Genomic DNA, 55,987 nt, shown 5'->3' on the forward strand with positions numbered 1-55,987 from the left:
GGCTACCTGCACTATACCGACGGCTCTTTCGTTAAGAACGCCGATGGTTCAAAAGTTTCCAAGACCGTGACCTTCAAAGCCGAAAAGGCTGACGGCACGATTGACGTTGAATTTGTCGTTGACGGCCGCGCCTTGGCTGGCAAGGACGTTGTGGCCTTTGAGTACCTCTACCACAACAACAAGTTGATTGCTTCGCACGAAGACATCAACGACAAAGACCAAACCGTTCACTTCCCGAAGATTGAGCTGCACACGACGGCGACCTCTAACGGCAAGAAGACGGTGACTGCTAGCCAGAACATGACCATTAACGACGTTGTTGAGTTTAATGACCTCGTGGTTGGTAAGACTTACACCGTTAAGGGCTACCTGATGGACAAGGCCACTGGCAAGCCGGTTCTGATCAACAGCAAGAAAGTCACTGCTGAAAAGACCTTCAAGGCAACCGCTAAGGACATGAAGGTGACTATGACCTTTACGTTCGATGGCAGCTCCCTGGGCGGCCATGACGTGGTTGCTTTTGAAGACCTTTACCACGATGGCAAGCTGATTGCTAGCCACGCTGACATCAACGACGCGGGCCAAACGGTTCACATCGCACCAGCACCTAAGCTGACCCAGACTGACGACTCCCTGAACGGTGCACTGCTGGCCTTGGGTGTGGTTGCTCTGATCAGTGCTGCGGGTATTGCCTTCTACCTGCTGCGTAAGCGGGCCTAGTCAATGCACAAGCGGCGCTGGCTGGTTGGCTTTCTACTGCTGATTTTGGTGGTCGGTATCGGCCTCATTGCGTGGCAGCCGCTGCACGAAGTCAACAAGGGACGCCGTGCAAGCACTGAGGGCAAACAGCTCATCAAGGCACTAAAGAAGGGCCAGTCGGTAGAAATTAAGACAACGCCCCAGAGAACACACATACGGGCCGACACAGCGCTTTCAATTCCATCCGTTGGGATTGACCTGGCAGTCTACAAAACGACCGCAGGGCTTGCGTATGGCGCATATGCGGAGCTTTCAGGGGTAAAGGCGGACACCGCGCCAGGCGATAACAACTATGTCCTAGCCGGGCACTCTAGTTATCTTCACGGTGTGTTGTTCGCAAATCTCTTCCAGCTGACCACCAGCCGGGGCTATGAGCGTCGGGCTGGGGCTGCTTGCCGGCCATCGGACTATCAGGGCGGGAAAGGGGCAGGCGGCCTGATTCAGGTGTATACGAAGCTAGGCACCTATACGTATCAAGCTGACGTCGCTTATACTGTCAACGGAGATGACGCGTCGATTCTGAGTGATCCACAAGCAGGGTCGGCAAAGCAGATTCACCTTTTCACTTGTCCTCGCACCGGGCACAAACACCCGCCATTTCGATACGTTGTCCAAGGTCACTTAATCAAGGTAACGCCAACTAAACTTGGCCTCCAAAAGCACCTTGATACGTCTCTAACGGCATCTGATCCAACCGCGTATCGCGTGGGCACGTTGACAAGCGATTAAGTACCACTACCGCCACCGGGATAGCGTTAGCGCCTGCTGACGCTGCCAGGGTTCGACTCTCTGGGGCGGTCTTGCACCAAGATTTTTGAGGAGGTAGTCACTGATGGAAAAATCACAAAAAAGAGCCCCTTTCAGGGCTTTTCACTTACCGTATAGTTCGTCATGGGAGCCTGTTCGCAGCATAGTCGCGGTCAGGTTATCCTGATCGAGCCTGTACATCAATAGCCAATTCCCACGGGCGCCTTTGACCACGTGTAGTTCGCGGTTTCCTTGCAGATTTCCTGATAACGCATGGTCGGCATATCGGGTCGCCAACGATTCCTTGTTGACACCCTCTAAAATGAGGGCAACCACCTGCTTGAGTTCTTTCATTGGATAATGTTTCTTGCCGAGTCGCTTAACATCGCGGTCGAATGCGTTAGTTGTCTTTAGGCTAAACACCGAGCTTCCTCCACATGTCTTCGGCGCTAGCATATTGGTTAAGCCGCTCCGGGTGGTCGGCATCGTCTAGTGCTTCGAGTGTGTCTGCTGGCAGCGCCGTTGGCATGAACGGAAGTTGCCGGTCTTTAACCATCTGGGTTAGCGTCAGTCTAACTACCGTACTGAGGTCAATTCCCATGTCTTCTGCTACCGCGGTCGCCTTCGCCTTCAACTGTGGGTCTAGCCGAATATTGAGCCGTGCCTCTGGTTTTTTGGTGTCCATCAAATCCCCTCCTTGTTGAGACCATTGTAACACCTTTGGCGCACAAGGGGAACCGTTCGGAACACAAGAACTGATCAAGGGTTGACTATCAACTAGCAAATTGTACGGTAACTGGTAATCTGAACTACGGAATCTTGTTGATTCTGCTGTCATCTGTGGGACTATCGACGTCATCGCGGCGAGCTAAGGTTCGACTCCTTAGGATGACCTTGGTAGGCAGCAGCCCCGTTGCCTACCATGCACCAACGATTTTTCATTCTATTCCCTTTTGTGCTCCTACCTCTCCCCCAGAGAACAAAGTAGGAGTGCGTTGCTGCCACCGGCTTACCCATGCCTGGAGTAAGGCCAGGGTTCAACCCCTGGGGCAGTATATGTTGCCAATCGGCTGTTAAAAAAACGCCGATAGTATAAAATGCTGTATATGATAAACGAGAGTAGGGTGAGAACGTGAAACTGCAAGATGAGACTGCTAGAGTCTTTGCACGTGTTGATGTAGCCACTAAAGCAGCCGCAGAAGAAGCCTTATCAGAAATGGGATTCTCAGTGAGCGCCGCCATCACAATCTTTCTGCGTCAAGTTGCACGGGACAAGAAGTTCCCCTTCACGCCAGATACCGGCTACCTGGCTGAGATTGGTTTAGACAACAAAGGCAGGAAGAAGAAGCAGAAGAAGTAAGACTACCAAGGCCCTCAATCGAGGGCCTTTGCTGTACCCGGAAAACTAAGGTTCGACTCCTTAGTACAGCTTAGGCAAAGTCTGGCTTGACGCTGGCTTTGCCTAATCCCCCAAAAGTTCATTTCTCTACCCGGCCCCTTCAACCAGAAGGGGCTTTTTGCTGTCACCGGTGTTTCTATTCAGGGTTCGACCCCCTGGGGCAGCGTCGGCCCGATGGGCCGCAGTCTTTTGATGGAAAGGAGGAACGCACATGGAGAAAGGAGTGTATGTTGATGAACGCTTTTTGGCGCGTGAGATTGGCACCAGCGGTAAGGACAAAGAGGGAAATGAAATTCTGTTTGTACGTGTGAAGAAGAGCTTCTTCAGCGCGAACCCGGAAGCGAAGCAGTTGATGGTACCGGGTATTCTGCTCGCGATTGGGCACGTAGCCCCGCAAATTGCACGACCGGCTGGATCCTACCAAAAGCTCGGCTACCTAGCAGCGCTTGAGGTACACCGCATCAGTAAAGCGCCAGATGGGGACTGGCTGATTGAAGGCTACCGAGACACGCATTATCGAAGGGAGTTTGTGTAATGGCTAAAGTCTTGAAATTAGATCCAAGCACGGCATCTGTCGTTGATCGCGGGGCTAATTGGATCAGAGTAACAATTTATAACTCTGGCTTCGGGCAGCATATCGAAGCGGGTTATCACGCTGTGCTGAAGACCGGTTGGTGGGCGGATCCCGAACTGCTGGATCTGGGCGAGGTGCAAGAAACACGCCCTGTTAGCCGCCGCAAGGTTGAACTACTGATTGTGAACTAGAAAGGATTGAGAACATGGCAAATCGTGCTGAACAGAACCAAAACAAACGCCTTGCTACCGCTATTTTGGCAGCCAAGGGAATCAAGATGGAAGACTGGCTCAACGACAAGTATCAGGAAATTATCACGGAGAACACATCGCTATTGATTAAGTCGATGACGGCGCAGAAGAGCCAGCCTACGCGGGAACTAACTCAGGAGGATCGTGAAAATGGATAAAATCTTGCAGGCATTACAATTCTTTGTGACGGCAATCGGGACAGTCTCAGGTGCATACGCAGCCGTGAAATTAGGATTATACGGGCTCGCTCACATGACGAAGAATCGCCAAAAAATTGAAGAGGCCAGAGATGGTATGACTAACACCGCAATTGGGTTATTCATTGCCTTGTCGGCTACCGCCATCGTGACTTGGCTGAAAACCATTTAATCACGCTGAAGGAGGTGAGTAGCGATGTATGTGTTGCTGAAGCGCAGCCGATTTGCCTGGCCTTTCTTTTCCAAGCTCTCGAAGACCCGCCGTTACTCACTGCACGAGGCGGAGAAGACCATCCGGGAGACAAATCGCGCTTGTCTGGATAGCCACAAAAAGCTGGTTGTCGTGATTAGCATTCATGATCAGGCGAGCGACGAGTTGCTTTTCCGTGACGCGCTAGAGCTGGGAACGGATGCACCGTATCTGGGGAACCTGTTGGCACTGGTTCAGCATACCTTCAAAGAAGTGCTAGATAATGTCTCCTCGGAGGACGCGCGACGATTCATTGCGACGCTTCAGACAGCTTTGGTTGCGGAGACAGCTCCGGGGCCAGTGCCAGAATCCGATCGAGAGCCTGGTGCATCGTCAGAAGAGAAGCCTGAATCGGCCCACAAACAGTCCCCTCAATCAGAGGCGGGTAGTTCTGAAGGCGCACCAGGGCAGCGTGAAACTGCCCACGCATCGCCGGAGGCTGAACCTGATGCTACGGTGGAGGAAGATTCCAAAGCCGAACCAGAGCCAGTAGAAGAACCGCCTCGCCGTGAACCCGGGCACCCTGAACCGAAGGTAGAACGGAAACGGCGCACCAGACGCGGCCTAGCGCAAGGTGGCATCATTCGTAAGCACAAACGGCTGTTGATTGGACTGGCGGCTGCGCTATTGGCGCTGCTGTGTGTGTTTGGGTCGTACCGGTTCTTTTTCTCATCCAAGGCGGCGCCACAACCCAGTTACCAATCGCTGGTGCGTGGCGAGAAGTATATCCAAGCAGCTCAGGTGTACCCGGAAAAGCGCAGCAATATTGAAGCCGTGGTGGTCACTGATGGGACGACGGCACAATTAGCGAAGTTTCAGGCGAAGTACCCCAGCGCAAACGGTAAGTTTGACCTAGCCTACGCACAGCAAAAGTACCTGGTAGTGATCACTGCTAGCCAGGAAGCAGCGATGACCAGGGTTCGTAAGTCTAAGTTGGCCGTGGCCTATATAAAGACCAAACAGTATGAGCAGGCGGAGATTCTTAACCAGGATCTGAATGACCAGGACTTGCAAAGTCTGATTGCGATAGGCTACATCCAGACTGGAAAGTTCGATCAAGCGAAGCAAATCAATGCTGAGTTGAAGAACAAGACCATAGACCAGGCCATCCAAACCGGGGAAACCTACCAAAAGGCGGTTGAGCACTATCAATCTATTGCAAATGATAAAACCAAGAGTGCTGCTGAAAGAGCGCAGGCAAAAGCTAGCGCTGCTTCATTTCAACATCAACTCGAAACTTTAGGAGAGTGACAAGAATGGCACAGGAACCAGAACAAGAGAAGAAGGGTAGCCGCAAGATTCTTGCGGCTGTTTTAATTTCAGCCGCCGTGCTTGGTGGTGGTGGCTACGGTATCTATCAGGCGGTGGCGGGGCCAGCGCAGCAGACCGAAAAGACAGCGAAGCCTGCAACAAAGAAGAAGCAGGATACCGTGAAGTCAGTGATCAAGGAGGCCGCTGGCAGCGACTCGCAAAGCAACAAGGACGATAGCGCCAAGTCTGTTATCCAGGACGCGTTCCCGACACTCTTGGAGAACGATGAGGGCAATGGCGTGGCCGGAGTCCTGCTCGACAATGGCGTGCAGAAGCTAGCAGACAACCTCAACTCTGATCAGACCAAGGGCCTTGTGGCACTGGCAACGGATGCCACCAAGCCAACACCAGAACCGATTGAGCCAGCAACACCGGAGGTGCTTCCTGGTGGAGACAGCGGCACGTCTGGCAATCAGCCTGGGACACTTCCTGGTGATGGCGGACAGACCGGCGGGGGCACTGATGGTGGAGGCTCAGATTCTGGTGTAACCACACCTGACCAGGCACCATCCATCAGCGCACCGGCGACGATGACGGTGCACAAGGGTCAGGAATCAGTCAATTTCCGGCTCGGCGTGACGGCAAGTGACCCAGAAGATGGCGATCTGACAAACGCGATTGGCTATACAACCACGCTTGATAAGAACACGCCAGGCACCTATACCGTTACCTACTCAGTAACGGATAGCGAGGGGCACACCGTATCAGTGGCGCGTGAGATTACAGTAATCAACGACAAGCCTTCTATCGTGTTTCTGAATGACAATCCGGTTGAGGTGGGTACAACCTTCGACGCCTTGAAAGACGTTCACGCTGCCGACTTCCAAGACGGCGATGTGACGGGCAAGGTTACTGCTGAAGGTAAGGTTGATACAACGACTCCTGGTCAGTATGAACTGACCTATTTTGTTACCGATAGTGACGGGCAGACGGTCACCAAGCAACGCACAGTCACGGTTTACGCTGACAAGCCAGTCATTGACACTACCGACCAGAACACGAGCATCGCAATCAACACTAACTTCGATGCCCTTCAGGGTGTCAAAGCAACCAGCAAGTATGGCGAATCTGACCTCAAGGTAGACGGAAGCGTCGATACCAGCAAGCCTGGCGAAAATAAGCTGACCTACACGGCGACCGATAAGTTCGGGCAGACGACGACCAAGACTGTGACGATTAACGTCACGGCCGACAAGCCGAGCTTGGATGTTGCTAAGGTGCAAACGACGCTCAAGGTCGGTGATCAGTTTGATGCCCTGGTTAACGTAACCACAACCAGCCCTTACGGTGAGGCAAGGGTTACCGTTGATGGTTCCGTTGATACGGCTGTGGCAGGTGACTACAAGTTGACCTACACAGCGACTGACAAGTTTGGACAGACCACAACTAAAGAAGTCACGGTTACTGTGGCAGCTGATGACAGCGCGGATGTAACCGAGGAGGAATAGCAATGACTAAGATGATGAATGACATGACCGTTATGGGTCGTGTAATGCCGGAGACGCGAAGTAATGATAGCAACGGCCGTACCTACGTGAACGGGTACCTCTCCAATGAACGCAGTTTTGACACTGGGCGTAGCGAGACGAACAAAGTTCCATTCACCCTTTCTGGTGAGGCGGCCACCCGCTTCCTTGACGAAGTAGAGCCAGGTGCCGTGATTGTGGTTAATGGCTATTTCCAAAGCAGTGAGTTCAAGCGCGATGATGGCAGCCAGGCGGTTTCCTACCGCCTAAGGGGCTATGACTTCTACCGGGTCTACCAGCCAGGCGAGGTCGCTAAGCCGCTGCAGCAGGCCATCCAGCCGGAATTTGAACGCGCACCTGAGGCTCCGGCCCAGCCAGCACCACAGCCGCAGCCTAAGCCCGTAGCGCCGCAACCAGAACCGTCAGCGGCCCCAACTCAGCAACCGACGCCACAAGCACAGTCGCCGTACCAGGGTTGGTAGAGGAGGCTGCTATGAATAACGATTTAATCATGTTGGTTTCGGTAGATGGGCAGAAGGTGGTTGGTGAGGATGTTGCCACCGGTGAGCCTTTGACGATTACTGTGACGCCAGAGCGGGCCGAAGTCTTAAAGGCGATCATGGCCGAAGCGGGCACCGAGGAGGGCATTGATTACCGGGAGGTTGGCCGCGAGGTGCAATCCGATTCGGTAGAACCAGAAAGCCCCGCCTACCTGACGAGAGAAGGCTTTATGACGGAGGTGGTCGAGTAATGGCCGCTAAACGGGCATATACGCCAAAGACCCCGGAACAGATCAAAGCAGAAGTTGCCAAAGTCGTAAAAGACGCCTTGCCGAAGATCAAGTTGCAGTCAAGTAGCCCGGAAGAGCGCAAGGCGTTTTTGGATTTCATGGCCACCGGGTATCACTATTCACCTCGAAACGTGGCGCTGATTCGATCCCAGTTTCAACAGGCCGGGCTGGTCGGTTCCTTCAAGTTCTGGAAGGATAAAGGTTTTTCAGTGCAGAAGGGCGAACACGCGCTCAAAATTCTGGTGCCGCACGACTTGAAGCTCTACCGCGATCCTAGTTCCAAGCAGTATTTGAGCTTTACGAAGCTAAGCAAAGAATTACAGGCGCGGGTGAAGACTGACCCTGATGCACTCAAGACCATAACGAGCCGGTTTTACAACCTGGGGAACGTCTTTGATGTGTTGCAGACCAACGCACAGCCAGAAGATTACCCTGACCTGTACCCGAACCGGCCATTTGATCTTGATAATCCGAACCCCGAAGGGACCAAGAAGGCGGTCGAAACACTCAAAGTGGTCGCCATGCAGGAAGGAATCCGGGTGACTAGTCCCGAGACGACGGAGTTTCCGTCCTACCAGTTAGGGGCTGCCAAAGGGGCAACAATCAACGTCGATGGCAAAGCCAAAGAGATTGTGATGAAGAACAATCTCGGTGATCCCGAATATGCGGCCACTTTAATCCACGAGCTGGCTCACGCAAAGATGCACAATGCAGATCATGCGGGAGCATCAAAGTTCTGGGCGTTAAAGGATACCAAGTCAAATAAGTACCGCGACATTATGGAGTTCCAGGCCGAAATGACCAGCTATGTTGTGAGCAAGTCGCTGGGCATTGACACAAGTGAAGAAGCGATGCCCTACATTGCCTCCTGGACAGAGAACCTAAAGACGATAGAAGGGAACGAGGAGCAGCAGCAAGCCGCCATCATGGGCGACGTGCAGCGCGTTTCAAAAGACTTGATTGAGTCCATCCAGGATGGGCTGGCACCGCAGCAGGCCAAGGACGCAGGCAAGCAAATTGCTAAGCCGAAGCAATTAGCACGAAGTTAGGAGTTGAGGACATGAAGGCAGTCAAAACAATCGCGGCACTATCGAATGAGGCGTTCCAGCGGCGCTTAAACGACAGCATTCTTGATCTGGAGCGCGCTGGAATGCCGGTCGTTGGGATTCAGACCAACCAGGGGGTGTGGATTAAGCAAGGCACCATCCTGTTTGAGGACAATTTGTCTGAAGAGCAGCGACAGCTGCGGTATGAGATGACCCACAGCAAGCTAGCCACTTGGTTCAACCTAGTCGTTGATCTCCTGCTTCTAGGCGCAACAAGTTGGCTTGCACTGAAGCTGTTGGTCACTCCGCAGATCCAAGTCGCTGTACTAATCATCTTTGGGTTGTTGGCTGCTGGCATGACCCTAATTGAGTTGCTCAATGCGGCACTGGGCCTCTCCATGCGAGGGCTTGGGGCCTTCACGCTAGCGGTGGTGGTGGCTTACAAACTGCTGGTTGGCTATGTGCTTTCTACTGTTCCCGCCGCCTGGTCACTGGTTCTTGCGGTCACTTGTGTCTCCGCAGTAGCCATCGGCGGAAAGCCAATATTTGACAGAATCCAGCTCTGGTGGCAGCACGTCGCGGTCGATCGAAGGGGGTGAAACGACGAAATGAATATTGACTATAAACAATGGAAAAGCCTTTTGTCGCGGCGTGATGTAATCACCGGTACAGGGGCTTTTCTGCTTCTAATCTCATGGTGTCTGGGGTGCTTGGCAAGCCACTTGCTTGAGTACCTATTTAGTAGTTTTCAAGCCACTCTGGCAAGTTTCAACCAGGGTAAAACGATCACAAGCGCGTCAGGAATCGGCGCCGTGTTTGCACCGTTGAATTGGTTCCTACCGTCAACAAGCGGTCTATTCTGGCTCGTTACGGTTGTTGTGCTGTTTGTGTGGCTGGTGAAGGTGCCAAAGCTGCTTTACCAAATGCGTATTGCCTACCGTGATCTTAACCTTGGCTCAATGGGCACCGCTGCCTTTACACCGTTATCTGATCTTGTGGAGCAGAGTGTGGCGGTACCGCTCGACGGCTCCATCTATGATGGGTACTCCGGCGTGCCGCAAGTGCACGTGACGCCGGAGGCTGCCGAAAAACTCAACCTGCATGTCACCTCTTCCCGTGGCCCTCGCCAGAAGAAAGCGTTCGATGCGGTTGTTGCTAGACGAGAGAAGAGGCAAGGGCGACGCACAATCGGGCCCGTCCCGAAGAACGGATATGACCTGATTGACACGAACAAGACTAACGCTGCCGTTGTCGCGGGTACCCAGTCAGGTAAGACCCAGACCTTTACATACCCGGTGCTGGACTTGATTATGCGCGCAGCAAAGCAAGATTCGGTCATTGTCACCGACCTGAAAGGCGATATGGTCAAGAATACGAAGGCTGCCTTTGAGCAGCACGGCTATGATGTTCGCGTGTTCAACCTGGTTACGCCCGAGTATTCCATTGGCTACAATCCGTTGGCGCTGATTTGGGAAGCCTACGACAAGGGTGATTATGATGAGGCTCAGCTTCTGTGTAATACGCTGAGCTATTCCCTGTTTCACAATCCTAATGCTAAGGATCCAATGTGGGAGGAGGCATCTATCGCGCTCACCAACGCATTGATCCTGGCAGTGTGCAGAGTCTGCAAGATCAAGAACACACCGGAGCGCGTCACGATGTACACCGTGTCAGTCATGCTAAACGAGTTAGGGTCAAACCCTGACGAGAACGGCGACACGAAGATGGATATGTTCTTCAGCCAGCTGGAAGTCAATGACCCCGCAAAGCTGCAATACGGGACGATCACCTTTTCGCAAGGTATCACACGGGCCGGGATTTACACCGGAACCATGGCCAAGCTCAAAAACTATACGTTTAGTGCAATCGGCAAGTTGACCGCGACCAATGATCTTCATCTCGCGGATATTGCCAACGGCAACAAGCCGGTCGCGTTGTTCATTGTCTATCCTGACTATGACGATTCCAACTACTCACTGATTTCAACGCTGATCAGCCAGATTTCCTACGTCTTGTCAAAGGCTGCCACGCTGTCTGAGACGTCTAGTTTGAAGCGGCGCGTCAAGTTTGTCCTAGAAGAAGTGGCTAATATCCCGACGATAGAAGGGCTGAGCCGCTATATGAACGTTGGCCTGCAACGTGGTCTCATTTACTACCTGGTCTTCCAATCTATCGCGCAGCTCAAGGATAAGTACGGTGATCGCGGTGCCGAGGCGCTGTTGTCGGCGTGCGGGAATAAGTACGACATCCTGGCCGATGGGAAAGAAGACGCAGAATACTTCTCGCGGTTGCTTGGTAAAAAGACCATTATCGTACCTAATCGGGCTGGCGATCCCATGAGCATGGATAAGTCATACAGCGAGTCTGAACAGGCTCGCGATTTGATGACCCCTGAGGAGCTGAGCCAGCTCAAAGAAGGGGAGTGGGTGTTGATCCGTGGGAAGCAGCGGCGGGCCCTTGATGGTACGCAGATTAGCGCAAAGCCAATCTACGCCAATCAGGCTGACCAGGATCACATGCTCTTTCAGTATCAGTACCTGAAGGATTTTGATCACCCGCAGACCTTTGAAGAACTCAACGGTGACAAGCTGGCATCACATGCGGGCACCAAACTCGATGGGTTGACCATCTCGCAGAATGAATTTGCAGAGACCGCAACCACGACTTTAGACCAAGCGGAGCGCTTAAAGAACGAGCCAGATCAGTTTGAGGTGCACAGCAGCGACAACGTTCATTCGTCCTATCAGAAAGACAGCAGTGGGAACGTCACAGTCACTGAGAGTCGTACCGAGGCTGCTAAAGCAGCGGCTGAGACACGTCAGAAGGAAAAGGAAGATCCTGTTGCTGATCTCCACGAGGACGACAAGCCGCTGACACAGAACGTTAGCGACTTCGTGAGTGAGGATAGCAGATTTATCGAAGTGGCCTTGACAGAGGCCCAATTAAAAATGGTTCATGACCAGACTGAGCAGTGGCTCGACAGCGATGAGAATGCGGCGTTCTGGCGTGGCAATACCATGAGCCAGGCACAGGCGTATCTGGCTGGCCACCGCGAGGATAAGCCTGAGTTGTATAAGGCGCTGCGGATGATGTTCAAGTTGGCGCAGTTTGAGAAGAAGGAGGGAGCTCATGGGTGATCAACAAATCATTCAGATTCTACGGGCATACAGTGACTATTTGCATGTCTCCAACATGGTCAGTGACGGCCTGCGGTACATTGGCAATGTGATCATTCTGGGACTCGCCACTTTGACAAATGTAGTTAGCAGCAGTTTTCGCCAAATGTACAAGCTGCTCAACTTCTGGGAGTACAGCGGGGTCAAGAATTTTCTTAAAACCTACAATGCAGCAATCTGGGCGCTCGCCGCGGTGGCAATCGCCTGGGCAGGCCTCATGTTCATTCACAATAAGCGCGTTGACTACCAAGAAAAAGGCAACAATTTTCTGGTTGCGGTTCTCCTGTTCTTTGGAACGACCTTTTTTATGACTCAGGCCACAGGGCTAGTCAACAGCGGGATTGCTGGAAACTCCGTTGACTCGCCGGTGGTGGTATCACTGTACAAAAGCTACATTACCGATGTGTACTCACTGGACAAGGCGGGGTGGAAGCATTCCGGTACGACAGCGACGTTGCCTAGCGTTGCGAAGCGTAACGCCATTAGTGATATGGGCGATGTGAAGCTCCTAAACATCAACGAAAAGGTTGATACCGGGCACTGGTACGGCGGTTCTCAGGTCAGCTCTGACGGGAACAGCATCCTGACTCACCAGGTCTCGAAGAACTCAGATGGAACCTGGGAGCTGCACAACATGACCGGCATGTTTAAGCTCGATGATCATTACTACCGCTACTCCTGGTCGCCGTGGTACTTATTCTTCAGCATTATCTGCGTGCTGCTGGTGACCATCATTACTATTTTCAAAGTCGTCAAGATTGAGATGGAGATAGGCTTCATTGGCTTACTCACTCAAGGAATCGCCCTGACTGACATAGACTCTGGCAAGCGCAATCGGCAGTTAATCACGAAGCTGCGTGACAGTTTCGTCGTACTGTTCCTGCTAGACGTCCTAATTCAGTTCTACGGACTGTTTCTGGGGTATATCAATCAAGCGGGTCTAACGCCGGGAACCAAGATTTTAGCCATGATTGGGGCCGCGCTGTTCATTATCGACGGGCCGAACATCATTCAGGCAATCTTTGGCATCGACGCGGGCGTTGCGTCGATGGCACAGACCATGACCAACGTGATGTTCGCGAGTCGTGGCCTGGGTACGTTGGGACGCGGTGCTGGGCATCTTGCTAAAGGTGTCGCCAAGACGGCTGGAAACGTCGCCAAGGGCGGTTTGGTGGCCGGTGCCGGTCTTGCTGGCGCGGGTATGGGGCTGCTATCCAAGCCTAATCTACCGGCCTCACCACTTGCGGCTGCACCTGGTACCGGCAAAGCGTCGGGGCCAGAAGTGACCGGTGAAGCACCTGGAATGCCTGCGGGCGACACAGAGAGCGCGCCTAATCTTTCAGAAGGCGGGGGAGCACCTGGCACTCAACCCGCAGCTGTTCCGAATGGAAAGCAGTTAGGAGCAGTACCGTTCCACCCGCCGTTGGCCAACGGTAAGAGGATTTCGACTAAGACGGGGCTGCCGACAGGGATTGCGCAGCAACGCCTACAAGCGCAAAAGAGTGGTGCTGGCAAGGCCCCCGCTTTACCGGAGAGTAGCACTAAACACCAGGTGCCAAAAGTGATCGCTTCTTCGATGCCTGGCGTGACTGGGGCTCAAGCGCGAGGCGCGATGGCGGCCTTGCAGCGTGATCAACCGCAAGCTGCGACGCAGCAAACGCTTGGCCAGCGTGCTCAAGCAAAGCTGATGACGTCGCCAACGGTGCAAACCATGCACCGGGTCTATCGACAAGGCGAAAACCAAGGCGCGCTGATCCGTGAAGCGAACCAAGAGGTCAAACGTCACCCAGTTGGTCATGCGTTGGATGACGCACCGCACCAGCCAAATATGGAAGAAAGGGAGTAAATGTGTATGTACCATCAAGTTCAGTTCTCAAAGAAGATCAACATTAAGAACCAGTACAGCAGCCACCTCACAATTACCGACTTCTTCGTGATTCTTGCTGCGGCTGGGGTTCCATGGCTGGCCTTCTCGCATCTCTTTCCTGCGGTGCTTCAGCTACTTCCGGCGGTGTTAGGGGCGGGAATCTCGTATATCCTAGTTTCGCCGTCAGGGATTCCAGAGAAGAAAACCTACCAGGTCATCTGGCAGGTATTGCGTAAGCCGCGCCGGGTCTACCACAGTATTGATAACCCGCGGTGGCGTCTACTATTTAGAGAGGGGGAGAAACATGGCCTTTGATGCTGTATCTGTTCGCAAGCAAAAGCAAGACAAACAGTCAGCTGCGATTGCAGATAAAAAGACGAAGGTGACGGCGATATTCCCCGTTACCGGTATTACGGAGAAAGGGTATCTCACCCTACACGCCGGTATTTCAGACTATTATGCGGAGGTGTTCAAGCCTAAGAAATATGACCTAGATCGCGTGACGCTTGAAGAGGCTGATCAGATTGAGGCCGGATCCTGGGAGTTTATGCGCCAATATTCTGCTTCGGTGAAAGAGGTCTTCCTCAACTTCCCGGAATCCAACAAGACTCAGCAGCATTACTTTCGGCATCTGATCGAGACCACTCGCGACCCGTTCCGTTTGGAGATGCTGCAAAGAGAATTGCTCAACATGCAGTATCTTGAGAGTCACTATCGCAAGCTCTCAAGCTGGATCTGGGTATTTGGAGACACTGTGCCAGAGCTTGAGCGACACATTGAATCAGCCTTGCAGTACAGCAGCATCTACGGTTTTGAACCGACAACCACGGTAGAGAAGCAGACCATGCTGCACTTAATGAATAATCCGGGGGTGATTGCACATGAAGAAGAATAAAGGACTGGATGACTCGTTTGTTTACCGCATTCAGCCGCAAGGGGGCATAGACACCCGCAATGAATACTACACGCGTCTAGGAAACGTCTACCTGGCCTGCGTACACGTGTATGAAATCCCCGACACGTTCACTGACTTTTGGCTGAAGGAGATTACCAGCATTGCCGGGGTTACCATCACGGTGGACTATTTCACCAATCAAAACCTCAACTACAAGAAGCGCATTGAGGGTTCAGTAACTGAGCTTGAGGTGCAGCGCTCCCATGCCAATACGACAACGGAACGCGACTTGATTGACCAGGAGCTAGACCCATTGCGTGACCTGAGCATTGCGCTCAACAAGCAAGGTGAGGTGATCAAGCAGGTGCATATTAGGGTCTACGTCTACGCTAGCAGTCTTGAAGAATTGAATACCAAGGTCAACCGAGTGATCGGGCGACTCGACAGCAGCGCCTATCAGGGCGCTGTTTTTTTGGACGAGAATGCGGACGAGTACCAGTCGATGTTTCTGCCGATGACGGCGCAGCGTCAGCTCCCCAGTCGCCGCGAAGGGCTCCCATTGAGCGGCCAGGTAATGGGGTTAGGGTTTGCCCACAACCAAACTAGCCTGGACGATCCGTATGGGTCGTACTTTGGCTATACGCCTACTGGCGGCACCGTGTACTGGGATATGTTCCGAGTCAGCCAGCAGCGGACGTACTACAACACGTTCCTGAGTGGCGACTTGGGCTCAGGCAAATCGACGTCGATCAAAAAGATGCTTTGGGAGCGGGCAATCCGCGGGGATATGGTGCGTGTCTTTGACCGCTCTGGTGAGTTTGCCGACCTGGTTCACCGCTTCCGAGGCACCGTAATCAATTTGGATGGGAGCCAAGGCCGGATTAACATGTTCCAAGTTTATCCTACCGCGGTTGATGAAAAGACCGCTGACGTGGACGTGACGGCTTCCTACCGGGCCCATATTGGTAACCTCTCGATTAAGTACCGGTTGGTTGATAGCGACGCTGACGCACGGACGGCAAGTGTATTTGGCACGCTTTGCGATCAATACTACAAGTCTAACGGCTATTTGGATAAAGGGGCCAAGCCAATTACTAGTTTAGCCAGCGAGGACTATCCGACGTTGAGCGATATTGTCGCCTACATTGAGGAACGTCGCCGTGATGAACCGGATGACCAAATGTCTAAGTATTACAACACGATTCTATTGACGCTTCGCCGCCTGGCGACGATGTATGGCCAGCTCTTTGATGGGTATTCGTCACTGCCACCGCTTCAAGATGTGCAGTTGGTCTCGTATCAGCTTGATACGATTGATCAGATGGAAGAAGGAATCCAAGACCTGGCCATCTACAACGCCATCATGGACTCCTACAACAACTGCATGGCCGTGGGGCGTCGCGAGAAGAAAGCCTATGACCATCGCGAAAAGTCACTGGAGGATGTTCAGCACTGGCTGATTATTGTCGATGAATGTCACACGATTTTGAACACTGATAAAGCCTTCGCGGCCGATTTCTTCGTCAAGCTGATGTCTGAAGACCGCAAGATGTTTGGCGCAATCGTACTAGCGACGCAGCGCCTGGAGCGCATGTTCCCGAACGGCAGCAATGTCTCTGATCGGGATATGGTCAAGGCGGTCAACTCCCTCAATCAGATCTATTCTCTATGCCAATACAAGGTGCTTTTGAAGCACGACGTTTCCACCATTCAAACGGCAAAGAACCCTGGGATTCTACGCCGTCTGTTCGGCGGCATTATGACTGAGCAAGACTTTGCGACCATTCCCAACTTTGACAAAGGAGAGTGTTATCTACTGACGGGGCCGAGCAAGCTGCACATGCAGTTCCAGGTCACAGATGATGAACTGCGGGTCTTTGCAGGGGGTGCTTGATTATGGAGCAATCCACAGCAATGCGCCGCATTTGGGTCGGATGGCGCTGGCGTAAATGGCTAGTGCCACTTGGCCTGGGTGCGGCGGTTTTTCTCCTGGGGCTGTCGCTGATGATTGGCATTCTCGCCAGTGTCGATGCGTATATGGGTCGAGAGGCTGAAGACGTGGCCGCCGATGCTGGAAGTGGCGGCTTGCTGACCAACATGGCATTCGACGCAGCGGTATTTCACGCCGCCTGGGATAAGGGGTTCGGGCATGGCGTACTGGCTAACCAAGAGCAGTACACCATCGCTGCGGCGCAAAAAGCAGGCGTCAATCCGGCGCTATTTGCCGCCATCATGGCTAACGAGTCTGGCTGGGGCACCAGCCGTGCGATCCGCGTAGACAACAATCCCAGTGGTCAGATGAGTGGCAACCAGGTGATTCACTTTAGCAGCATTGAGGCGGGCATCGACGGCACAGCGGCCACGCTTCATAACCTGGTCGTCGTGCGTGGGCTGAGCACTCTGACGGCTCTGCAACAAGCTTATGCCCCAGTCGGGGCGGGCAACGATCCAGGCAATCTGAACTCTGGTTGGTTGTCCGCTGTGACCTCAATCATTAAGAAATTCATGACCCCAGCGGATGCGGATGCGTTGATCACTGGCAAGGGAGCAAGCAATGCTAACGTCAAGATTATGGGAGACAAGATGAGCTACTTTGATCAAGCCTACGCCGCAGCAAGCGCGCAACTTGGCAAGCCTTATGTCTTTGGCGCGAATGTTTCTGGCGCAAGGCCTGCTGGCTTTGATTGCAGTGGTTTAGTGCAATGGGCGATGCGCCAAGCCGGCGTCTGGCTACCTAGAACTGCACAGGATCAGTACAACGCGACCACACGGATCACTAAGAGTGAGGTGAAGGCTGGGGATTTAATCTTCTTTGAGCACACGTATTCCGGCCCCCGGATCACGCATGTCGGGATTGTGCTGTCGAGTACGCAAATGATCAACGCTGCGGGACAAGACGTCAATATTGCCACCTACACGTCGTCGTATTGGCAGGCACACTTTGCTGGTTTTGGCAGAGTCAAATAAGGAGGAGTTTGGAAATGGCAAATGGGAAACTCGTATTTGGTCTGGCAACCTGGGCGGTTCTGGCCACCGGCGCGGCCGGGGTTGGATGGTATCAGCTTCATCAGGAGGCAGCAAAGCCACGTACTAATGTTGTGGTGAATAAGGGCTCTGGCAAGACAACAACCACGACGTCAGTGCCTCAGGATTCCGGCGCCTCACAAGCTGAAAAGGCTGATGCAAAAGAGCTAGCTTCATTGAAGTCCAGCAACGACACAATTACTAAACGTGCGAAGGCTTTCGTGACGTTGCACACGCAATTCTATGAGAATGCGCGTAAGCACCACGACGATATTGAGGCCATCTCAACGAAGAAGATTGCCGACGACCTCGTGGTCGTTCCGACCGGCGGCATGGCCGCTGACAACTTCCGTTGGAGCACGACCTGGTACAACCGAGACGTGCAGATTCAGCCGGAAAACGGCAATGAACGCCAGGCAACTGTCCGGGTGGTATTCGATTTGAGCGGAGCCGGGAACACGAATCCACAGAAGCAGGACATCCTCTATCGCCTCACTTTTAAGGACGAGAAAATTACCGAGTGGAGTGAGTATGTTTACGCAGAAATGGAGCCTGGCGTGTCTATGAACCAACAGTAGAAGGGAGGAGAAGTGTTGAGTGCTTTTAGTTCAACAATCACGATGAGGCCACAGAATCGGGCCGAGAAAAAGTTCATCTATCTCCTCGCAGGAATCATCGTCGTTGTCGCCACTGCCTTTGCAGTGGCTTTTTTATTTCCCAAAAGCAGCACAGCAAGTGGCGTAAAACCAGATCAGTCTTTTACCCAAGGCGACAACCAATTCACTTTCGCTGGGGCGTCACGCTACGCCAACAAAACGACGTATCAGTTGAACCTCTATGTGAAGGATAACCAGATTGATCCGCTGCAACCAATCACCGCAAACGTGCGCACTCGTAGTGCTGGTAATGGCGAAAAGCTACCAGCAAAACTGGTTCAGGTAAGCGAAGATTTCTACGCCTTGGTCGTGAAGAATGTACCTGATAAGCAGACGAGTCTGTACGTTGCCATTGGCACAAACAAGCAACTGAACGGCGGCCTTTCCATGTCATCTTCTCAGCCAATCAGTATCCAAAAGGTGACTCTTTCTGATCATAGTTCGACACCATCGAGTCGCGCATTGGAGCAGGAATACTTCACCTACATGGTTCATTTCTACGGCAAGCGCATCACTACCTACCGTCAGAAAGTGAAGGACGCTGACGCCAATATCGCAACGCTCAAGGCTACTTTGAAGAAGCAGAAAGCGTCGCTTTCCGTTCAAACCGGATCGCAAAAGGCCGCAACAAAACAGAAGATTTCGGACACCGAAACCTCGCTAAAGACGCAGAAAACCGAACGGGCATCTGCACAAAAATCAATTAAATCTGCACGCATTGCGCGCGAAAAGTACCAGAAGCAGTTGGAATAGCATGAAAATCCCCGTGGGTTTTTCATGGGTTATCGTGGGCCTTGCTGAAAATGCGTGGGCATAGGCCCTTGAATCGTGGGTTTAGGTGTTTTGGGTCCGTGGGCGTAGCGGGCTATAACGTGGGTTTTAGGGCCTAATTCCGCTATCACCCAGAATCAACCCGCACTGCGGGTTCTATCACAATGTGATAGCAGATTTCTATTATGCTCTTTCAAATGGCTTGGGCTTTTCGCCCCAGCCAGACCTTTGAACCGCCCCGCCGCAAGCGGCAGTAGAAAACAGTGCACCCTTATATGGAAGGAGGAGGCAACGTGGCAACTACAATCATTCGCAACATTCGTAGTGCAGATCTAGCGGTCATCGACGACGCTGCGTCAAAAAAAGGAGTCTCAAGAGAGCAATTCCTGAGACAACTGATCCACACCTCGGCGTCGCAATATTTCAGCGATCACGACAAGGAAAGCCTGGAGGAAACGTTGCGCAAAGCCGAAACGGTGATTGCGGAATCGACAAAAGCCATTAACAGTTTCGTCGCTGTTCTTGGCAACAAACAGGAGGGGCTATGACAAAAGTTCGTAAGCACATCATGCTTGAGGACACCTCCAAGAATGGGTTGTCTTGGGAGTGGCTAGCCGACTACATGAAGGAAAATGGCATCCGTACGCTTGGTGATGGACTGCAACATCTCTTTATAGAATATCGGCAACTGCAACGGCAGGTTGCTGGTCAAGAGAACCTTGCAAAAGCAATCGCCAAGGAGGTTAAACCTCAGCTTGATCCAATTCGTATTCGGACGGGTTATGTCGATAAGAACGTGCGGGTGCTCACCAATTTACTCAACTCGTATTTGATTATCAGTGGCATGGAAGACGCGATTCCGGTGACCGATGTTATGGCGGAATCTATTACCGCAACACAGAAGCAGGTCGCAGATCAGATCCATGCTTACCAGGTCGCACGTAAGGATAAGCTAACGAGATCGACGCGGGGTGATGGTGATGAGTAAGTCACCTGGCATCGTGACCGTAATGAAATTTGTCCCAGCACCCGACAAGAAGTTCAGCGGTTACGTGAACTACATGGATAGGCCGGACGCAATGCGCGGTGATCACTTCAAGGACTGGAACGTTAACCGTTTCGACGGCTACAACCATTACATGAATAACCCAGAAAAGAGCAAAGGGCTGTTCACGGCAGGTAAGGATTCTTTAACGCAGGAGGAACGCACCGAGCTGAAACGACAGTTTGCGCTCGCACAGAAAAACGGCTCGCTAATGTGGCAAACTGTAGTGAGTTTCGATAACCGGTTTCTCGCAGACCACGGGCTTTATAATCTGCAAAGCAAGCAGCTCGACCAGGAGAAAATACAACAGACAATTCGTAATGGCATGAGTGGTCTTCTAATCAATGAAGGTTTAGCCAACACGGCGGTGTGGTCAGCATCAATTCACCTCAATACTGACAACATTCACGTGCATATTGCGTTTGTAGAACCTGAACCAACGCGCCAGAGTATCCTGATTCATGATTCCGAAGGCCAGGTGAAAGAGGCAGCAAACGGTATGATAAAACGCTCGACTATTTCCGCCTTTAAGTCCTCAATCGCAAATGAGTTAATCAACCGGGATCAGTCGCTTGCTCGACTTTCCATCCTGATACGTAATGAGCTTCCGCAGCATGACTATGACTGGGGGAAGCTCCCGAACTTTGACTTGCTGCGGTTGTACCAACAGATCTACAAAGCGCTTCCTGACGATAAGCGGAAGTGGAAGTACAACATGAACGCGCTTCAAGAAGCGCGACCGCTGCTCGACGCGTTTAGCTCCAAATTCATGCAGCGGTATCACGCAAATGAGTTGCAAGAGTTTGATCAAGCGCTGAAGGCCGAGACAGATTTTCGCGAGGCACTGTATGGTTCTGGTCAAGAAGGTAAGGAAGCTGGTCGGGCCAAAGACTACGAACACGGTAAGTATGATGAATTGTACGCCAGGATGGGCAACTCGATCCTGAGCGAGATGAGAAAGACAGACGACGCGGTTTATAGGAAGGAGCATCCGAACGGGCTCTCCAACCACAAGGCCCAGCGAGGCCAGCCTAACCAGGGCATCTTCCAAGCCTTGTCGTCTATCCGCCGGGCGCTTTCCGGCGACATGAAGGCGCGTGCGAAAGCACAGCGCGACTATGAACGAATGCAGGATGAAAAAGAAGCTGACCGCCAGCGTCAGCAGAATCAGGGCTATGGCCCTGAACGATGATCGCAGCCAATCAGGTTGCGATTTTTTTGTGCTCAAAAGGAGGAATGACAGATGGCAACAGAAGCAACGATTGCACCGGTCACTGATGATCAAATTCTCAAATACTTGGCCGATATTGGCGATGAACTGACGACTAACCCGCGTGAAGGCATCTTTGTTTTGCGCAACGGCAGTATCATCAGTGGTCAATATGAAATGGGAACCCGTGGCGTCGATCACAACGACCTTCTCGGCCTTTTCCCAGGGCTGGATGTAACCGACGGGCACGTTGAACCATGGGGCCAGGTTCATGCCGCGACGGGCGTTGTACGCCTGGTCGCTGAGTCTGGAAAGGCACTGGTCATGGAAGGCCAGGATCTGACCGCAGCGCAGCGGAAGGTCGTACGTGATGGCAGTTATGAAGTGGTGGCGGCTACGCCAGCCGTCACCCTTGCACCAGCATCCAATCAGTCGCAGCCTCAACATTCAGAACAAAGAGACCCGGCATCAATCGTACCGGAGGTACCACACGCGGCGACAGGGAACCTGGATGAAATCATGATTAAATCTGATCAGGCCAGCGCATGGTGGTTCAAACAGCTTCGCGAACACGCCGGGCAAGCACTCAAGATTACCCAGGTAGACGCTAATGGTGAAGAGCGATTGTATGCAACACTGACGAAGAGTAGCCGCCCAGATGTAGATTTACAACTGACCAGTTTTGCTAAGGACGGCGGGCCACAGAGCCACCTGGAATTTAGCCAAAACACGCTGAAGGAATGGGAAAACAACCCGTTGCTGAGTGAGTTGCCGCATTCCTCGCCGGACACGCACTACCTGGCTAGCTGGGAAGAACAGACGGTAGAAAAAGCAAAACCAAAGTCCGCTAACAAGGGCATCACGGAGAAGATGATCTTGCATGCCAAGGCAGTTTCCATCCTTGATGTTGCCGCCAAGAATGGCGTGAACTTGGTACATGACGGAGGTGATTATTGGTCTTGGGATCAGCACGATTCACTGAAAGTGAATGCCCGAAAGAACCAATTCATTTGGAACAGCCGCCAGGTAGGGGGGTCAACCATCGACTTCATGATGAAGGTTGTCGGCGTCGATAACTTCCAAAAGGCAGTGACCGCATTAAACGACGACAGTCTCTCCACCACCAAAGTGGCTGCTGAAGACCGGCAACCGTTTAAGTACGACATTCAAAACTCTCAAGATTTCACCAAGGCTCGCGATTACCTAACGCTGGCACGCGGTCTAAATCCCTCGATTGTGGATCAGCTTCACCAGCGCGGCTTCATTCAACAGGACAGCAAGGGCAACGCGGTGTTTGTCTGGGCACATGATGGTGAGCGCGTTGGCGCTTCGATTCAGGGAACGACGATCGACAAGAAACGCAACGGCCCACGCGGTACCTTCAAGCAGATTGCTAAGAACTCAGAGCAGGACTACGGTTTCAACTTCTCCATCGGTCGGCCGAAACAACTGTACGTCTTTGAGTCGCCAATCGACGCGTTATCGTACTTGAGTCTGCACCCGCAAACAAAGGACACGATGTTCTTTGCGATGGATGGACTAAAGCCGCAGACCGTCACAAAAGCAATGGCATACTTTCATTCCCGCACTGGCGCCGTTCCCGAACGGGTCGGCTTTGGTGTAGACAATGACCCAGCCGGGCACCGCTTCTTTGATGAGATGATCAACAAACACGCTTTTGTGAACGTCAAAACCGGGGAGACCCTTCCATACGGGCACTTCATGGTTGATAACCTGGCAATTCCACAGGAACGCCTAAAGGTTCTGCAACAGCAGGCCGCCACCGCTGGTGTTCCATGGGAGCCGCTCGCCGCACTGGATAAAGTAGAAACCAACTTTCATGACGACAAGGAGGTCAACAACTGGTTTGGCCTGAAAGGCGGTTTCACTCACAGCGACGGAATGGCGGCCGGTGAAGCATATGAAGAGCGTACTGGCCAGCTGGCCGGTCTCATGCACGACCTGACCGGCCAAAATGGTCTGGATTATCAGGCGCTGGTCAAGCGCCTGGATCCGGCCCTCGATCCAACCATGCAACATGCAGTGATCACCAAGATAAAGTCATATGCTGGGCAGTACGAAAGGCTGGGCGTGAAACCGGTAAGGTATGAGATCAAAGATTGGAACGACCGACTGAAGCAGGTGCAAAACGAGAGCGGGTTTCCCACCCGCGTAATCGACCGGATTTATGCCAAGAAGGACGAAGAGAACGCACTGAAGGTGATTCAAGAACGGAACCAAGATGGTGACAATCGCTTAAAAGCGGTACAGGCGAATCAGCTCAATAAGGGTCTGTTTGAGGCTGACTCACCGCAGGAGATGGCCTACCTGATCAAGACCTATGGTTATAGCGCCGTTGATAAAGAAGACGAGCGAAAGTACCAGCAAGCACCAGGCGTCAAGGCAGAGGCATCGCAAAAGCAAGCTCCGGCATTAGCTCAGCAGCCCGCACAGGCCGCCGCACAAGCAGCCGGACGATAGGGGGCCGGAAACAATGAAGACGAAGTATTTGGGCCGCCTCTTGACCTTGGGTGCGGCCCTGGTCGCACTCAGTGGCTGTAAGGCGGTGGATGGAATATCAAGCCTCCTCCCAGGAGCAACGGTGGAGAACAGTAAGGCCGACAACGCTTTAATCAAGACACCCTTCAGCATTAAAAAGTATCCGCAGAACTACATGGTGGTGAAGGACAACAAACCGGAGTTTGAGGGCGTGTTCGCGCGTACTGTTAGCCGTGACTTGAAGGAGCCTAGCTATATCACAGCGACGACTGATTACTCGACTCTTGATCGCGCCGGGAGAACCCAGGGCGTGACGGCAATCGTTACCTATCAGTCGATGATGTTTCACAACAGTAGTGTTGTCAGCCGGCCCGCCTTCCCAGAAGAAACGCGAGTTTCTGGCGAGTATTTGCATGCCAAATACACGGCAACGAAAGACTCAGTAGAGAAGGGGTGGCATGGCGGCATCAATAACAACCGCATTGTGCAACTCACGGGGTACCGGGGATACTTGTACAACAAGTCGCACCTGGTCGCCTGGTCACTCAATGGAGACATGCAAACCCACAACGTGATTCTTGGCACGCGGGCGCAAAATGTGGGCACCAACGACATGCGTAACCCTGGCGGCATGGCTTATCCTGAGACTCTCACACGAAATTACCTGCAAGCGCACCAGGACGAAGCGGTCGCATACCAGGCCATACCCATATATAGTGGATCGGAGTTGGTACCGCGTGGCGTACACGTGATTGTACAGTCCCTCAAAAATCCGAACGGTCTGCGCCTGAACCTCTGGGTCTTTAACCAGCAGGCGGGCGTTAAAATCAACTATAAGACTGGGCAATTCAGCCTAAAATGATGACGACACCTGTTTACGCATGGTGAATGATTATGCTTCAAAATTGCATTAGTTCCGTCGCCGACGCGGGCGGCGGGGCTATTTTTTTGCCCTATTTTGAGGCCGTTGCCGCATAGTTGTTCGCCGTCTCGCACAAAAACGCGTCAGAATCGCCTCTGACGACACCAAAAAAGGCTGATATTAGTCAGCCTTTGACTGAGCCACGCTTCCGGGGTTCAGTAGCATTGATTACGTCGTTGATTGTTTGTAACGCTTGCGCCAGCGTGTCGGTTGCAACGGTCTCGATCCGCTCAAATCGCCGACGACGGAAATCAAACGTATGAAATTGAAGCGGGTTGATGTACCCTTCCGTTTTCTTCTGGTGAAGTGGAATGAGCAGTCCGGTGTCTCTGAATCGGTTGCTGTCTGCATGAGTAATCGGGCACACGACCGCAAGGCCCGTTAATTTTGCGTACTGGGCATTGCTGACGACTAGGGCTGGTCGGCGCTTCTGAATCTCCTTGCCAGCACTGGGGTCAAAACTGGCACTCACGATGTCGCCTTTGTGCGGAATGTACTCAGTCCCACTCACTATCCAGCACCTCCTGGTCACCCAGTACGTCGTTTTGCTTGAGGTCTGCTTTGAACCATTCACCTTCAAATGGGTTGCGGTGCTTTGGGGTAAAAACGATGGCTCCGTCGGCTTTACGTTGCACGTCAAATTCCTGTCCTTCTTCGACGCGAAGTTCCTTTGGTACTGTCAGCGTCACAGAGTTTCCAACTGATCTGGCTTTGACTGTCATTCTGAATCGCCCCTCTCGTATACACGTAGTATACACCTCGGCGGGTTTTCTGTCCATTATATCCTTCGGGGAACACGTTCAATCGTCATTAGCGCATAGAAAAAAGCCGCCTCAACGGCGGCATCCTATTATTGTGCTTCCCAGAAAAAGTTGGCTGGCAGGTACTCGTCTCTCTCAACCTCGTTGAGTACGTCCCACTCTGAAGCGGCCTTTCGCAAGATTCGTTTGATTTCCCGGCCTTCGTCCGCCACCATCTCTGCTTGCCACTGTGCAGTCGCCTGATTAGCGCCGGGGTCGGTAGACTCAGTGGCTGAAGTAAACGACAAGTCTTGAACAATACCATTGAAGATGACCTCTTCAGTTGAGGTTAGGCCCTGGTCAACGACGATGTTGTAGAACTCAGCATCAAGCAGATCCCCTAAACTTTCATCTTCGCCGTTATACGCTTCTACCAGCTTTGCAAAGGTTGCGATTTCCATTTTGGTTGCCTCCTAAAATGTCGAAACGTGAGCATCTTCGATTGCGTCAAGGATTTGGGTGTAATCAGATTTAGTTGATTGCTCATAGATTCTTGAGGAATAAGGTGATGTGACCGTGACCTGAACGCTGTCTTCTTTTTCAACGGTGCTGACGGCCACCAGTCCGAACACGTATAGCCCGCATCCATCGCCGCCGAACGTCTCGCCTTCCTCACCATAATCCGCTGTGGCCATCACGCTGTAAAAATCTGCTAGTGTTCTCATGTTTGCCCTCCTTGGCTTTTGCCCGACCTTCTACTGCGCATTTGCGCCTTTCGTTGACTCTCAACGTCGTAGCCGTAACACCGGGTTCCTGGAGCAAGCAAGGGTGGGCTGAGCGCAAAAAGTTTTGCCGGGCTTGCAAAAGTTTTTCGCCCCTTGCTGGCGGAAGGGTTCCGGTGTAGCCGCGCAGCGGCGGTAGGCGGAGCGTGAGAACCAATGAAAGGCGCCAGGTCTTGCTGGCAGATCGCCAGGCGCTGCACAGCAGCGCAAGCCTTTGAAACTACCCGTTCTTGGTAGTTTCAGGCCGCCGCGCGGCCGAGGGAGCTTCTGGAGGCGACAAACGAGTGCGGCTGGGTTTTGCCGTACCGTTAACTATGCTGCATCCTTTTGATCGTTCGCTTCGTGATCTGTGTTGCCCGGAGGGCGTGAGGGGGCGTGGCCCCCGCCCTCCCAGCCGGGACGGCCGCCGCACTGCTCCCTCGGCCGCGCGGCGGCTACCCGGCGAGATGGCAATCAAATACCGTCAAACGCTTGTGGCTCTAAGCATTTGACGGCATCTGTGATATAATATAGGAAGCAGAAAAGTTAATGAGCGGTGGTATCTTCATATTCGGGAGAAGGTGAGGCTTATGGGCGTAAGGTTCATAACCTTTAATTCCAACGGAAGGAGGTACGGGTTTGCTTTTGATTGGCGCTTTGGCGACAATCACGGCCTTTGTCAGTGCGCTAGCTCTGCTTGTCCTCGCGGTAACGCGATTGGTCAATGCAGTGCGCAAGCTGATGAAAGCAACCGGCTTCGGCCGGAAAAAATGAGCAAACTAAAAGCCGCTTCAACTTTGGCGAGAGGTCGCGGCTTTAGTTTGTGACTTTTGTACCACCGTTCTTTAAACGGCTTCTGCTGTGGAAGGGCACTCCTTGTGGGGTGCCTTTTCGCTTGTCTATATTATAACACGGTCTCAATGTGAAGGAAACGGGCCAGCTCCCGCTGGGCCTCTTACGCCACTTGATACACGCCGCGTGTGACACGTTCAAAATAGCGTTCGTCCTGCACCACCTGTCGGGCCTTTGCTTGCCAGTTAGGGTTTCCTTGCGCCTTGGCAGTCTTGGCCAAGGCGTCGTATAGGTCGGCCAGCTTCGTAACGCCGCGTCCCCTGACAATAGAATAGATGAGGTCCCGCCAAGTTGCGTGTGGCATGTCGGCCATTGTTCGGGTGAAGTCTTTGGTGTACTTGATGTTGACCTGCCAGATTTCGCCCTTTTTGAATACCAACAAGTGCTCGTGCGCGATAGGGACAAACGTCCCGCCGTAGCTCTTCCGCCCGCTAACAGTGTTGAACTGCTCCTTGATGAGGTGACACTCTAGGTCGCCGTACCAAGTCATGTCCTTAATAATCGAGTAGTAGTGACCTTTCTTGCGAACGTCTCCGACTAGGAAAGCATGTCGTCCGCCCTTGACCAGACTGTCGTATATCTTCTCGTTGATAATGTCTAGCTCCTTGATGAAGTCCGCGTAGGGCATGGCATTTGATAGGTCGTCCGGGTCGTAGGCGCCGCGTTGGGTCGCGTAGTCGATGATGTCCCAGTACGGCGGGTGCGAGAACACAAGGTCTGACTGCACCGGCATGTCGTCCTTGAGCGCGTCCCAGCCGGTCAATAGGTCTAGGTGAACACTGTCAGTGAGGCCAAGGTCGGTAGCTACGTCCTTGCCCGTGCCGCCACCGCTAAAGACCTCCACAAATTTCTTCGGCCGATACGTCTCTAGTAAGTCTTTGATGACGTGGCCTGATACGTTACCTCGGTAACTGCTCTTGCCCCACCGGCCCCGGTCTTGGTAACTTAGAATGCTTGATTTCAATGGCATTTTTGCTCACGCTCCTAACATTGCTTGGTCAAATACCGCTTTCAGGTCGGGGGCCAAAAGTCCGCCGTCGGGCCCGGCCAGCGCCGCTAGCGTGGCCCGATTGACGGCCTCCAGCTCTTGCTGGCTGGCCTTACTAGGGTTGATGCCCAGCTCAATGCACAACAAGGCCGATACGTACCATTCACGGTTTCCCTTGTTGAACTCCACCAGCGTCTTGTAATAGGCATTAACCATGCTGACGCTAACGCTGTCCGCGACAACCTCCTCTAGCTGTTTGGTGAGGAGCTTCTTGTAGTGTTTTTTGGGTACCACGGTTTCATTCCAGCAGTACGTCATGTCCTGCATGGTCTGGGCCAGCTTGTCGGCTGGTTGCTTCACAACGTCCTCGTATACCGTCTTCATACTGTCCGCCTCCTATCCGATGTAGTCCATGCCGATGATTACGTGCTCTGGGTTGTCGGCCTGTGCAACGTTCACACCGTACTCGTCTGGCCGTCGAACGGATTGTGCAAGAATGCTCTGCTTGCCCGCTTTAAGAGCCTCTAGCTCATTGCGTGCGCTGACGTGTTCCGACCAGTCGGCCTGCTCTCCCAGAATTTGATACCCGCAATAGATGATATATGATTTCATGATTATCCCTCCTAGGCCATGTGGGCGTTGCTCTTGATTGAGTACGCGTCTTCCGGCGATACGACCAGACTATCTAACATTTTGATACCCACAACGTTCCCGGCTAGCTCCATTGCTTGCATCTGCTGGCGGTCTGCGTCCGATGGGGTGCAATCACCGCTGGGTTGGTTGTGAGCCATGATGAAGCTCACGGCGTTGCACAACAGCGCTGATTGTAAGATTTCGCGTGGTGCGGCAAGGGCCTTGTTGACTGTGCCAGTGAACACGCGTTGGGCGGCGATGACTTGGTTCTTAGTATCTAGGAACATTGCCAACAGACTCTCGCTGGCATCGTCGCCGATGATTTGTTGGGCCACGTATGTTGCCGTGAGCTCGCCAAGGATAGGAACCCCGGCCCATGACAGCGGTATTTTCGTTTGCACCAGTTTCACAGATGTTACCATAACCGCATTTTGAGTTACTTTGATTGTCGTCTTCATCAGATTACCTCCTGGGCTTCCGGCCCGACCTTCTACTGCGCATTTGCGCTTTTCTTCATCTCTCGACGTCGTAGCCGTAACACCGGGTTCCTGGAACCGGCAAGGGTGGGCTGAGCGCAAAAAGTTTTGCCGGGTTTGCAAAAGTTTTTCGCCCCTTGCCGGTGGAAGGGTTCCGGTGTAGCCGCGAAGCGGCGTTAGGCGTAGCGCGAGAGATGAAGAAAAGCGCGGCGGGCTTCTGGCGGTACGCCAGGCACTGTGAAGCAGGGCAAGCACTGATCACTCCTTCTGGATTCTTGCAAGACCGCAAAACAGCAGTAGGAGACTAAAGTAACCGTGGCGTGCGCAAGGGCCCCCTGGGCGCGCCGCCACATAACGTTGAACAGCCTACACTCGGTTTGTGAGTGCAGGCTGTGGCCTGGCTTGAAGGATCAAAAAAAGAGAACCACCATCCTGGTCTTCTCAACCTGGGCACCGGTTCTCGTTTCTGTAATCAGTCCTTGAGGTGATCTCTCTTGATGATTCGGTAGACAGTACTGCGCGCGACGCCGATTCTTCGCGCAACTTCCTTTGTGGGCACGCCTTCGCCAACAAGCTTCACCAGCTGCTCGTAGGCCAAACGATTCTTGGCGTTCTGAACGTCGGCGGAGTACAAGATTCGGCCACCTTTATACGCGCCGCGTTTCTTAGCTTCGGCGATGCCTTCTTGTTGCCGCTCCAGAATCTTTCTGCGCTCTTCCTCGGCCTGGTATTTGTTCAGCTCCAGGAAAATGTTGATGATCAGGCGGCGCAAGTTAGGTTCCTTGATCTCGCTAAAAGTAGGCAAACTCAAGATGTTCAGCATAGCGCCTTTGCTGTTGATGATCCCGATGACCTGGCTCAGCTCAGCGTTATTGCGACCCAGGCGATCTACGCTAAGCACCGCCACCTCGTCGCCTTCATGGATGTAATCAAGCATCGCCCTGAGCTGCGGCCGCTCCAGGTTTTTGCCGCTTAGCTTGTCGGCAAATACCTTCGTGACGCCCGCCTGGTCAAAGGCGGCAAATTGACGCGCCAAATTTTGATCTGTCGTGCTGACTCGCGCATAACCAACTTTGGCCATTAGTGTCCACCTCTCTGCTTAGCGTGCAAGTCGTGGTTGAGGCCGGCCTGCTGCAAGGCTAGCTCGGTCGCGAGTAGCCGATTGATAAGTTCCGAAGTTCGTTCGCCACTTGTGCTTTTGACCTGGTCTAGCACTAAGCGCTGCTCAGGCGTCATTGTGACCTTAATCTGTGTATTCGTTGCCTTGATTGCCAAAGTTACCCCACCTTTCAGCACAACTTTGGGCCGAGTTGGCCCACTTTGTCTAAATCTCCTCAAGCTCGATGTTGTCTAGGTTCGCGTGCGGGTGATCTTTACGATAAGCCTTGTACGCTTCCGTGCGGTTGAGACCGCGATATTGGCCAGCGGGTTTGCGGTATTCTCGTTCAGTACCATCCTTTTGCGTGCGTCGCGTGACCTTGATTGCCTGGTACTTTCTGGGCTTCAGCACCGGGGCCTGGTCTGTTGGTACATACACAGGTTTGTCTTCTTTGCTTAGCGCCTCATAGGCTGGACGCAGCACTTCTGTTTCCAGCAATGGCGGGTGTCCTTCCTCCCAGGGCTGATCTTCAACCAGAGAAAGATTACCGCTCACCACTTCGGTCTGCTGGGTTGGCCAGTACCCCCGGCCAGCGCCTTCCCATCTAATAATAGGTTCTTCAGAGAACGGGCTGAAGAACTCACTTTCCCGTCGTGTCAGTGCCGCAGCACTGTAACGAACCTTGAACCTTGGCTGATAGCCAAACTGCTTCTCCAGCTCCGCTTCGATTTCAGCGCGTTTCTCCACCGGATAGGCGCGGAATATGCGGCTCTCCGTATGCAGCCTCGGCAGCTTTGATTCCCATTGCCACCAGGCGTCCAGGTGGTCACTTGCAAGCGTTTCGCGTTGGTGCCAATCAAAGCTAAACGGATCCAGCTTGCTTCGGTCTGGTGTTTTGACGAGGAACTTGCCTTCAAAGGAGGCCGTGATAACGTCCGCCGACTCAATCACATCAAAGCCTCGCGGAGGCTGATCATCTGATGAGTGCCCGATAACCCCGGCATACAGATCCAACGGCCGGATCGCCTCTGCCTCACGTTCCTTCAATGCTGCGCGCTGGCTTTGTACCATTTTCTCAACTGCAACGAGATCGTCAGCCGTGGCGTATCGTTGGATGAAGCGCTTGGTTGCACTTCGATCGCTAGCAATCCGGGTCGCTTCTCGGTGAGCTGCGTTCCATTTCTGCTGCTTACTGATTGTTTTCGCCAATGCCTTCACTCCCGTCGTTGTGTTCTGATTAAGCGATTCCGACTATTTACTTCTATTATAGATGGGGTTCTCCGATAAGTACATACACATGTACCGAACCGTGGAAATTTCTTTTTCTTTGATAATACACCCTGGTGGGACACGATAAACGTTAATTTGACGGGTTCCGAAAATGTCCCACCAGGGTATACCCTGGTGGGACTGAGCTTCAGCAGCTGGACGCGGCACTACCGGGCTGCATAATCTTTTGATGAGAAGGCGAAAGAATGAATCTTGGATTATTCACCTCGGTATTTGGGACATGAAATCGCATCTGGCCGGTCTGAAAGCAACGTTTGGAGCGTTGCGAATACTGACTGAGCGGAGAAGTTGGTGATCGATGCACCACGAACAGACCGACCCAGTTTTCGGCTCGACGCACGACCTATTCAGTTATTCAGTTCAGGTCGCCAACTGATGGACTTCGTCCATGAGCCGACTAAACCAGTTCTTGTAAACATAGTTAGAAGCAAGATGAATCACCACACGACGGGCGTGCCAAGTAATCCTACCGGCGATGTGAAAGAGACTGAACCGTAGCGAGGAGATGGTTGAACGACGGTCTTCCGAGACAAAGAGCTGTTTAAAGAGCTGAACCAGGTTATAGGCAATACCGGTGATCAAGGCTCGTGCAGTGTTCCGTGCAAAAGTTGAGCTGTCTGTTTTGTCAAAGCCAAACCCGCATTTCAGCTCCTTAATTTGGTTCTCAGCATTGCCCCGCTGTCTATAGGTCTTGAACAAAGTCTCTGGAGCCTCGGAGGCCAGGCTGGTCACTACGAATGCGTGGTTCCAGGGAACTAGCTCATCTGCCGTATGAGTAGAACATACGATAACACGGCGAGCTTTACCCCATGACGCGGCCTGATACTTGAATTCGTGGTAGACGCATTTGCTCTCTTCATATTTTGGAGGGCAATCCACTAAGGCCGTTTCTGCCAGCTTCCCAAGCTTTGAATTTGCCTTGAGTCAAACCAAAAAGTCGACGCCATGTGTGTCGCACATCTCGTAAAATTTTGGCGCAGCAAACCCCGAATCGCCTCGAATGATGACGCTGGTGCTTTGAGGGAGCGCCGATAGGCGCGAAAAAGTTGTCTCGACGAACTTATCGGCTTCCTTGCCGGTGTACTCATTGCCAGGGCGCATCAAGGCGTCTAAGAGCAACCCGGACTCTTGATCAAATACAACCTGAGGGTGATATCCATAGGCCATATAGTGAGCGTTGAAGGCGGACCGTTCTTGATTACCGAAAGTATCACAATGCGTTGAGTCTATATCCAGCACGAAGCGGGATTGACCACTAAGACGGAAAGCCAAGGCGGCTACTTGCCAGATAAGCTTCCGAAAGTCATCTAGGTCGGCGTCTTCAAGGCGCTTGAAAAACCGTGAAAGTGAGGGCTGTGAGACTAGCCGAGAGCTACCCAAGGTGGCCGCCAGTACGGGATCACGTTGCCAGTCATTGGCACTACTGTCATGTAAATATCCGGCAACGTCGAGCAACAATTTTTCCAAGAAGATGTCGACCATCGAGGCCTTCCAGAATCGTCGTTGGTCTGGTAACTTGAGGCACTGATTGGCAAGTTGCCTAAAGTTGATACGATGAAGAAACTCTTGGAACAAAACGAGCCCGGCGTCATTTGAAAGTTGACCGCCGTCGGCGGTCACAGTCACATTGGTATTGCATTGCAGGGATAAGCTGGTTAAAGTTGAGATGGTGTGAAGCCTCGCTTTCGTGATGGTTTTCGTTGACTCAACCTTAGCATATAGGCGCACCCAATGGGTGAAACACCAAAGCAGCGCAGTCCCGTGTGAATCGTGGGATTGCGCTGCCTTTTTGAAATTCTATGAATAATCCAGGATAATAAGGATAGAAAGGTCGTGAAAATACAAAACAGGAGGTTACACACATGAGGAAGCAGGAGCAAAAGGGTAAAATCACAGCATTGTACGAAAGGTTATCTCACGACGATGGGCGGTCTGACGAGAGCGTGTCCGTAGAAAATCAAAAGCGCATCCTGGAGGACTACGCCCGAAAAAATGGCTTCACTAATGTCCGCCACTTCACCGATGACGGGGTGCGGGGAACGACCTTCAAGCGGCCCGGCCTGGACGCTATGGTGGACGAGATACGGGCCGGAAATGTGGCTACCGTCATTGTCAAAGACCAGAGCAGAATAGGCCGTGACGTGGTGGAGGTCGGCTTGCTCAAACGCACCTTTGACGAGTACAACGTCCGCTTTATCGCCGCCAATGACAACCTGGACACCGCCAATGGATTTGATATTATGTCCATCTTCCGGGATGTGATAAATGAGTGGTACGTTGCTGACACCAGCCGCAAAATCAAGACCGTTTTCAAGTCCAGAATGGAAAAGGGCCTGCGCTGTTCGGGGGCCGTCCCCTATGGCTATCTCGCCTCAAAAGAAGAAAAGGGCGAGTGGGTGATCGACGAGGAAGCTGCCGCCGTTGTGCGCCGCATCTTTCAGATGGTCATGGACGGTCAGAGCGTCAACGGCATCGCCCGAACGCTGCGGGCCGAGCAAATCCCCATCCCTTCCGAACACTGGAAGCGTATCGGCTGTCCTGTTCGAGCCAACAGCTACCGCGACCCCTACGCATGGTCTGCCACCACCCTGGGTTATATTCTTAAAAGGCCGGAGTACCTGGGGCGCAAGGTGCTGGGCAAGACTGTCTGTGAGAACTACAAGACTAAAAGCACCCGCAGGACAATGCCAGAGGAACAATTTGTATTTGAGGGAGCCGTCCCCGCCATCATTGACGAAGAAACGTGGCACAATGTTCAGCGTTTGCGGGAAACCAAGCGCCGGACACCCAAGCGGAGTAATGCCCCTAACCGTTTAACCGGACTGCTCTACTGTGCCGACTGCGGCGCAAAGCTGACCCACCACAACAGTCTTGTCCAAGGCAAGTACATTGACGATGCTTTCACCTGTTCCAGATACCGGGCACCTATGGAGGATTGCACCATTCACTATGTTGCCACGCAAAAGCTGGAAGCGGCGATCCTCTCCGCCATCCAGCGGATAAGCTGGTATGTCCGCAACAACGAGCAGGAGTTTGTTCAGCGGGTTCGAAAGGCATCCAGTCTGCGCCAGGAGGAAGCAGTCAAGGATTGCCGGAAACAGATTGTCCAGGCGAAGAAGCGCCACGCCGAACTGGACGGACTGGTGAAGAAGCTGTACGAGGCCAACGCCACGGGCAAGCTGCCGGATAAGCATTTCAGCCGTCTCCTTGCCGAGTATGACGAGGAACAGGCCGCGCTGGAAGCCTCCATGACGGAGTGGCAGGGCTTGCTGGACAACTGGAACGCCGACCGGGTGAGAATGACGGAGTTTATCGACCTTGCCAAGCGGTACACCGATTTTTCGGAACTGACTACGCCCATTCTCAATGAGTTTATCGAGAAAATCGTTGTCCATGAGGGCAACGGACGGGGAAAGCAGCGCCGTCAGCGGTTAGATTTCTATTTCAATTTCATTGGCGCGTTTGAGGTTCCCGCCGACATTGTGACCCCGATGGAGCAGGAGGAAGAACGCCGCCAGCAGGAGGAACAGGCAGAGAAAGAGGAACGCTCCCAGGTGCTTGCCCAGGTTCGGTATGAAGGGTTGCTTTTGGGAATTTGATATGCTATACTATAAAAATCCAAGCAAAGGAGTTTATCAATATGCGGCAAGGTATTCTTAAATAAAATTTGATAATGGGAACAAAGACAAACGTCCTCAAGGAGAGGGCTTGGTTTTTGTACCCAATTTAAGAATACTTTTGCCTTTTCATTTCATATCGTGATAGACAACGGCCAGCCTTGGCCGCAGTTTTCATGTGTGTCCTACCTATCATCCCCAGCGGTAAAAGTATTTGTCGCTGGGGATTTTTGCGCCCTTCTGGGCCTTGTATGGAGGACAATCATATGAAAATCATCAATATTGGCATTCTTGCTCATGTAGACGCAGGTAAGACGACCTTGACGGAGAGCCTGTTATATACCAGCGGAGCAATCGAGGCGCCCGGCAGTGTGGATCAGGGAACAACGAGAACGGACACCATGTTTTTAGAGCGGCAGCGTGGAATCACCATTCAAACGGCGGTCACTTCCTTTCAGTGGCACGATTGTAAGGTCAACATTGTGGATACTCCTGGGCATATGGATTTCTTAGCGGAGGTCTATCGCTCCCTTGCCATTCTTGACGGAGCGATTTTGGTTGTTTCTGCAAAAGACGGCGTTCAGGCGCAGACCCGTATTCTGTTTCATGCTCTGCAAGTAATGAAAATCCCAACTGTTATCTTTATTAACAAAATCGACCAGGACGGGATTGACCTGCCAGGTGTGTATCAGTCTATCCGAGATAAGCTCTCCGCAAATATGATTATTAAGCAGAACGTGCAGCTTTCCCCGGATATATCCATCATGGAAAACATGGGGCTGGAGAATTGGGATACCGTGATTGCGGACTGTGATGAATTGTTGGAGAAATATATTGCCGGAGAACCAATGGACAAAGAAGAACTTCTGCGGGAGGAAAACAGGAGAATCCAAAGCGTCTCTCTGTTTCCGGTCTATCATGGCAGTGCCAAGGTAAACTTGGGAATCCGACAACTCATTGAAGCGGTCACAGATACATTCCAATCACCCACCGGGCAGAACAGCTCTGAATTGTGCGGAACTGTGTTCAAAGTTGAGTACGCAAACCAGAGCCAACGCCTTGCCTATCTGCGGTTGTATAGCGGTACGCTTCATTTGCGGGATTCCGTAGCCTTGGCAGGGAAAGAAAAACTGAAAATTACGGAAATGCGTATCCCCTCAAAGGGTGAGATTGTCCGAACAGAGATTGCCCATGCGGGCGAGATCGTCATTGTACCCTGCGACAGTTTGCGGCTGAATGATGTGCTGGGAAACAAACTGCTGCTGCCCCGTGAAACGTGGAGCGACAATCCTCTCCCTTTGCTGCGGACAACAATTGCACCAGAGAAACCAGAACAGAGGGAACGCTTGTTAAACGCCTTGACAGAAATTGCGGATACCGACCCGCTTCTGCGCTATGAAGTAGACGCTGTGACCCATGAGATCATTCTCTCCTTTTTGGGCCGGGTACAATTGGAAATTATCTCTGATCTTCTGGTGGAAAAATATCAGCTCAACACAACTGCAAAAGAACCTACCGTCATCTATATGGAGAGGCCATTGAAAGCGGTAAGTCACACCATTCATATCGAAGTGCCGCCCAATCCATTCTGGGCGTCCATCGGGCTGTCCGTCACCCCTCTCCCCCTTGGCACCGGAGTGCAGTATGAGAGCAAAGTTTCCGTTGGATACTTGAATCAGAGTTTTCAAAACGCTGTATTGGATGGTATCCGCTACGGTCTGGAACAAGGCGTGTATGGATGGAAGGTAACGGACTGTAAAATCTGTTTTGAGTATGGGCTTTATTATAGTCCGGTCAGCACTCCCGCAGACTTTCGGTCATTGGCACCTATTGTATTGGAGCAGGTGTTGAAAAAGGCGGGGACGCAGCTATTGGAACCATATCTTTCTTTTACACTCTATGCGCCGCAGGAATATCTCTCCAGAGCTTATCATGACGCACCAAAATATTGCGCGAGTATTGAAACGACCCAGGTTAAAAACAGCGAGGTGATTTTTACTGGCGAAATCCCTGCCCGCTGTGTGCAAGAGTACCGCAATGACCTCACCTGTTATACAAACGGGAGAAGCGTTTGTTTAACAGAATTGAAGGGGTATCAAATCGCCAGCGGCGAACCAGTTTTTCAGCCACGCCGCCCAAACACCCGGATTGATAAGGTGCGCCATATGTTCAACAAAATTCTCCCATCAATGATGGACTTATAAAATCCCTTTGGAACAAAGGGCGCACTTCTATACATGGTCTGCGACCATGTATCGTGCGCTCTGCGAGGCTACGGCCCGGACTTCCGAAAGTCCGGGCCGTTTGCGTCGCTCCGCTCCGTACAAGGGGCTGCGCCCCTTGCGCCGCTTTGCGGCTATCCCTGCGCCCTCGCTGGAAAGGTACATCCGCTCTGCGTCTGCACCTTTCCAGCGAGGCTAAAACCGAATACCGTTACCCTTGACCGTTTACCCGACACAGCAGGTAGACGGTCTTTTGTTTTGCCAAGAAGGAGGTCAAACACGATGGACAAGTCACGCGAAGAATTAGAGAAAGAGTATGCTGAGGCCACCGCTAAGTTGGAGCAGTACCAGCACAGAGGCCAGCGGTATGAGAACCGCATCCGCTACTACACCCAAGGCGAAAGGAAGAAGCGAAACCACCGACTTATCACCCGTGGCGGAGCGGTGGAGAGTATCGCCCCGGAGGTGCGCGGCATGAGCGAAAGGGCCTTTTTTCTTTTGATGGAAAAGGTCTTTTCCCTGCCGGAAGTTGCCGCCCTGGTGAGCCAAGCCACTGACCAGCAGGAAAGCGGATAATTGGCCCTGTTCCATCTCCACGTTACCCAGGTCAAACGGAGCGCGGGACAGTCTGTTGTCACGTCCGCCGCCTACCGAGCCGGGGAGAAATTGTATAGCGAATACTATGGCGAGGTCAGCGACTACACCCACAAGGGCGGCGTGGTCTGCACAGACATTCTCCTGCCGCCCCAGGCCCCCAACCAGTACCAAGACCGCGCCACCCTCTGGAACGCCGTGGAGAAGGCCGAGCGCGGCAAGAAAGCCCAGCTTGCATATAGCTTTGACATTGCCTTGCAGAACGAGTTTTCATTGGAGGAAAACATCGCTCTTGCAAGGCAATTTGTTTCGGAGCAGCTTGTGGGCCGGGGCATGATTGCCGACTTTGCCATCCACCAGCCGGACAAGGAGGACGGCGGTATTCCTAACCCGCACTTTCATGTTCTCTGCCCCATCCGGCCCATTGAGCCAGACGGCAAATGGGGGTGCAAGCAGCGCCGCCGCTACCGTCTGGACGAGGACGGGAACCGCATTATGGGAGAGGACGGCAAGCCCCTCTTTGACGCTGTTCCCACTACCGACTGGGGAAGCCCGGAAACACTGGAACATTGGCGGGAGGCGTGGGCCGCTATGGTGAACGCCAAGTTTGAGGAAAAGGGGCTGACCTGCCGCATCGACCACCGCTCCTATGAGCGTCAGGGCCTTGACCTGCTGCCCACCGTCCATGAGGGCGTGGCCGTCCGCCAGATGGAGGCCAAGGGCATCCCCACCGACAAGGGCGATCTGAACCGCTGGATAAAAAAGGCCAACAACATTCTGCGGGATATTCGGAAGAAAATCGCCGGCCTGACGGATTGGATTAAGGCCATAAAAGAAGAATTGAGCAAGCCCCAGGCCCCGACCCTTGCCGCCCTGCTGACCGACTACTATGAGGGCCGGAACGCCGGAGCATGGAGCCGCAACGCCAGGATTGGAAATCTTAAAGGTTTTGCCGAGGCCATCAATTTTCTGACCGAGAGGGGCATCGCTACGCTGGAAGATTTAGAGACCCATATCGCCGCCCAGAGTGAACGAACGGAGGCCATCAACACATCCATGAAAGCGAAGCGTGACCGTCTGAACGAATTGAAGGAACTGCTTCGCCTTGTTGACCTCTACCGAGACACCAAGCCCGTCTATGACGAGTTGCAGGGTATCAAGTGGAAGGGCAAGCGGGAAAAATTCGAGAGGGAGCATGAGAACGAGTTGAGGACGTTCCACATGGCCCGCCGGAAGCTGGACAAGCACCGTTCCCCTGCTGGTAAAATCCCCGTTCATGCGTGGGAACAGGAACAGGCGAGGCTTCACCAGGAGTACACAGCCGAGTATGAGCAGTACAAGCCTATCCAAGACGATTTGCGGCGGCTTCAACAGGTGAAGCGGAACGCCGATGCTGCCATACACCAGCAGGAGCAGACCCAGCAGAAACGCCGGGAGGTGGAGCGGTGAACGGCATTCCCCGACTGACCTACCAGCAGTACCGAGCCGTCCGGCGGCTGGTGCATGACTGCTGCAATTATGACGGCGGCAACTGTCTTGCTCTTGATGACGGCTGGGAGCCTTGTGTCTGCGTCCAGAGTATCACCTATTCCCTGGTCTGTAAATGGTTCCGCGCCGCCGTCCTGCCAACAGACAAGGGGTTGTGTGCCGCCTTGCTCCACCGAGGACAGGCGCGGCCCTGTGCCGAGTGCGGGGCGATGTTCGTGCCGCGCTCCAATCGGGGCAAATACTGTGACGAGTGCGCCGCCAATGTGCGCCGGAGAAAGAAAGCTGCCAGCGAACGGGAACGCCGCAGGCGTGGACATTTAGAGGCTGAAAAGCCTTGCAATCAGGGGGCTTGTGGACAGTCCTCAAAGGGGGACTAATACATTCCCCTTCCCCCACTCCAACGTGGGCGGCAAAATGGCGCTCACGTGGATTAACTTTGATGAATGATGAAAGGAGAGCCTATGACCTACGACCCCAGCATGACGATCACCAGCACCATCCCCGCCCCGGAGGGGAGCGACAGCACCAGCAGAGAGGGCAAGGCCATCCCCCTGCCCGTGATGGCGGGCGGCAACGCTTCACCCGCCCCGGACGTACCGCCACCCGATATGGTAAAGACCGTTGGCGGTACGACCTTTGATATTTATTTCCATTTCAGCCAGACCAGCCGGGAAACCTTTACCGACAAGGTACTGCGCCTTATTCAATCCGATGTTGTAACCTCATAAAAATAATTTACTTTTTTCTCTATCCTTATTGACAAAACCCGAAGGGCAATATCTAGAGACAAAATGCCGGTAGAAGAGACGTCGATGTTGGTGAGCGACTTGTCGCCCATGCGCATGACGGCACCGTCGCCAAACTGTTTCTTGATTTTGCTAAGGGCTGTGTCTAGCGCTACCTTGCGATCCTTCTCGCCTGAAACTTCGTGTGCCTCGCGCATGGTTACTTTTTTTGTTGCCATATCGGTTCCTCCTAGTTAGTGCCTTGACTCGGCCGCCACGGTGCGTGCGTCTGGTTGCGGGCGCTATGGCCATGGGTCGTGTCCTGCACAATATCTGTTCCTGGGTGAATCAAGCGCTTTGTGTCGCGATATTCTACTGAGAGATTGCTCCACTCGCGGAGATTGTTCATGACATATCGGTAATCTTCGGGATCCCGTTTGAAATGGACTAACTCGTAACTGCGGAGCAGCTGCGTTCGCTGCTTTTGCGTGTAGAGAAAGATCGAGTAAATATCCTCAAAGTGATTGTCTACCACGACCAGCCAGTACCGGTAGCGATATTTGCGGGTGAAGTATTTCTCGTAATTTTCCTGCATGGTGTGAATGATGTGATACATGCGCTGATCGTCTTTGTTATCCATGATGGCCTCCTACCAGCCCGGCCCGGTCGATTGCGGTGCCGCCTGCTTCCTTCGAGTATCCGCGCACCAGTGACTTGTAGCCGTACTTGCTCCGGATTTTGTCTACGACCTGATCAAGGGCCATGTCAGCAGTCTGCTTCTCTGGTGGGTCAAAGAGGTTGAGCTGAAACCCTGCGGCCTTGCTGACGCGATTGACACGGACTGAGACGTTCCTCACCGGCTGGCCGTTCCACTTGCTTTCAAACAAGCGGCGGGCCGCGCTGATGATGTCGTCTGAGCGGCTGGTGGCGTCGATGTGCATTTGGGCGCCAAACCCACGCTCTTCAGCATTCGCGTAGCCAATGCCGACGCTGACCACCTCACCCTGAACGTGGTGCTTTCGTAGCCTGGTAGCAACTTGATCTGCGATTTCGCTCAACACCACTTCAATATCGCGTTTGGTAACGTAGTCCCGCATGAGCACCTGAGAGTTGCCGTAGCCCTTATTTTCCGGTCGGGGCAGGTAGCGCTTCGTTAGGTCTGAATAGTCGATGCCCCAGGCGTGAAAGAAAAGCGCGTCACCTAAGACGCCAAACCTGGCATGCAGCTTGCCCCGATCCGCATGAGCCAGGTCATAGATGGAATGAATGCCGATGGCCTCCAGCTTAGCGGCGGTCTTGTCGCCTATCGACCAGAAGTCGGTTAGATTCTTGATCTGCCAGATGGTTTCGGGCACGTCTTCGTATGTCCAGCTTGCTCGCCATGGCTCTTGGTACTTGGCGTCGTTGTCTAAGGCTAGTTTGGCTTGCAGCGGGTTCTGGCCAATGCCAACCGTGGTGATGATTCCGTACTTCTGGAAGACTTCTTCCTGGATCTTAGCCGCGATCTCCTCGTTACTGCCGAAAAGGCTATGGCTGCGGGTCACGTCGATGAATGACTCGTCAACCGAGTATGGGTACCAGTGGTTATCATCAGTGAAGGAACGGTAAACGCGATTGATCTTGTAATTGAGCTTGATGTAGTCTGCCATGCGTGGCTCCACCAGCTCAATATCCATCTGATCGTCGATTTCAAAGCGCCGGGTGCCTAGCTTAACGTGGTAATCACGCTTCGTATTGGGACTTGCCGCTAGCACCAGGCCGCCGTTACTCTCTTCATTGCTGAGCACCGCCACCTTGGCGGCGAGCGGAAACTCGCCGCGTCTGATGGCTTCAGTAGAGGCGTAGAAGGACTTGCAGTCAATGCACATGATGTCATGGATTGGCAAACGCTGCGGGTCGTCTAACGGCGTGCTCATTGGTGCCACCACTTGGTTGCATCCAGCACGTCGATATGCCGGATGTCCTCAACCTGTACCGGCAGCACCAGGCCATCTTTGCGCTGAAGGTAGATTTGACCATCAGCGTAGCCAAGAATTGGCCCTTCCAGGTCTCGCCGGTATTGCCCGTCGTACAGGGCGTTAAGCTGGATTGCCACGACTTGCCCCCGCTCCCAGGCGGTCTGAAGAACCTGGTCAATCACACTGGCCTTCTGTTCCGGCTTCTCTGGTATTGGCTTTTCATCTATCGCTTGTGATTCCATATAGGCACTGTGATCACTCAGGATCCAGCCAAGCCACTTCTTCATGCCTCGATCCGGGTACAGCCAAAGCTCCCGTGGGACGTTGCGTTCCATAATTTTGCCCCCTTGTTGTTGACTCCATTATACGAACATACGTTCGTATAATGCAAGGGCGATCTGTACAAAAACGGGGCCACTTCTGGCCCCTACCGTTTGATTATTTAGCTGCACGATTCTGGTCTATTACAAGTTGCTGCGCGTGAGACAGAGCAGCCGTAATACGATCGGCTTGCTGGGTGACTAGATTGACAGCTCGCCGTATCGGTAGCGGCTGGTACATGTCAACGGAGCCAATGGGTAGAAATTGATCAACGTGCGCATAAACGTGTGCACCGGTTTGGTCAACCGAAGGAGACGGTTGTTGGTAGTGCCAAAGTGTGCCGTTGGAAATGCGAAGCTGCCCAGCATACACCACTCCCTTAACTTCTATGCAGACAATATCGCCGGCTGATGTTGCAATCATTTGTTCAAAGCTCGGCTTAAAGCGATTAAAGGTGTTTCTTTCAGCATCAGAGCTGCAATCCTGAGCTACACGCGAAACAAATTGTGACAGGTCAAGTGGCTGCGTTGGCTCGTTTTCACGAATCCATCCGATACCAACGATGCTAAATCTAAGCCATAGTCGTCCGGCTTGTTCCTTCGTTCCCGTTTTTTCAACTGGATTATGGTTATACCAATACACTTTGGGCATTTAACTGACCCCCATCATTGTGTGGTTGCTAGGCGTTTTGTGCTGCATAAGAAGCCGAAATTGGAGTGTCATTAGCTGGATGTATGGAAGCCGCGTAACATTAGCGAGATTTGCGTACAAGAGGGCCTGAGCCTCGGCATACGATTGGCGCTCTGCAAAGTGCCACGTGGCTCCATCGACTTGTCTAACCGAGCAACGGTAAAAGTGCCATCCTACCTTAAGGATGAGGACATCACCAGGTCGAATATCAATGATTGTTTTGTAGTCACGCTTGAGACGATCACGTCTGTTGGGCCATCGACGCAGCGCTTCTTGATAAAGAATCTTCGGGCGCAAAGGCCAGGCATTTTGAACAACAACGGCATCTGTGCCGAAGATTCTTGCTGTAAGCCAGGTTCGGCCAACTTCGCGGGAAGGGGCACGCCAGAAATAAACTTTAGTCATTGGCAACCTCATTCCCTTGTTTGGCGCGGTAGGCTTCATAGTTTGGGGTAATATCAGCCTCCGTCAGTTGTTCCCGAATGGAAGGCGAAAGCGTGCTTTGGTAGTAATGTCGCAGAAAGGCGGCCGCGTCACTGACTTCGGCAAACTGATCGACTGTTTCTCCGGTATCGGGGTTTTGATAGTAACCGTAACTTAGCGTGAGCCGTGGGCGGATATTGTAGTCGTTAATGTTGCGTGGCTGGTTATGACCCGCCTGCTTAGGGACCAACAGTTGAATCTTAATTACGTTATTGCCAGTCATAGGGAATCCGGTATCCTGTTTGACTCCACTCGAGCCGTTAACACGTGCGGTGCTTTCGTTCCCAATTGAAACTTTGTACACGGATCCTTGCGGGTGATAAACATTGTGTGTTGGGACCAAGATATAAAGACTCGCGGTGTATTGTCTGGACATAAAAGTTCCTCCTTGGTTGGCGCCTGTTCCTAAGAGCCCATTTCACAGATATTATATCCGAGTAATTAGTTCCGGTCAACCGAAAGTTAGGCTTTAGATCCCGATATATATCTTATTGAAGATGATTCCGGCGTGGCGTCTGCGAGGACTCATTATCTAGTCTGTGCTGACAACCCTAATGACTAGTCCATAATTATATGTGACAGCAAAGGAGCCGCCACCTCCAGCGGGTGACGGCTCTTGTTGATTGGAAACAAACGATGTCAATACATAGTTTTTGTATACGGTATACGAGGAGTAAGCAACACTGCCTTCAGATAAGCCGACTCATTCTGCACCTGGCCCCACAGGGTCCTCTATCTACCACGTTTTGCTGCTACCCACATGTCCGCTCGACAGAGCAACCGATTGGCGGCCTTGATTCCTTGCCAGAAAATCCAGATAATACCCGCAGCAATCAGTGACTTAGCGCCAAATCGAAAGAGGCTTCCCAACGCCACGAATACCCCGCCGACAAAAGGGGCCAGGAATAAGCCACCCACGACCATTGGCCACTCGTACAGCGCCCAGAACGCCACAACAATCACTACCAGGACGCCTAAGAACATGGCAACGCCTGGTAGGCTGTTACCGAAGATAGCGTGCAAGATGTAGCTGAACATGGGCTTCACGACGTGCGAGAAGATATATTGAAATGGGGCGATGATTAGGTACCCAAGAGCGTTCAAGATGCGCAGTAGATTATCAAGCACGATATCCAGTGCCCAGCTAATCCAGTTCGTTAGTTGCGTTGTGCCTTCCATGTCCCCATCCTCCGTTTTCTATTGTAGGTCTTTGACCTTATCGCTTAGTTTTCCAACTTTGTTTCGCAGCCGGTTGCGTTTCCGGGCGACGGCTCGGGTGAGCTTCCGGTGTCCCTCGTACTCGTTGCGATGAGCCGCCAACTTATCACCCAGTTCGGTAACTCGATGTTCCATTGCTTTGATCTGCGCATCCGTGGCCATCTCACCTGTCAACGCCAGCATCTCGGCGAACGGGTCCAGCTTTCCGCTACGATAGCGGCGCTGTTGTCCAACGTGGCTGTACGCGTAAAGTGCTGACTGCGGCTGGCCCTCTCGCCCTGGCACCTTGATGATCTGGCCGAAGCGTGCACTAGATAGGTCAATCGTTGCTGGGACCAGCCACTTGTAGGTGTGCGGGTTCAATGAGCCGTCGTCGTTAAGAAAGTAAGCTATTGCGATGGTAGCGTTCCGCTTCAATACTGCGTAACGCTGCGGGTTCTTGTCCTTCGGTGCTGTGGCGACTAGTCCTCTCAACTCGCGCTTCACACGGTTCAACGCGGTTCGCTGCCGCTTCAGCTCTATTTCTCGCTCCGAAATCTTCGGCTTTTTTGGCTTCGGCTCTACCGGCGCCGGAGCCTTTCTATGTGGTTGCCCTGGTACCAGCATGTCCCGCCGACTAATCTGTATCTTCTTTGCCATCCATTCCTCCTTTGACGCTGCTACGCGAGCGTCCAGCCAGTCTGGCTGTCATAATCGTAAAGGGCTTCAAAATCCGTTTGTGACAAGGCCAGGAGGCGGCCGGTGGCGAGCCTAATCAGAATGTCGCCAACCTCCAAGGAGAAGCTTGGCTGCTTGCTGCCAGCATAAGCGTCAACTTGAATCTTGTCATGCCTTTTGGTGAAGTGGGCGTTCGCCGGGTCAGCGAGCCTCTGGATTGCGGCGAGGTTAACGCCGTCAAACTGAACATACTGATCAGCCTGGCTCGGTTTACGCAATGCCGTTCCCTTGGCAATCTCTACCTCACCCCAGGTTGCGACAGTACCGCCCGCACGGCCCATCCGCTTGATTGCCTGGTCGAGTGTCGTAACCTTGGTTCCTTCTATTGAGATACCGAGCCTACGGGCCTCACTTGAACTGATCCTCCGTCGTTGCCTACCACGGGCAAGCACGCTCTGTTCCTGTCGATGGGTGACAGTACGGATGATGCTAACGGAGCCATCATCTTCTTCTACTTCCCACACAGTAGGAATAGCCTTTTGCGTCGGCGTCTCAACCATGTCAAGTTGAACTGCGCTGGTGGCGTCAGGATGACCATCAAGCTGCAAGGAGAGCAAGTTGATCTGATCGCACACGGCACAATCCGGGTCGCTGCCGGGCTCATGTAGATCATCTAGCCCGTCTTTGGTGTGTTTTGCATAGGCTGCATACAAATCCTTCTTTGTTACTGACATGTTTCTCCCCCTAGCCAGGTGAGCAGCAGCCGCTTCCCAGCTTGACACGTACACACTAATCTTTTAATTCCCAGCCATGGCACCCCGGCTGCGCCATAAAGTGCTGATCCGTCAGCCGAAGCAAGTATGCCAGGACTTTAGTACTTTAGTACGCTGGTACCAAGGTACCCTACGTCTTGGACTGAGCGGGTGCGCTCACGCAGCAGTTGCATTTACACAAGTGTAAATGTACACGCCACAATTCCTTCGCAACGGCCTCTATTGCTACTTTGTGTAAAGGTGTAAGTGTACACACTACCCTCAACCGGATGCTCTCTCACGCCGCTATTACAATACGCCGTTAATGCCACTCTACGGGCCTCAAGTACTGGCCCACGCTCGCCACGCGGTACTAAGGTACGATGGTACCAAGGTATCAAAGTACCTTAGTACCATGGTACCTTTATCCCGCTACATATAGCCTACATTGCGCTGTTTGCTGAACACGAAAGTTTTTCGTTATAGTACCAAGGTACCTAGGTACTTTGGTACCTGGATTCGGTTGGCGTGCATTTCTTTGTGTAAAGGCGTAAATGTGCACGTCCCACTCGAACTGACGTCTTCTCTCGCACCGATAGTATAATATGCTGTCAAAAGTACACTACTGGCGCAAGGGATTGAATTGTTGTGGCTCAATGGTACTAAGGTACGATAGTACTAAGGTATCAAAGTACCTTAGTACTTTTAGCCTTCTAGGTATTGCCCGCGTTATGCCGTTTGATGAATGCGCAAATTTATCATCACAGTGCCTAGGTACTAAGGTACTTTGGTACTGTTGGTCGAAAGTTACTTTGCGTTCATCGCTTTGTCGTAGGCATCCTTGATTTCGCGATCAGTCAGCGCATGTTCCAGAATTAAGTGTAGAACAAATTCAGTCATTGACTGCCCCTGTTGCGCTGCCTTTGCTTTGATTGCGCTTTGTATTTCAGCGGGCATATATACCTTGACCTGCTTGGTGCCCTTGGTACTGGCGTAAAAGGCTCGTATATCCTCGAAGCGGGTGAGCTTTACCTGCTTTTCATCCTTCTCTTCTACCGCAGCTGCCTTTTCTGGAGCAGGTGCGGCCACACCTGTTGCTGGCTTACCAAACAAGGTATCGGGAATACCATTGCCTACTACCATTGGATTATCCTTGAGACTCTTCCTTTTTGTAGCCATATTAGACCTCCTGAACTAATTTCTTTGCCAACTTGAAATAAGCGAGTCCTGCCGCATTTGTTTTATCCATATCGTACGTGGAAATTTGGTTTACGCTGGCATCGGCGACTTTAACCGACCGGGGAATGTCTGCCAGGATTTGAATGGAATCGTCTTCCAACACCTGGTAAGCCTCATTCGACTGAAGGGTATGCTGCGTCATTGTGACGACATAACCGTAAATTTTGAGATTTTTGTTGATCTGGCTCTGCACTTGCGAAATGGTATTTTTCACCAGTTGCCGCCCCAGCAGAGCCTGATATTCAGCCTGAACTGGGATCACGACTTCATCCGCGGCACTCAGTGCATTAACGGTCAGTAAACCACGACTCGGAGGGCAGTCAATCAGGATGTAATCAAAGTGGAAATCAGGATCCTCCATGAGCGTCTTCAATGCATCACGAAGCACCAGCTCCCGTAATGTCATTTGAACCAGCGACAACTCAGCGTCCGACAATTCTAGGGTCGTCGGTGCCAGCCACAGGTTTTCCTTGATTGGCACAATTGCTTCTCTTATAGAGGCCTTTCTTAACATCACTTGAGTCATATTTGGCACCGCAGACCGAGTGAGCTGAGGCAAGTCTCCACGTATCTGAGTAAGGCTGCTTTGTGGATCCATATCTACCATTAGCACCTTCTTTCCTAGGTGCTGTGAGAGTATGTCTCCCAGTTCAGCAACGGTCGTGGTCTTCGCGACGCCGCCTTTTTGATTTGCAAATGCAATAACTGTGGTCTTCATTCTGTCTACCCTCCTGAATATTTCAACCTTGGTACTAAAGTACCAAGGTACTAATCAAATCGTTCCACCTTGGTACCCTAGTACCAAGGTACCTTAGTACTAAACCGTGTTAACCTGAAGTGGGTATCTTCTGCTCGTCAGAATTGCTAATTTACTTGACACTAAGGCACATCGCCTCCCGAGTACCTTAGTACTAAGGTACCAAGGTACTATTCAAATGTCAATACCTTGGCCACGAATAGTACCAAGGTACTCTAGTACTGAAGTACCTTAGTACCAGAGTACTTTGGTACCGGCGATTAACAGCGGTGTAAAAGCACTTCATCAAGGGCTCGTATTTTTTGCTTGTGGTTTTTCTTTACTCAGGCCATGAATACGGTTAAAATTGGGTATGAAAAAAGCCCGATCCGTAGACCGAGCAACCAAAAAATCTTCTGCAAAGATATTCTACCGCATTCTCTGGAATTTTGGTAGTGAGGTTGCTTCAAAGTTGCACAATAGAATGTGGCAGGTTATATTTACCTCGAACTACTTCTGTTTGTGATTAGAGTCGTCTGCGGAATCGCAGGGGACTCTTTCGCATGTCCCACAAAACAGGAGGAATGAATCATGGAGAGCCACAAGCAGCTTCCATTCTACTCAGCAAACGAAGCATTCGGCGAAACGTACTACCAGCTTCCGAAAGTCTTCTACACCAGTCCGCTATACAAACCGCTTTCTAACGATGCAAAGGTGGCGTTCGCCATTCTCAAAAGCCATTTTGCATACAGTGTTCTTAACCATTGGGTTGACGATGATAACCATATCTTTTTCACTTATACCAACGAGCGGATGAAAGACATGCTTGGCTGCCAAGATGGCAAATTGAGCAAAATCAAGAAAGAGCTGATCCAGGCCGGGCTTCTATCTCAGGTTCATGTAGGGCTGAACCAGCCGAACCGGTTATACCTTCATAAACCTGAGACAAGCGCAGAGGACGTTTATCAGATTGCGCATGAAGACCGGAACATCGCCGATTCAACCCCAGTGAAGCAGGGTGAAGGTTCGCAAACCCTTGATAATAGCGGACGTGCGAAAATCGCACGTCCGAATAATGCCGCCAATAAAGGACGTGCGAAAATCGCACGTCCGGTGATGACGCAATCTGACGACTCGCAAACCCTTGGTAATAGCGGACATGCGAAAATCGCACACGAATTAGAACTATACTCTTCTAGAGACCTTACTAGAGACCTTAAAGAGACTTCGAGTGCCGATTCTTCAAACACGGCGTCTTCGACACCAGAAAAGGGAGCAGAGCAAAACCAACCACTCAAGTCCGAGCTTTCGCCTGAGAAGGATGACGAGCTAGAAAGAATGCTGCTGGATAACTTCGCAGACAGCATTGATCCAGCTGTGTCTGGCGACATTCTGAGTCGTAGTAGTCTTCAGCTGATTGGCAAATGGAGCCACTCGGTGAAGGAGGCCCGCGAACGCGTGGGGGTTATCCTGAACGCCAAGCGCGACGCGGAACTGGAATACGACACGTACCTGGTCACCGAGGATTTGCAAGACGAGCTCAACAAGGCACTGCTGCGAGTCGTTATGCGCTGGAAAGACCAACTTGACGGCCGTAGCGAGCGCTCTATCCGCAACGTAGACAATTACCTCTACGGCGCTATGAAGCAGATCTTTGAGAACGAGTCTGTGCGCCAACTCAACCTTCAAGCTAAGGACGACGAAGACCGTGCGGCGTTGCGTGACCTGCAAGATCGCTTTGCTGACGCGCGGACGGGCAAGCAAGCCCGGATGGAAGCCCGTGAAGTAAACCGGGCCCGGCGGCGGCAACGTGAGCACAAGCAAGCGAATGCTTGACTTGGTGAAACTCTGCGGTATTATAAGTTTGTAGACCGAACACGTGTTCGATTTACGAAGTCTAGCCTGGCATGGTTGTGATTTGACAAGGGTTTGCGCAACATAATGGCTTTCGAGATGGCGCTTACAAAATATTGAAAAATATTTACAGTTGACTTTTGCGAAAGGTCTGATATTTTGAAGGTGTAAATCTCGAGTGTCACACCGGCACAAAAAAAGTGGGCTAACCGAAAGTGCTGACTGGTCTGATAAACCAGTTTTAAGCGCAAATTCGGAGTCACACGACGGAAACGAAACTTCCTGAGTGACTACCCCCTACTGTGCATCCACAGCATTTCAAGTTTAACACGCAGACACGCGGGAACCCCGCGTCACGCGGTGGAAACAGCGAGTGAAGGATGCATTGAGGGAGGTTACAGGGAAGTCTGTAACCTCCTTTTTTTCGTACCTCTCGCAATTTACTGGGTGCAATTACTGCATGAAGCAAGAGTAGGAGTGGGGAAGATGGGAAGATACGTAGCCATTGACGAACTGGTGCATAGCGCAGCTGCTATCCGCACTTGGGATCACCGCTATTTTATCAATCTTGGGGACGGCTGTTTGTACGATCGCTTCCAGGGCCAGCATGTGCTGCTGGAACGTGTTTATCCCAGCATCCGTACCGTTTATAACTCGCAGCATCGTGCCATCGCACACCGGAAACATCCGCGCGACAAACTGACGACGATACCGCCAGGCGCAATCTAATCTAGCAACAACGTGTGTGAAATATGCGTGCGCTTAACCAGCACACCACCTCTATGACGCGTTGAACTAGTGGCATCAACCGCTGGCCGCAGGCGCGCTCGTCCTTTGACAACTGAATACCTTTATCCCTGCCCGCTTCTGGTCACTCTTACTGCGGGACACTCAGCCGGGGACAGATTCGCGTGAGATCCACGCACACTACAAGAAGACGTGACCCAGATTCAAAACGAGCCACCTCACTAGTCGCATAGGCGGCAAGGCACTTGATGGGCGCTGATGTTAACAGCGTTGCACTTAATCGCTAGACGGCGAATGCCATTGCGAGGACATGAAAAGGCAGGAAAGGTCGTAGGGGCGCACGCCAAAAGCCCCTTGTCATGCAGCATAGCTGCTAAGGTCAGTCCGACTCAGAGCCTAAAGCCGGATGAAATGCTGAAGTCAAAAACCAAATAATATGTACTCTAAAAATTAAACAGAAGTAGCAAAAACCGTTAAACCCTACGTGTTAAGCGTAGGCATATTTCACACGCAAAATCATGTATCACAGGAGGTAGGCCAATGCGACAGACAGAACGTGTACAATTAGTGGCGAGCCAACTCACCGACTTTCTAAAGCAGCACTCAGGCAGCGCAACCTATCAGGATTACGCCCAGTATCGGCATGCTATTGGGAAGCCAATCACCGCCGCCGAAGTTGGCATTTTGAGCAACATAACCCGCTTGGCCACAGGGGTGACAAGAGTCTACAAGAAGCATGACAACCGCGTTGATACATTCTGGATTCTGGATAGGAATCCAGAAGCGGTACATGTGTAAGTTACTACTTTGGCGGCTTACACGACAGCACAGTGTTCTGGAACCCTTTCGTCTCTCGACAAGATGATCCTCCAAAGTCAGGACAGTGTGTTGCCTTGTAAGCCGCTAAGGAGGACGAGGAATATGCTCAAAGAACAAGAAAAGCAAATATTTGACGGCCTTGGGCGGCCAATCAAGACGCTGGCCAAGGGCGTTCGCTACAAGATGATTGACCATGGTTATTACACAACGGCTTTGAAACCTGGTGAAACAGATGCAGTCAGGCCGGTGCTTCCTAGAGAGGAGCAACGGTATCTGGATGCAAAGCTGAAGCTCAAAAAGACGCAATAGAGAAGAGCGCCTGGCTGATTGGCTAGACTGTTGGATAAAGCACGAGGATACGGGGGAGAGAGAAAAATGAAAAAGACAACAATCACGGCGGGTAGCCTGATTCTACTGACAGCACTGACGCTTGCGGGCTGCGGATCAAAACCCGCAGCTAAGACGAGCACCAAGGACACCACAACTGTTGCAGTTTAGACTCTAGCAAAGGACGTTCAAGGCCTCTTCAGCAGCAAGAAGTATGAGCTGCCAAACAAAAAGGTGACCAAAGCCAAGATTACTGCTGCGGGCAAGCAGTACAAGAAGGTCTACAAGCTGCGTGGCGATCTGACCAAGGCGCAAAAGAAGACGCTGCGTGTCAGCAAGTCTCGCATTGCGGCGATTAAGCAGATGGTCGCCGTCAACACGGAGATCAAGGCTGTGCTCAAGGACAAGCGCGTGATTAAGGATCTTACTTACTCAGACGATGCGCTCCAACAGACTCTAACCGGTCTGAAGTCGAAGTACGCGAAGTTTGTCAGTCAGAAGCAAGATGACGCCACTCTGATTCATAACGAAGTGGCGGCCATTGCCAAGGTGAAGTCCAGCACCACCGGTGACCCAGACCAGGCGAAGATAGACGCCGCTAAGACAGCGGTCGATGCAATCCCGGTTGCCGCCTTCAAGGCTTTTTGGTCACCAAAGATTCCAACCATTGAGAACGGAAAGCTGGTTGCTAAGGAAAGTCTGACCGCTGGCACCGATAAGGTCTCGGCAACGGTGACACAGGAGACTAGCGCCGCTGCTAAGAGCAGCAGTGCATCTGCACCGGCAGCTTCTTCCAGTGCAAAAGCCAGCCAGGCAGCAAAGACGACTACTAAGTCAACGCAAGCTACTACGACCAAGCCTTCCACACCAGCAGCTAGCGCAAGCCACAGCACAACCACTAGCCGCCCGACCACAACGACGCCTTCTCACTCCACTACGACGACAACCAAGCCGTCTACTGGTTCTTCTACTGGCACGAGCCACACCACAACGCCTAGCAAGCCATCGTCCTCTAGCTCAAGCACCAAGCCAACTGAGCCAGTCAAGAAGCCGCACGTCCTAGAGCCAGGAGAATACATCGGCAACGGTGGCCTCTTCTCTTCAATGAGCGCGGCCATGGCGGCTATGAATAAGGCATTGGATGACGCCGCTGACGCTGGACAAGGGCGGCAAGCACATGCTTTCAGCGTCTCATATCAAGACGGAACAACCTTCTACTCTTGGGAATGGTCAGACTAAGTTAATTCGATAGTGTAATGCACAGCGACTCATACAAAATGGGCCGCTTTTTTTGTGCTCAAAATTAAGGAGATGAGATCTATGACCAGTATCCGCGCACCGGCAGATATACGATTTGTTGCTACTAAATCTATTTTGAGAGGAGATTCCAAACATGAACAAACAGACTAAGAGCCATTTGTGGCGCGGTCTCATTGAAGCTCTAGGCTTAATGCTTGGTCTATTGTTCGCGTTGAATGCTGTTCAGGCGAGTACAGTAAGTGCCGCGTCGGTAACGATGGAGCACGGGGGCCATGGGACTAAATCAACGTGGGTGAAGCCAGGCGGTGGCACATTTAAGGAGGGTGGGACACCCACGCTCCATCTAAACTCGGCGAGCGGGCCGGTGGTATTTTGTATCGATCCGGGGCAAGGCGTTGTAGCCGATGGGGAAGGGTACACGGGTACAGGTTACAAAACCTATCAGGACTCTTCGGCTGCCAAGCAAATGATTTCTGCAATCGCGTACTATGGCTACCAGAAACAAAAGAGCGTCAATAACTACATCATGACGCAATGGATGATCTGGGAGGAACTTGGCTACAAGCTCCAGAGTGTTCAAGCCGGGCCCGTGTCAAAAGCGACCTACAATGCTTTCAAGGCAAAAGTGAATGGGCAGATTTCTCCATTCACCGGCGTAACGTCGTTCAACAACAGCACGGTAACTGTTAAGGCCGGCCAATCGGTCACCGTCACCGATTCCACTGGCCGTTTTGCTAACTACGGTGCCACTACGTACAAAAATACGACTGGCACTACCGTTACCAAGAACGGTAATTCTATGACCATTACTGCGAGCGCTTCCTCAAACGAGTCGGGCAACATTCAGTTTGTTCCGCAGATTGACGCTAACTATCAAGGCACTCCACTGATTGCGTCCCACGCAACACGCCAGGACGTTATTCGACCATTGATTGACCCGGTCAGCAACCGGACAGTTATCAACGTTAAGGTTGAAAAGAACGTCAACGTCGTTTTGCAGAAGTACGACATTTCGACTGACTTTGGCAATAATGATCCGCTGGCAGGCGTAACCTTCCACTTCACCAAGGATGGCAAGGACTACGGCGACTTCACCACGGATGCCAAGGGCCAGATCGACCTCAACAAGAACATCTCTGAAATGACTGGCAACTGGACTTACCAAGAAACAAAAACTGTTGATGGGTTCAAGCTCGATTCTACCGTCAAGAAGTTCAGCATTGCCGCTACTGATGCTGGCAAGACTATTAACCTGACCGCCACCAACGAACGTGTCCCTGAAGAGGTTCACACGACCGTGACCTCCGAGGATGGTACGCACATCCAAGAACCGCACAAGCAGGTGACGATCACTGATCGCGTATTCTACGCCAATGCCGTACCTGGCAAGGAGTACACGGTTGTTGGCAAGCTGATGGATAAGGCGACTGGCGACGCGCTCCTTGACGACAACGGCAAGGTTGTCACCAAGACCATGACCTTTGTTGCCAAGACCGCGACTGGCTACGTTGATATGCCGTTCACGTTTGATGCAGCGCTGCTGGCGGGTAAGACCGCCGTTGCGTTTGAATCACTCTCCCGCGACGGCCGCGAAGTGGCTGTTCACAACGACATCAACGACGTACCACAAACCATCACCTTCTCCACGCCAAAGATTGGCACCACCGCCACTGACGTAGATGGCTCTCATGACGTTCTGTCAGATGGCGACCTGGTGATCAACGACGTTGTGACTTACCGCGATCTGATTGTTGGTAAGACCTACAACATCAAGGGCCAACTGATGGACAAGGCGACCGGCAAGGTTGTCTTGGACGCCAAGGGTAACCCAATTACCGCTGAGAAGACGTTCGTTGCCGACAAGGCTGACGGTTCGGTTACCATGACCTACACAGTCGATGCTTCTAAGGCAATGGGCAAAGAATTTGTTGTCTTTGAAAACCTCTACCGTGACAACAACCTGGTTGTTAGCCACGCTGACATCAACGACGAAGGCCAAACCGTCAAAGTGGTAACCCCTGTGGTTCACACGACGGCGACCTCTGATGAAGGCGACAAGCAAGTAATGCCTGAAGAAGACGTCACCATCAAGGATGCTGTTGCGTACAGCGACCTGGTTGTCGGCAAGCACTACTCCGTGACCGGCTACCTGCACTACACCGACGGCTCCTTTGTCCTTGATGCAAAGGGCGAAAAGATTTCCAAGACGGTTTCCTTCACCGCCGAGAAGACCGAAGGCACCATCGACGTGACCTTCACGGTTGATGGCCGCCTGCTGGCGGGCAAGGACGTGGTTGTGTTTGAAAACCTCTACCACAACAACAATCTGATTGCCTTCCACGAAGACGTGAACGACAAGGATCAGACCGTGACCTTCCCTAAGATTGAGCTGCACACGACTGCAACTGACTCTGAAGGCTCCAAGGAAGTTGTCCCAGAAGAAAAGGTAACCGTTAAGGATGCTGTGGCTTACCACGATCTGATTGTTGGCAAGACCTACACCGTGACTGGCTACCTGCACTATACCGACGGCTCTTTCGTTAAGAACGCCGATGGTTCAAAAGTTTCCAAGACCGTGACCTTCAA

63 protein-coding genes and 1 pseudogene are annotated in these 55,987 nt (G+C 52.3%); 39 read left to right on the forward strand and 25 right to left on the reverse strand.

Annotated features, from left to right (window positions below; all coding sequences use genetic code 11):
• Both EKM88_RS13355 and EKM88_RS11210 read left to right on the forward strand, forming a co-directional pair.
• Positions 1-720, forward strand: a 720-nt coding sequence (locus EKM88_RS13355) for a VaFE repeat-containing surface-anchored protein (protein WP_164512091.1), incomplete at its 5' end; no start/stop codon positions are given.
• Between the two features lie 3 nt (positions 721-723).
• Positions 724-1,488, forward strand: coding sequence for a sortase domain-containing protein (locus tag EKM88_RS11210; protein ID WP_125706233.1), 765 nt, complete (start codon positions 724-726; stop codon positions 1,486-1,488).
• A gap of 141 nt (positions 1,489-1,629) precedes the next feature.
• On the opposite strand, the gene EKM88_RS11215 is transcribed toward EKM88_RS11210, so the two are convergent.
• On the reverse strand, positions 1,630-1,929 hold the full coding sequence (locus EKM88_RS11215; protein ID WP_056989271.1) for a type II toxin-antitoxin system YafQ family toxin: 300 nt from the start codon (positions 1,927-1,929) through the stop codon (positions 1,630-1,632).
• A complete protein-coding gene (locus tag EKM88_RS11220) occupies positions 1,922-2,191 on the reverse strand; it encodes a type II toxin-antitoxin system RelB/DinJ family antitoxin (RefSeq protein ID WP_056989272.1) in 270 nt (89 codons plus the stop codon). Before EKM88_RS11220 ends, EKM88_RS11215 begins: the two co-directional genes overlap by 8 nt.
• Before the next feature lie 447 nt (positions 2,192-2,638).
• On the opposite strand from EKM88_RS11220, the gene EKM88_RS11225 reads away from it, so the two are divergent.
• The 24 genes from EKM88_RS11225 (at position 2,639) to EKM88_RS11340 (ending at position 24,795) form a co-directional block, all read left to right on the forward strand.
• On the forward strand, positions 2,639-2,866 hold the full coding sequence (locus tag EKM88_RS11225) for a type II toxin-antitoxin system RelB/DinJ family antitoxin (RefSeq protein WP_225418476.1): 228 nt from the start codon (positions 2,639-2,641) through the stop codon (positions 2,864-2,866).
• 250 nt (positions 2,867-3,116) lie between these two features.
• Entirely contained in the window at positions 3,117-3,440 is a 324-nt protein-coding gene (locus EKM88_RS11230; RefSeq protein WP_125706235.1) for a hypothetical protein, read from the forward strand.
• Positions 3,440-3,670 carry a hypothetical protein gene (locus tag EKM88_RS11235; protein ID WP_125706237.1) on the forward strand — a complete coding sequence of 77 codons (231 nt, stop codon included), beginning with the start codon at positions 3,440-3,442 and terminating at the stop codon, positions 3,668-3,670. Before EKM88_RS11230 ends, EKM88_RS11235 begins: the two co-directional genes overlap by 1 nt.
• A 14-nt stretch (positions 3,671-3,684) precedes the next feature.
• Entirely contained in the window at positions 3,685-3,888 is a 204-nt protein-coding gene (locus tag EKM88_RS11240; RefSeq protein ID WP_054663302.1) for a hypothetical protein, read from the forward strand.
• Positions 3,881-4,099, forward strand: coding sequence for a hypothetical protein (locus tag EKM88_RS11245; RefSeq protein ID WP_056989273.1), 219 nt, complete (start codon positions 3,881-3,883; stop codon positions 4,097-4,099). Before EKM88_RS11240 ends, EKM88_RS11245 begins: the two co-directional genes overlap by 8 nt.
• 24 nt (positions 4,100-4,123) lie before the next feature.
• Entirely contained in the window at positions 4,124-5,428 is a 1,305-nt protein-coding gene (locus EKM88_RS11250) for a hypothetical protein (protein ID WP_125706239.1), read from the forward strand.
• Positions 5,429-5,433: 5 nt separating this feature from the next.
• On the forward strand, positions 5,434-6,936 hold the full coding sequence (locus EKM88_RS11255) for an immunoglobulin-like domain-containing protein (protein ID WP_125706241.1): 1,503 nt from the start codon (positions 5,434-5,436) through the stop codon (positions 6,934-6,936).
• A 2-nt stretch (positions 6,937-6,938) separates the two neighbouring features.
• Positions 6,939-7,436, forward strand: coding sequence for a single-stranded DNA-binding protein (locus EKM88_RS11260; protein WP_054663317.1), 498 nt, complete (start codon positions 6,939-6,941; stop codon positions 7,434-7,436).
• A gap of 11 nt (positions 7,437-7,447) precedes the next feature.
• Positions 7,448-7,705, forward strand: a complete 258-nt coding sequence (locus tag EKM88_RS11265) for a hypothetical protein (protein WP_054663320.1) — start codon at positions 7,448-7,450, stop codon at positions 7,703-7,705.
• Entirely contained in the window at positions 7,705-8,793 is a 1,089-nt protein-coding gene (locus EKM88_RS11270; protein WP_054663324.1) for an ArdC-like ssDNA-binding domain-containing protein, read from the forward strand. Before EKM88_RS11265 ends, EKM88_RS11270 begins: the two co-directional genes overlap by 1 nt.
• 11 nt (positions 8,794-8,804) lie before the next feature.
• Positions 8,805-9,389: a hypothetical protein gene (locus tag EKM88_RS11275; RefSeq protein ID WP_056989276.1), complete on the forward strand. Its 585-nt coding sequence runs from the start codon at positions 8,805-8,807 to the stop codon at positions 9,387-9,389.
• A 9-nt stretch (positions 9,390-9,398) separates the two neighbouring features.
• Complete coding sequence (locus tag EKM88_RS11280; RefSeq protein WP_056989277.1) at positions 9,399-11,927, forward strand: VirD4-like conjugal transfer protein, CD1115 family; 2,529 nt, start codon at positions 9,399-9,401, stop codon at positions 11,925-11,927.
• Positions 11,920-13,812 (forward strand): pLS20_p028 family conjugation system transmembrane protein, encoded by a 1,893-nt coding sequence (locus EKM88_RS11285; protein ID WP_125706243.1) that lies wholly within the window; start codon positions 11,920-11,922, stop codon positions 13,810-13,812. The genes EKM88_RS11280 and EKM88_RS11285 overlap by 8 nt, the downstream gene beginning before the upstream one ends.
• Positions 13,813-13,818: 6 nt before the next feature.
• Positions 13,819-14,148: a hypothetical protein gene (locus EKM88_RS11290; RefSeq protein ID WP_125706245.1), complete on the forward strand. Its 330-nt coding sequence runs from the start codon at positions 13,819-13,821 to the stop codon at positions 14,146-14,148.
• Positions 14,138-14,728 carry a hypothetical protein gene (locus EKM88_RS11295; RefSeq protein ID WP_054663338.1) on the forward strand — a complete coding sequence of 197 codons (591 nt, stop codon included), beginning with the start codon at positions 14,138-14,140 and terminating at the stop codon, positions 14,726-14,728. The genes EKM88_RS11290 and EKM88_RS11295 overlap by 11 nt, the downstream gene beginning before the upstream one ends.
• Positions 14,715-16,622 carry a VirB4 family type IV secretion system protein gene (locus tag EKM88_RS11300; protein ID WP_125706247.1) on the forward strand — a complete coding sequence of 636 codons (1,908 nt, stop codon included), beginning with the start codon at positions 14,715-14,717 and terminating at the stop codon, positions 16,620-16,622. Before EKM88_RS11295 ends, EKM88_RS11300 begins: the two co-directional genes overlap by 14 nt.
• 2 nt (positions 16,623-16,624) lie before the next feature.
• On the forward strand, positions 16,625-17,695 hold the full coding sequence (locus tag EKM88_RS11305) for a C40 family peptidase (RefSeq protein ID WP_125706249.1): 1,071 nt from the start codon (positions 16,625-16,627) through the stop codon (positions 17,693-17,695).
• Positions 17,696-17,709: 14 nt separating this feature from the next.
• Positions 17,710-18,330: a hypothetical protein gene (locus EKM88_RS11310; RefSeq protein ID WP_125706251.1), complete on the forward strand. Its 621-nt coding sequence runs from the start codon at positions 17,710-17,712 to the stop codon at positions 18,328-18,330.
• A 15-nt stretch (positions 18,331-18,345) separates the two neighbouring features.
• Positions 18,346-19,161, forward strand: coding sequence for an ABC transporter ATP-binding protein (locus tag EKM88_RS11315; protein WP_125706254.1), 816 nt, complete (start codon positions 18,346-18,348; stop codon positions 19,159-19,161).
• Positions 19,162-19,472: 311 nt separating this feature from the next.
• Positions 19,473-19,727 (forward strand): hypothetical protein, encoded by a 255-nt coding sequence (locus EKM88_RS11320; protein WP_054663354.1) that lies wholly within the window; start codon positions 19,473-19,475, stop codon positions 19,725-19,727.
• The gene (locus EKM88_RS11325; RefSeq protein ID WP_125706256.1) at positions 19,724-20,167 is read left to right on the forward strand and encodes a hypothetical protein; all 444 of its coding nucleotides are present in this window, start codon (positions 19,724-19,726) and stop codon (positions 20,165-20,167) included. Before EKM88_RS11320 ends, EKM88_RS11325 begins: the two co-directional genes overlap by 4 nt.
• Positions 20,160-21,416 carry a MobP2 family relaxase gene (mobP2, locus tag EKM88_RS11330; RefSeq protein ID WP_125706258.1) on the forward strand — a complete coding sequence of 419 codons (1,257 nt, stop codon included), beginning with the start codon at positions 20,160-20,162 and terminating at the stop codon, positions 21,414-21,416. The genes EKM88_RS11325 and mobP2 overlap by 8 nt, the downstream gene beginning before the upstream one ends.
• 51 nt (positions 21,417-21,467) lie before the next feature.
• Positions 21,468-23,915, forward strand: a complete 2,448-nt coding sequence (locus tag EKM88_RS11335; protein WP_125706260.1) for a DUF3991 and TOPRIM domain-containing protein — start codon at positions 21,468-21,470, stop codon at positions 23,913-23,915.
• 13 nt (positions 23,916-23,928) lie between these two features.
• Positions 23,929-24,795, forward strand: a complete 867-nt coding sequence (locus tag EKM88_RS11340; RefSeq protein ID WP_056989280.1) for a DNA/RNA non-specific endonuclease — start codon at positions 23,929-23,931, stop codon at positions 24,793-24,795.
• A gap of 184 nt (positions 24,796-24,979) precedes the next feature.
• Here EKM88_RS11340 and EKM88_RS11345 read toward each other — a convergent pair whose 3' ends face one another.
• From EKM88_RS11345 to EKM88_RS13505, 11 genes and pseudogenes are all read right to left on the reverse strand, one after another.
• Positions 24,980-25,366 (reverse strand): type II toxin-antitoxin system PemK/MazF family toxin, encoded by a 387-nt coding sequence (locus tag EKM88_RS11345; protein WP_054663366.1) that lies wholly within the window; start codon positions 25,364-25,366, stop codon positions 24,980-24,982.
• Complete coding sequence (mazE, locus tag EKM88_RS11350; protein WP_054663376.1) at positions 25,353-25,577, reverse strand: type II toxin-antitoxin system PemI/MazE family antitoxin; 225 nt, start codon at positions 25,575-25,577, stop codon at positions 25,353-25,355. Before mazE ends, EKM88_RS11345 begins: the two co-directional genes overlap by 14 nt.
• Before the next feature lie 128 nt (positions 25,578-25,705).
• Complete coding sequence (locus tag EKM88_RS11355; protein WP_125706263.1) at positions 25,706-26,056, reverse strand: hypothetical protein; 351 nt, start codon at positions 26,054-26,056, stop codon at positions 25,706-25,708.
• A 12-nt stretch (positions 26,057-26,068) separates the two neighbouring features.
• Positions 26,069-26,320 (reverse strand): hypothetical protein, encoded by a 252-nt coding sequence (locus EKM88_RS11360; protein WP_054663372.1) that lies wholly within the window; start codon positions 26,318-26,320, stop codon positions 26,069-26,071.
• 991 nt (positions 26,321-27,311) lie between these two features.
• A complete protein-coding gene (locus EKM88_RS11365) occupies positions 27,312-28,178 on the reverse strand; it encodes a hypothetical protein (RefSeq protein ID WP_125706265.1) in 867 nt (288 codons plus the stop codon).
• A gap of 6 nt (positions 28,179-28,184) precedes the next feature.
• The gene (locus EKM88_RS11370; protein WP_125706267.1) at positions 28,185-28,580 is read right to left on the reverse strand and encodes a hypothetical protein; all 396 of its coding nucleotides are present in this window, start codon (positions 28,578-28,580) and stop codon (positions 28,185-28,187) included.
• Between the two features lie 12 nt (positions 28,581-28,592).
• Positions 28,593-28,808 carry a hypothetical protein gene (locus EKM88_RS11375; protein WP_125706269.1) on the reverse strand — a complete coding sequence of 72 codons (216 nt, stop codon included), beginning with the start codon at positions 28,806-28,808 and terminating at the stop codon, positions 28,593-28,595.
• A gap of 11 nt (positions 28,809-28,819) precedes the next feature.
• The gene (locus EKM88_RS11380) at positions 28,820-29,287 is read right to left on the reverse strand and encodes a JAB domain-containing protein (protein ID WP_125706271.1); all 468 of its coding nucleotides are present in this window, start codon (positions 29,285-29,287) and stop codon (positions 28,820-28,822) included.
• 490 nt (positions 29,288-29,777) lie between these two features.
• The gene (locus EKM88_RS11385) at positions 29,778-30,386 is read right to left on the reverse strand and encodes a recombinase family protein (protein ID WP_054664864.1); all 609 of its coding nucleotides are present in this window, start codon (positions 30,384-30,386) and stop codon (positions 29,778-29,780) included.
• A 243-nt stretch (positions 30,387-30,629) separates the two neighbouring features.
• Positions 30,630-31,613: a hypothetical protein gene (locus EKM88_RS11390; RefSeq protein ID WP_125706273.1), complete on the reverse strand. Its 984-nt coding sequence runs from the start codon at positions 31,611-31,613 to the stop codon at positions 30,630-30,632.
• Between the two features lie 441 nt (positions 31,614-32,054).
• A pseudogene (locus EKM88_RS13505) lies at positions 32,055-33,422 on the reverse strand (IS1380 family transposase).
• Positions 33,423-33,556: 134 nt separating this feature from the next.
• On the opposite strand from EKM88_RS13505, the gene EKM88_RS11405 reads away from it, so the two are divergent.
• From EKM88_RS11405 to EKM88_RS13510, 6 genes are all read left to right on the forward strand, one after another.
• Entirely contained in the window at positions 33,557-35,293 is a 1,737-nt protein-coding gene (locus EKM88_RS11405; RefSeq protein ID WP_125706279.1) for a recombinase family protein, read from the forward strand.
• A gap of 284 nt (positions 35,294-35,577) precedes the next feature.
• Positions 35,578-37,515: a TetM/TetW/TetO/TetS family tetracycline resistance ribosomal protection protein gene (gene tet, locus EKM88_RS11410; RefSeq protein WP_125706282.1), complete on the forward strand. Its 1,938-nt coding sequence runs from the start codon at positions 35,578-35,580 to the stop codon at positions 37,513-37,515.
• A 300-nt stretch (positions 37,516-37,815) separates the two neighbouring features.
• On the forward strand, positions 37,816-38,109 hold the full coding sequence (locus EKM88_RS13360) for a DUF3847 domain-containing protein (protein WP_021631985.1): 294 nt from the start codon (positions 37,816-37,818) through the stop codon (positions 38,107-38,109).
• Positions 38,110-39,576, forward strand: coding sequence for a MobQ family relaxase (mobQ, locus tag EKM88_RS11420; protein WP_021631986.1), 1,467 nt, complete (start codon positions 38,110-38,112; stop codon positions 39,574-39,576).
• The gene (locus EKM88_RS11425; RefSeq protein ID WP_021631987.1) at positions 39,573-39,992 is read left to right on the forward strand and encodes a cysteine-rich VLP domain-containing protein; all 420 of its coding nucleotides are present in this window, start codon (positions 39,573-39,575) and stop codon (positions 39,990-39,992) included. The genes mobQ and EKM88_RS11425 overlap by 4 nt, the downstream gene beginning before the upstream one ends.
• 84 nt (positions 39,993-40,076) lie before the next feature.
• The gene (locus EKM88_RS13510) at positions 40,077-40,343 is read left to right on the forward strand and encodes a transposon-encoded TnpW family protein (protein ID WP_035300361.1); all 267 of its coding nucleotides are present in this window, start codon (positions 40,077-40,079) and stop codon (positions 40,341-40,343) included.
• Here the strand turns inward: EKM88_RS13510 and EKM88_RS11435 are convergent.
• From EKM88_RS11435 to EKM88_RS11490, 12 genes are all read right to left on the reverse strand, one after another.
• Positions 40,319-40,579, reverse strand: a complete 261-nt coding sequence (locus tag EKM88_RS11435) for a hypothetical protein (protein WP_404819978.1) — start codon at positions 40,577-40,579, stop codon at positions 40,319-40,321. The two genes, EKM88_RS13510 and EKM88_RS11435, sit on opposite strands and share 25 nt — an antisense overlap.
• Before the next feature lie 11 nt (positions 40,580-40,590).
• A complete protein-coding gene (locus EKM88_RS11440; protein ID WP_054665552.1) occupies positions 40,591-40,980 on the reverse strand; it encodes a hypothetical protein in 390 nt (129 codons plus the stop codon).
• Positions 40,973-42,256, reverse strand: a complete 1,284-nt coding sequence (locus tag EKM88_RS11445; protein ID WP_054665555.1) for a Y-family DNA polymerase — start codon at positions 42,254-42,256, stop codon at positions 40,973-40,975. Before EKM88_RS11445 ends, EKM88_RS11440 begins: the two co-directional genes overlap by 8 nt.
• On the reverse strand, positions 42,253-42,633 hold the full coding sequence (locus tag EKM88_RS11450) for an LSm family protein (RefSeq protein WP_056989266.1): 381 nt from the start codon (positions 42,631-42,633) through the stop codon (positions 42,253-42,255). The genes EKM88_RS11445 and EKM88_RS11450 overlap by 4 nt, the downstream gene beginning before the upstream one ends.
• Before the next feature lie 103 nt (positions 42,634-42,736).
• Positions 42,737-43,270: a hypothetical protein gene (locus EKM88_RS11455; protein ID WP_125706284.1), complete on the reverse strand. Its 534-nt coding sequence runs from the start codon at positions 43,268-43,270 to the stop codon at positions 42,737-42,739.
• Positions 43,271-43,714 carry a hypothetical protein gene (locus EKM88_RS11460; protein ID WP_054665561.1) on the reverse strand — a complete coding sequence of 148 codons (444 nt, stop codon included), beginning with the start codon at positions 43,712-43,714 and terminating at the stop codon, positions 43,271-43,273.
• On the reverse strand, positions 43,707-44,168 hold the full coding sequence (locus tag EKM88_RS11465) for a hypothetical protein (protein ID WP_125706286.1): 462 nt from the start codon (positions 44,166-44,168) through the stop codon (positions 43,707-43,709). Before EKM88_RS11465 ends, EKM88_RS11460 begins: the two co-directional genes overlap by 8 nt.
• A 356-nt stretch (positions 44,169-44,524) precedes the next feature.
• Positions 44,525-44,971 (reverse strand): hypothetical protein, encoded by a 447-nt coding sequence (locus EKM88_RS11470; RefSeq protein ID WP_054665568.1) that lies wholly within the window; start codon positions 44,969-44,971, stop codon positions 44,525-44,527.
• 18 nt (positions 44,972-44,989) lie between these two features.
• Positions 44,990-45,649, reverse strand: coding sequence for a hypothetical protein (locus EKM88_RS11475; RefSeq protein ID WP_054665571.1), 660 nt, complete (start codon positions 45,647-45,649; stop codon positions 44,990-44,992).
• Positions 45,650-45,669: 20 nt separating this feature from the next.
• Positions 45,670-46,401, reverse strand: a complete 732-nt coding sequence (locus EKM88_RS11480) for a hypothetical protein (protein ID WP_125706288.1) — start codon at positions 46,399-46,401, stop codon at positions 45,670-45,672.
• Between the two features lie 825 nt (positions 46,402-47,226).
• A complete protein-coding gene (locus EKM88_RS11485) occupies positions 47,227-47,598 on the reverse strand; it encodes a hypothetical protein (protein ID WP_054665577.1) in 372 nt (123 codons plus the stop codon).
• A 1-nt stretch (position 47,599) separates the two neighbouring features.
• A complete protein-coding gene (locus EKM88_RS11490; RefSeq protein WP_056989268.1) occupies positions 47,600-48,376 on the reverse strand; it encodes a ParA family protein in 777 nt (258 codons plus the stop codon).
• 609 nt (positions 48,377-48,985) lie between these two features.
• Here EKM88_RS11490 and EKM88_RS11495 point away from each other — a divergent pair.
• The 7 genes from EKM88_RS11495 to EKM88_RS11520 form a co-directional block, all read left to right on the forward strand.
• Entirely contained in the window at positions 48,986-50,230 is a 1,245-nt protein-coding gene (locus EKM88_RS11495; protein ID WP_125706290.1) for a replication initiator protein A, read from the forward strand.
• A 504-nt stretch (positions 50,231-50,734) separates the two neighbouring features.
• The gene (locus tag EKM88_RS11500; RefSeq protein WP_125706292.1) at positions 50,735-50,977 is read left to right on the forward strand and encodes a hypothetical protein; all 243 of its coding nucleotides are present in this window, start codon (positions 50,735-50,737) and stop codon (positions 50,975-50,977) included.
• 558 nt (positions 50,978-51,535) lie between these two features.
• Entirely contained in the window at positions 51,536-51,793 is a 258-nt protein-coding gene (locus EKM88_RS11505; protein ID WP_054663269.1) for a hypothetical protein, read from the forward strand.
• 123 nt (positions 51,794-51,916) lie between these two features.
• Positions 51,917-52,123, forward strand: coding sequence for a hypothetical protein (locus EKM88_RS11510; protein WP_054663272.1), 207 nt, complete (start codon positions 51,917-51,919; stop codon positions 52,121-52,123).
• Positions 52,124-52,189: 66 nt separating this feature from the next.
• Positions 52,190-52,312: a hypothetical protein gene (locus EKM88_RS13595; RefSeq protein WP_255533295.1), complete on the forward strand. Its 123-nt coding sequence runs from the start codon at positions 52,190-52,192 to the stop codon at positions 52,310-52,312.
• Between the two features lie 63 nt (positions 52,313-52,375).
• Complete coding sequence (locus EKM88_RS11515) at positions 52,376-53,380, forward strand: hypothetical protein (RefSeq protein WP_125706294.1); 1,005 nt, start codon at positions 52,376-52,378, stop codon at positions 53,378-53,380.
• A gap of 154 nt (positions 53,381-53,534) precedes the next feature.
• The coding region (locus EKM88_RS11520) for a VaFE repeat-containing surface-anchored protein (protein ID WP_164512093.1) at positions 53,535-55,987 on the forward strand (2,453 nt) is incomplete at its 3' end.

It is taken from the genome of Lacticaseibacillus daqingensis, from assembly GCF_003946115.1.
In the GTDB taxonomy this organism is placed as follows: domain Bacteria; phylum Bacillota; class Bacilli; order Lactobacillales; family Lactobacillaceae; genus Lacticaseibacillus; species Lacticaseibacillus daqingensis.

Coding starts and splice junctions, on each gene's coding strand:
- EKM88_RS11210 (WP_125706233.1), top strand. CDS start 724: ATGCACAAGCGGCGCTGGCTGGTTGGCTTTCTACTGCTGATTTTGGTG.
- EKM88_RS11220 (WP_056989272.1), bottom strand. CDS start 2,191: ATGGACACCAAAAAACCAGAGGCACGGCTCAATATTCGGCTAGACCCA.
- EKM88_RS11230 (WP_125706235.1), top strand. CDS start 3,117: ATGGAGAAAGGAGTGTATGTTGATGAACGCTTTTTGGCGCGTGAGATT.
- EKM88_RS11235 (WP_125706237.1), top strand. CDS start 3,440: ATGGCTAAAGTCTTGAAATTAGATCCAAGCACGGCATCTGTCGTTGAT.
- EKM88_RS11240 (WP_054663302.1), top strand. CDS start 3,685: ATGGCAAATCGTGCTGAACAGAACCAAAACAAACGCCTTGCTACCGCT.
- EKM88_RS11245 (WP_056989273.1), top strand. CDS start 3,881: ATGGATAAAATCTTGCAGGCATTACAATTCTTTGTGACGGCAATCGGG.
- EKM88_RS11250 (WP_125706239.1), top strand. CDS start 4,124: ATGTATGTGTTGCTGAAGCGCAGCCGATTTGCCTGGCCTTTCTTTTCC.
- EKM88_RS11255 (WP_125706241.1), top strand. CDS start 5,434: ATGGCACAGGAACCAGAACAAGAGAAGAAGGGTAGCCGCAAGATTCTT.
- EKM88_RS11260 (WP_054663317.1), top strand. CDS start 6,939: ATGACTAAGATGATGAATGACATGACCGTTATGGGTCGTGTAATGCCG.
- EKM88_RS11265 (WP_054663320.1), top strand. CDS start 7,448: ATGAATAACGATTTAATCATGTTGGTTTCGGTAGATGGGCAGAAGGTG.
- EKM88_RS11270 (WP_054663324.1), top strand. CDS start 7,705: ATGGCCGCTAAACGGGCATATACGCCAAAGACCCCGGAACAGATCAAA.
- EKM88_RS11275 (WP_056989276.1), top strand. CDS start 8,805: ATGAAGGCAGTCAAAACAATCGCGGCACTATCGAATGAGGCGTTCCAG.
- EKM88_RS11280 (WP_056989277.1), top strand. CDS start 9,399: ATGAATATTGACTATAAACAATGGAAAAGCCTTTTGTCGCGGCGTGAT.
- EKM88_RS11285 (WP_125706243.1), top strand. CDS start 11,920: ATGGGTGATCAACAAATCATTCAGATTCTACGGGCATACAGTGACTAT.
- EKM88_RS11290 (WP_125706245.1), top strand. CDS start 13,819: ATGTACCATCAAGTTCAGTTCTCAAAGAAGATCAACATTAAGAACCAG.
- EKM88_RS11295 (WP_054663338.1), top strand. CDS start 14,138: ATGGCCTTTGATGCTGTATCTGTTCGCAAGCAAAAGCAAGACAAACAG.
- EKM88_RS11300 (WP_125706247.1), top strand. CDS start 14,715: ATGAAGAAGAATAAAGGACTGGATGACTCGTTTGTTTACCGCATTCAG.
- EKM88_RS11305 (WP_125706249.1), top strand. CDS start 16,625: ATGGAGCAATCCACAGCAATGCGCCGCATTTGGGTCGGATGGCGCTGG.
- EKM88_RS11310 (WP_125706251.1), top strand. CDS start 17,710: ATGGCAAATGGGAAACTCGTATTTGGTCTGGCAACCTGGGCGGTTCTG.
- EKM88_RS11325 (WP_125706256.1), top strand. CDS start 19,724: ATGACAAAAGTTCGTAAGCACATCATGCTTGAGGACACCTCCAAGAAT.
- mobP2 (WP_125706258.1), top strand. CDS start 20,160: ATGAGTAAGTCACCTGGCATCGTGACCGTAATGAAATTTGTCCCAGCA.
- EKM88_RS11335 (WP_125706260.1), top strand. CDS start 21,468: ATGGCAACAGAAGCAACGATTGCACCGGTCACTGATGATCAAATTCTC.
- EKM88_RS11340 (WP_056989280.1), top strand. CDS start 23,929: ATGAAGACGAAGTATTTGGGCCGCCTCTTGACCTTGGGTGCGGCCCTG.
- mazE (WP_054663376.1), bottom strand. CDS start 25,577: ATGACAGTCAAAGCCAGATCAGTTGGAAACTCTGTGACGCTGACAGTA.
- EKM88_RS11355 (WP_125706263.1), bottom strand. CDS start 26,056: ATGGAAATCGCAACCTTTGCAAAGCTGGTAGAAGCGTATAACGGCGAA.
- EKM88_RS11360 (WP_054663372.1), bottom strand. CDS start 26,320: ATGAGAACACTAGCAGATTTTTACAGCGTGATGGCCACAGCGGATTAT.
- EKM88_RS11365 (WP_125706265.1), bottom strand. CDS start 28,178: ATGCCATTGAAATCAAGCATTCTAAGTTACCAAGACCGGGGCCGGTGG.
- EKM88_RS11370 (WP_125706267.1), bottom strand. CDS start 28,580: ATGAAGACGGTATACGAGGACGTTGTGAAGCAACCAGCCGACAAGCTG.
- EKM88_RS11375 (WP_125706269.1), bottom strand. CDS start 28,808: ATGAAATCATATATCATCTATTGCGGGTATCAAATTCTGGGAGAGCAG.
- EKM88_RS11380 (WP_125706271.1), bottom strand. CDS start 29,287: ATGAAGACGACAATCAAAGTAACTCAAAATGCGGTTATGGTAACATCT.
- EKM88_RS11385 (WP_054664864.1), bottom strand. CDS start 30,386: ATGGCCAAAGTTGGTTATGCGCGAGTCAGCACGACAGATCAAAATTTG.
- EKM88_RS11405 (WP_125706279.1), top strand. CDS start 33,557: ATGAGGAAGCAGGAGCAAAAGGGTAAAATCACAGCATTGTACGAAAGG.
- tet (WP_125706282.1), top strand. CDS start 35,578: ATGAAAATCATCAATATTGGCATTCTTGCTCATGTAGACGCAGGTAAG.
- EKM88_RS13360 (WP_021631985.1), top strand. CDS start 37,816: ATGGACAAGTCACGCGAAGAATTAGAGAAAGAGTATGCTGAGGCCACC.
- EKM88_RS13510 (WP_035300361.1), top strand. CDS start 40,077: ATGACCTACGACCCCAGCATGACGATCACCAGCACCATCCCCGCCCCG.
- EKM88_RS11435 (WP_404819978.1), bottom strand. CDS start 40,579: ATGGCAACAAAAAAAGTAACCATGCGCGAGGCACACGAAGTTTCAGGC.
- EKM88_RS11440 (WP_054665552.1), bottom strand. CDS start 40,980: ATGGATAACAAAGACGATCAGCGCATGTATCACATCATTCACACCATG.
- EKM88_RS11445 (WP_054665555.1), bottom strand. CDS start 42,256: ATGAGCACGCCGTTAGACGACCCGCAGCGTTTGCCAATCCATGACATC.
- EKM88_RS11450 (WP_056989266.1), bottom strand. CDS start 42,633: ATGGAACGCAACGTCCCACGGGAGCTTTGGCTGTACCCGGATCGAGGC.
- EKM88_RS11455 (WP_125706284.1), bottom strand. CDS start 43,270: ATGCCCAAAGTGTATTGGTATAACCATAATCCAGTTGAAAAAACGGGA.
- EKM88_RS11460 (WP_054665561.1), bottom strand. CDS start 43,714: ATGACTAAAGTTTATTTCTGGCGTGCCCCTTCCCGCGAAGTTGGCCGA.
- EKM88_RS11465 (WP_125706286.1), bottom strand. CDS start 44,168: ATGTCCAGACAATACACCGCGAGTCTTTATATCTTGGTCCCAACACAC.
- EKM88_RS11470 (WP_054665568.1), bottom strand. CDS start 44,971: ATGGAAGGCACAACGCAACTAACGAACTGGATTAGCTGGGCACTGGAT.
- EKM88_RS11475 (WP_054665571.1), bottom strand. CDS start 45,649: ATGGCAAAGAAGATACAGATTAGTCGGCGGGACATGCTGGTACCAGGG.
- EKM88_RS11480 (WP_125706288.1), bottom strand. CDS start 46,401: ATGTCAGTAACAAAGAAGGATTTGTATGCAGCCTATGCAAAACACACC.
- EKM88_RS11485 (WP_054665577.1), bottom strand. CDS start 47,598: ATGGCTACAAAAAGGAAGAGTCTCAAGGATAATCCAATGGTAGTAGGC.
- EKM88_RS11490 (WP_056989268.1), bottom strand. CDS start 48,376: ATGAAGACCACAGTTATTGCATTTGCAAATCAAAAAGGCGGCGTCGCG.
- EKM88_RS11495 (WP_125706290.1), top strand. CDS start 48,986: ATGGAGAGCCACAAGCAGCTTCCATTCTACTCAGCAAACGAAGCATTC.
- EKM88_RS11500 (WP_125706292.1), top strand. CDS start 50,735: ATGGGAAGATACGTAGCCATTGACGAACTGGTGCATAGCGCAGCTGCT.
- EKM88_RS11505 (WP_054663269.1), top strand. CDS start 51,536: ATGCGACAGACAGAACGTGTACAATTAGTGGCGAGCCAACTCACCGAC.
- EKM88_RS11510 (WP_054663272.1), top strand. CDS start 51,917: ATGCTCAAAGAACAAGAAAAGCAAATATTTGACGGCCTTGGGCGGCCA.
- EKM88_RS13595 (WP_255533295.1), top strand. CDS start 52,190: ATGAAAAAGACAACAATCACGGCGGGTAGCCTGATTCTACTGACAGCA.